Source organism: Myxococcus xanthus (assembly GCF_013116825.1).
GTDB lineage: Bacteria > Myxococcota > Myxococcia > Myxococcales > Myxococcaceae > Myxococcus > Myxococcus xanthus_B.
In genome coordinates this window covers 1-44,362 of the sequence record NZ_JABFNS010000075.1, presented here as the reverse complement: position 1 = coordinate 44,362, position 44,362 = coordinate 1, and the positions used below count along the sequence as shown (strand labels likewise).

The 44,362-nt window shown below is 68.8% G+C and carries 37 protein-coding genes and 1 other RNA gene; 21 read left to right on the top strand and 17 right to left on the bottom strand.

Annotation, left to right across the window (positions count from 1 at the left end; all coding sequences use genetic code 11):
* Window positions 1-309: 309 nt before the first annotated feature.
* Entirely contained in the window at window positions 310-531 is a 222-nt protein-coding gene (locus tag HNV26_RS21835; protein ID WP_140862253.1) for a hypothetical protein, read from the bottom strand.
* A 189-nt stretch (window positions 532-720) separates the two neighbouring features.
* Here HNV26_RS21835 and HNV26_RS21830 point away from each other — a divergent pair, with 189 nt between their 5' ends.
* From HNV26_RS21830 to HNV26_RS21800, 7 genes are all read left to right on the top strand, one after another.
* On the top strand, window positions 721-1,659 hold the full coding sequence (locus tag HNV26_RS21830; protein ID WP_011553045.1) for an AAA family ATPase: 939 nt from the start codon (window positions 721-723) through the stop codon (window positions 1,657-1,659).
* 16 nt (window positions 1,660-1,675) lie between these two features.
* Window positions 1,676-3,091 (top strand): patatin-like phospholipase family protein, encoded by a 1,416-nt coding sequence (locus tag HNV26_RS21825; protein ID WP_171442970.1) that lies wholly within the window; start codon window positions 1,676-1,678, stop codon window positions 3,089-3,091.
* A 97-nt stretch (window positions 3,092-3,188) separates the two neighbouring features.
* Complete coding sequence (locus tag HNV26_RS21820; RefSeq protein WP_171442971.1) at window positions 3,189-4,136, top strand: branched-chain amino acid transaminase; 948 nt, start codon at window positions 3,189-3,191, stop codon at window positions 4,134-4,136.
* 107 nt (window positions 4,137-4,243) lie between these two features.
* A complete protein-coding gene (locus tag HNV26_RS21815; RefSeq protein WP_141256826.1) occupies window positions 4,244-5,584 on the top strand; it encodes a DUF8689 domain-containing protein in 1,341 nt (446 codons plus the stop codon).
* Window positions 5,584-6,543 (top strand): Fic family protein, encoded by a 960-nt coding sequence (locus HNV26_RS21810; RefSeq protein WP_090492859.1) that lies wholly within the window; start codon window positions 5,584-5,586, stop codon window positions 6,541-6,543. Before HNV26_RS21815 ends, HNV26_RS21810 begins: the two co-directional genes overlap by 1 nt.
* 153 nt (window positions 6,544-6,696) lie before the next feature.
* Entirely contained in the window at window positions 6,697-7,818 is a 1,122-nt protein-coding gene (locus HNV26_RS21805; RefSeq protein ID WP_171442972.1) for a DHH family phosphoesterase, read from the top strand.
* Window positions 7,815-8,960, top strand: coding sequence for a cysteine desulfurase family protein (locus tag HNV26_RS21800; RefSeq protein WP_171442973.1), 1,146 nt, complete (start codon window positions 7,815-7,817; stop codon window positions 8,958-8,960). The genes HNV26_RS21805 and HNV26_RS21800 overlap by 4 nt, the downstream gene beginning before the upstream one ends.
* Here HNV26_RS21800 and HNV26_RS21795 read toward each other — a convergent pair.
* From HNV26_RS21795 to HNV26_RS21775, 5 genes are all read right to left on the bottom strand, one after another.
* Window positions 8,957-10,054, bottom strand: coding sequence for an ATP-binding response regulator (locus HNV26_RS21795; RefSeq protein ID WP_171442974.1), 1,098 nt, complete (start codon window positions 10,052-10,054; stop codon window positions 8,957-8,959). The genes HNV26_RS21800 and HNV26_RS21795 overlap by 4 nt on opposite strands.
* On the bottom strand, window positions 10,051-11,517 hold the full coding sequence (locus tag HNV26_RS21790; RefSeq protein ID WP_171442975.1) for an ATPase domain-containing protein: 1,467 nt from the start codon (window positions 11,515-11,517) through the stop codon (window positions 10,051-10,053). The genes HNV26_RS21795 and HNV26_RS21790 overlap by 4 nt, the downstream gene beginning before the upstream one ends.
* 194 nt (window positions 11,518-11,711) lie before the next feature.
* A complete protein-coding gene (locus tag HNV26_RS21785; protein ID WP_253816875.1) occupies window positions 11,712-11,933 on the bottom strand; it encodes a hypothetical protein in 222 nt (73 codons plus the stop codon).
* 53 nt (window positions 11,934-11,986) lie between these two features.
* Window positions 11,987-12,985 carry a serine/threonine-protein kinase gene (locus HNV26_RS21780; protein ID WP_171442976.1) on the bottom strand — a complete coding sequence of 333 codons (999 nt, stop codon included), beginning with the start codon at window positions 12,983-12,985 and terminating at the stop codon, window positions 11,987-11,989.
* A complete protein-coding gene (locus HNV26_RS21775) occupies window positions 12,982-13,872 on the bottom strand; it encodes a tetratricopeptide repeat protein (protein WP_366816917.1) in 891 nt (296 codons plus the stop codon). The genes HNV26_RS21780 and HNV26_RS21775 overlap by 4 nt, the downstream gene beginning before the upstream one ends.
* A 249-nt stretch (window positions 13,873-14,121) precedes the next feature.
* Here HNV26_RS21775 and ssrS point away from each other — a divergent pair.
* From ssrS to HNV26_RS21750, 5 genes are all read left to right on the top strand, one after another.
* Window positions 14,122-14,317: non-coding RNA, 6S RNA (gene ssrS / locus HNV26_RS21770), on the top strand.
* 19 nt (window positions 14,318-14,336) lie between these two features.
* Window positions 14,337-14,960 carry a 5-formyltetrahydrofolate cyclo-ligase gene (locus HNV26_RS21765; RefSeq protein WP_002639727.1) on the top strand — a complete coding sequence of 208 codons (624 nt, stop codon included), beginning with the start codon at window positions 14,337-14,339 and terminating at the stop codon, window positions 14,958-14,960.
* Entirely contained in the window at window positions 14,957-15,745 is a 789-nt protein-coding gene (locus HNV26_RS21760; protein ID WP_171442978.1) for a TIGR00282 family metallophosphoesterase, read from the top strand. Before HNV26_RS21765 ends, HNV26_RS21760 begins: the two co-directional genes overlap by 4 nt.
* Before the next feature lie 56 nt (window positions 15,746-15,801).
* Complete coding sequence (gene tyrS, locus HNV26_RS21755) at window positions 15,802-17,064, top strand: tyrosine--tRNA ligase (RefSeq protein WP_171442979.1); 1,263 nt, start codon at window positions 15,802-15,804, stop codon at window positions 17,062-17,064.
* Window positions 17,065-17,160: 96 nt separating this feature from the next.
* Window positions 17,161-18,261: a hypothetical protein gene (locus tag HNV26_RS21750; protein ID WP_253816874.1), complete on the top strand. Its 1,101-nt coding sequence runs from the start codon at window positions 17,161-17,163 to the stop codon at window positions 18,259-18,261.
* 38 nt (window positions 18,262-18,299) lie between these two features.
* Here HNV26_RS21750 and HNV26_RS21745 read toward each other — a convergent pair whose 3' ends face one another.
* Together HNV26_RS21745 and HNV26_RS21740 are read right to left on the bottom strand one after the other, a co-directional pair.
* Window positions 18,300-24,326 carry an alpha-2-macroglobulin family protein gene (locus HNV26_RS21745; RefSeq protein WP_171442981.1) on the bottom strand — a complete coding sequence of 2,009 codons (6,027 nt, stop codon included), beginning with the start codon at window positions 24,324-24,326 and terminating at the stop codon, window positions 18,300-18,302.
* 48 nt (window positions 24,327-24,374) lie between these two features.
* Window positions 24,375-25,016, bottom strand: a complete 642-nt coding sequence (locus HNV26_RS21740) for an RlmE family RNA methyltransferase (RefSeq protein WP_171442982.1) — start codon at window positions 25,014-25,016, stop codon at window positions 24,375-24,377.
* 75 nt (window positions 25,017-25,091) lie between these two features.
* Here HNV26_RS21740 and HNV26_RS21735 point away from each other — a divergent pair, with 75 nt between their 5' ends.
* The 3 genes from HNV26_RS21735 to dctA all read left to right on the top strand — a co-directional run bounded on the left by HNV26_RS21735 (window position 25,092) and on the right by dctA (window position 27,254).
* Window positions 25,092-25,514, top strand: a complete 423-nt coding sequence (locus HNV26_RS21735; RefSeq protein ID WP_171442983.1) for a hypothetical protein — start codon at window positions 25,092-25,094, stop codon at window positions 25,512-25,514.
* A gap of 60 nt (window positions 25,515-25,574) precedes the next feature.
* Entirely contained in the window at window positions 25,575-25,862 is a 288-nt protein-coding gene (locus HNV26_RS21730; RefSeq protein ID WP_171442984.1) for a hypothetical protein, read from the top strand.
* 102 nt (window positions 25,863-25,964) lie between these two features.
* Window positions 25,965-27,254, top strand: a complete 1,290-nt coding sequence (gene dctA, locus HNV26_RS21725; protein WP_171442985.1) for a C4-dicarboxylate transporter DctA — start codon at window positions 25,965-25,967, stop codon at window positions 27,252-27,254.
* A 10-nt stretch (window positions 27,255-27,264) separates the two neighbouring features.
* Here dctA and HNV26_RS21720 read toward each other — a convergent pair whose 3' ends face one another.
* A complete protein-coding gene (locus HNV26_RS21720; protein WP_011553025.1) occupies window positions 27,265-28,404 on the bottom strand; it encodes an acyl-CoA dehydrogenase family protein in 1,140 nt (379 codons plus the stop codon).
* Window positions 28,405-28,714: 310 nt separating this feature from the next.
* Between HNV26_RS21720 and HNV26_RS21715 the strand changes: the two genes are divergently transcribed.
* From HNV26_RS21715 to HNV26_RS21700, 4 genes are all read left to right on the top strand, one after another.
* Window positions 28,715-29,818: an efflux RND transporter periplasmic adaptor subunit gene (locus HNV26_RS21715; protein WP_171442986.1), complete on the top strand. Its 1,104-nt coding sequence runs from the start codon at window positions 28,715-28,717 to the stop codon at window positions 29,816-29,818.
* 35 nt (window positions 29,819-29,853) lie between these two features.
* Entirely contained in the window at window positions 29,854-32,994 is a 3,141-nt protein-coding gene (locus tag HNV26_RS21710) for an efflux RND transporter permease subunit (RefSeq protein WP_171442987.1), read from the top strand.
* Window positions 32,994-33,593, top strand: coding sequence for a MarR family winged helix-turn-helix transcriptional regulator (locus HNV26_RS21705; protein WP_171442988.1), 600 nt, complete (start codon window positions 32,994-32,996; stop codon window positions 33,591-33,593). Before HNV26_RS21710 ends, HNV26_RS21705 begins: the two co-directional genes overlap by 1 nt.
* A 107-nt stretch (window positions 33,594-33,700) precedes the next feature.
* Window positions 33,701-34,924, top strand: coding sequence for a hypothetical protein (locus HNV26_RS21700; RefSeq protein ID WP_171442989.1), 1,224 nt, complete (start codon window positions 33,701-33,703; stop codon window positions 34,922-34,924).
* Here the strand turns inward: HNV26_RS21700 and HNV26_RS21695 are convergent.
* From HNV26_RS21695 to HNV26_RS21685, 3 genes are all read right to left on the bottom strand, one after another.
* Complete coding sequence (locus HNV26_RS21695) at window positions 34,890-36,062, bottom strand: CaiB/BaiF CoA transferase family protein (RefSeq protein WP_171442990.1); 1,173 nt, start codon at window positions 36,060-36,062, stop codon at window positions 34,890-34,892. The two genes, HNV26_RS21700 and HNV26_RS21695, sit on opposite strands and share 35 nt — an antisense overlap.
* A gap of 128 nt (window positions 36,063-36,190) precedes the next feature.
* Entirely contained in the window at window positions 36,191-36,514 is a 324-nt protein-coding gene (locus HNV26_RS21690; RefSeq protein ID WP_011553019.1) for an SCP2 sterol-binding domain-containing protein, read from the bottom strand.
* 97 nt (window positions 36,515-36,611) lie between these two features.
* Window positions 36,612-36,989, bottom strand: coding sequence for a response regulator (locus HNV26_RS21685; protein WP_171442991.1), 378 nt, complete (start codon window positions 36,987-36,989; stop codon window positions 36,612-36,614).
* Window positions 36,990-37,172: 183 nt separating this feature from the next.
* Here HNV26_RS21685 and HNV26_RS21680 point away from each other — a divergent pair, with 183 nt between their 5' ends.
* Window positions 37,173-38,198 carry a sensor histidine kinase gene (locus HNV26_RS21680; RefSeq protein WP_171442992.1) on the top strand — a complete coding sequence of 342 codons (1,026 nt, stop codon included), beginning with the start codon at window positions 37,173-37,175 and terminating at the stop codon, window positions 38,196-38,198.
* Between the two features lie 76 nt (window positions 38,199-38,274).
* Complete coding sequence (tatA, locus tag HNV26_RS21675; RefSeq protein WP_026114203.1) at window positions 38,275-38,520, top strand: twin-arginine translocase TatA/TatE family subunit; 246 nt, start codon at window positions 38,275-38,277, stop codon at window positions 38,518-38,520.
* 129 nt (window positions 38,521-38,649) lie between these two features.
* Here tatA and HNV26_RS21670 read toward each other — a convergent pair whose 3' ends face one another.
* The 5 genes from HNV26_RS21670 to folE form a co-directional block, all read right to left on the bottom strand.
* Window positions 38,650-40,512, bottom strand: coding sequence for an AMP-dependent synthetase/ligase (locus HNV26_RS21670; RefSeq protein ID WP_171442993.1), 1,863 nt, complete (start codon window positions 40,510-40,512; stop codon window positions 38,650-38,652).
* Window positions 40,509-41,306, bottom strand: coding sequence for a tetratricopeptide repeat protein (locus tag HNV26_RS21665; protein ID WP_171442994.1), 798 nt, complete (start codon window positions 41,304-41,306; stop codon window positions 40,509-40,511). Before HNV26_RS21665 ends, HNV26_RS21670 begins: the two co-directional genes overlap by 4 nt.
* 97 nt (window positions 41,307-41,403) lie before the next feature.
* On the bottom strand, window positions 41,404-42,150 hold the full coding sequence (locus HNV26_RS21660) for a sigma-70 family RNA polymerase sigma factor (protein WP_140862228.1): 747 nt from the start codon (window positions 42,148-42,150) through the stop codon (window positions 41,404-41,406).
* A gap of 201 nt (window positions 42,151-42,351) precedes the next feature.
* Window positions 42,352-43,770, bottom strand: coding sequence for an FAD-binding oxidoreductase (locus HNV26_RS21655; RefSeq protein WP_171442995.1), 1,419 nt, complete (start codon window positions 43,768-43,770; stop codon window positions 42,352-42,354).
* Window positions 43,767-44,324 carry a GTP cyclohydrolase I gene (gene folE / locus HNV26_RS21650; protein ID WP_171442996.1) on the bottom strand — a complete coding sequence of 186 codons (558 nt, stop codon included), beginning with the start codon at window positions 44,322-44,324 and terminating at the stop codon, window positions 43,767-43,769. The genes HNV26_RS21655 and folE overlap by 4 nt, the downstream gene beginning before the upstream one ends.
* Window positions 44,325-44,362 lie beyond the last annotated feature (38 nt).

Below are 44,362 nucleotides of genomic sequence, written 5' to 3'. Positions count from 1 at the left end.
CCAGACGCTACCAATATCCGGGGGCGTCGGATCTGTATAAGAGACAGAGTGACGAGTCCGAGCCCACCGACCGGACCGTGGTCATCCAGTTGCCCACGGCCAAGGAAGACGACGACTGGACGGCCCTGGTGGACGAGTTGGACAAGTAACGGCGCCGGGATTCCGGCACCCCGCCGGAATCCCGACGACCTCGGCCTCGGAACCCCGAGGCCACAATGAAGCGGCCCTGACATCCGTGCCCTAGCCGGGCAGGTGTGTCAGGGCCGTCTCAGCTCCAAGCCAGGAAGCGTCGAGCGGTTCCATCCGCGCTCAGAGCGCGGCGCGTGCCTCGCGGACCAGCTCCTTGAAATGGAGCGTGGAGACGACGTCCCGGAGTGACACGACGCGGCCCCCCGTCTGGGCCTCCTCCTGGGCACGGCGCCAACTGCTGCGGAGTGTACGCAAGGCGACATAGGCCAGCAGGAGTGGGAATCCGCCCGGAAGCAGGACCACTGCCACCATCATCACCATCCGCAACCACGCCCACACCATGACCGCTCACCTCCCTGAATACCGATTGGAAACTCTTAGATGCACGACGTGTGCCCACGTTGCGCAGAAAATTTCCCTCCGGAGTTACGCGGGTTTGCCAGGCAGCGAGGCGAACGGGCCTCGGTGACGACGCCGGAACCCTGGCATTTTTGCCGCAGTGCCCAGGGGGGCGTCGGTTAAGTTCACCGGGTGAGCACCCCTTCGACGGTTGAGAGCCACGCCTTCACCAGCGTGGAGGACGCGGAAAAGCGCCTGGAGCAGGTGGGCTATCTATCCTCGCCGGAGATCGCCACGGCGGCCTTCCTGGCGGACCGGATGGACAAGCCCATCCTGGTGGAAGGCCCCGCCGGCGTCGGCAAGACGGAGTTGGCCAAGGCCCTGGCCCAGGCGCTGGGCCGCGAGTTCATCCGGCTCCAGTGCTACGAAGGCCTGGACGAGGCGAAGGCCCTCTACGAGTGGGAGTACGCCAAGCAGCTGCTCTACACCCAGCTCCTCAAGGACAAGATTGGGGACATGGTGCAGGGTACCACCACGCTGGCGCAGGCGGCGGACCGGCTGGCCTCCAGCGACGCGGTGTTCTTCTCCGAACGCTTCCTGCTGCCCCGCCCGGTGCTGAAGGCACAACTCTCCGAGCGCCCCGCCCTGCTGCTGGTGGACGAAATCGACAAGGCGGACCCGGAGTTCGAGGCCTTCCTGCTGGAGGTGCTCTCCGACAACGCCGTCACCATCCCCGAGCTGGGCACCTTCCGGGCGAAGCACATCCCCCGCGTGCTGCTCACCTCCAACGCCGCGCGCGAGCTGTCCGACGCGCTCAAGCGCCGCTGCCTCCACCTGCACATCGACTTCCCGGACCGCGAGCGCGAGCTGCGCATCGTCCGCTCGCGACTGCCCCAGGTGCCCCAGGTGCTGGCGGAACAGGTGGTGGAAGCAGTGGCCGCCATCCGCTCGCTCGACCTGAAGAAGGCGCCCTCCATCAGCGAGACGCTCGACTGGGCCCAGAGCCTGGCGCTGCTGAACGCGGAGCAGCTCACCGCCGACGTGGTGGCCTCCACGCTGAACCTCGTCCTCAAGTACGAAGGCGACATCGAGAAGGCGAAGGCCAACCTCTCGCAGATTGCCCAGGCCTGATGGGCCCTCGAAGCACGTGCTGCTGAAGGAACGCTTCCAGATCACCCGGCCGCTCGAGGAGATGGAGCTCCGCCTCGTGCGCGCATCGCTGGCCAACGCGGCCCTGGTCGACCCGCGCGAGGAAGCCATCCTCCGCACCGCCCTGTCGCTGGCGCGCCTCTACAAGGTGCGGCACGGCGAACGCGACGTGGGCGTGGGCGCGCTGCTCACCTCGTTTCGCGAGGAGGTGGAGCGCCGCCTGGGCCCCGTCCTCCAAGCCCCCTTCCCGCCCACGCGGGACCGGCTGATGCCGCACGTGAAGGACCTGCGCCAGCACGCCGCCAAGGCGCGCGACATGGTGGCGCAGCGGCTGCGCGGGCGCGTCCCCCCCGAGGCACTGGACCGGGAAATCCGGCACAAGGAACTGGTGCTGGTCACCGGCGGCGGCGGCGGAACGGCCTACGTCTACCTGGGAGCGATGAGCCTCCTGGACGAATACGGACTGGAGCCGCGCCTGCTCGCCGGGACGTCCATGGGCGCCATCCTGGCCATCATGCGCTCGCGCCTGACGCGCTTCGACGCCACGGACATGATCAACATCGTCCGCGGGCTGTCCTTCCGGAAGCTCTTCCGCTTCATCTCCACGGAGAGCCGCTACGGCCTGCCCGCCGCGCTGCGGCTGTTTCTACGCGCGGGGCTGGGTCGCTTCTTCAGCGCGGGACCGGAGAACAGTGGCATGCGGCTCAAGGATTTGCCGGTGCCGACGCTCATCGCCGTGGGCGGCATCCGCCGCGGCATGCTTCCCCGGCCGCTGGAGTATTACGAGCGCCTGCTGGGCACCAGTCCGCTGGGCCTGCTCAACCCCGCGGGCGTGGCACGCCGCATCCAGGCCGCCATGGGCGCCATGGCCGAGCTCTTCACGCGCCCCGAAATCACCGCCCGCCTCTACCTGGGCGCGGACGACACCACCGGCGACTTCGACGCGCTCGACGCCGCGGGCTTCTCCTCCGCGCTGCCCGGCGTCATTCACTACGACGTGCTGCGCAAGGACCCCGGCATGCACACGTTGGTGGAAGGACTCATGGGCCAGCACGGCGTCGCGAGGCTCATCGACGGAGGACTGGTGGACAACCTGCCAGCGAAGGCGGCGTGGAAGGCAGTGGCCCGAGGCCGCATCGGCACGCGCAACGCGTTCATCCTCGCGCTCGACGGCTTCGCCCCGAAGCTGACCACGCCCTTCTGGCTGCCCCTCCAGCGGCTCGCCGCGATGACGGTGGCGCCGAACCTTCCCTATACGCACCACGTCAAACGCTTCCCGCGAACACTGTCACCGCTGGACGTCGTACCGTCGGTGGAACTGGCCTCGAAGGCGTTACAGTTCGGCAGGGCGGCACTCGCGGAGGACCTCCCGTTCCTCCGTCGGATGCTCGCCCCCCTGCCACCGCTGCTGTGACGGGTTCGGGACGAGAAACACGCTTTGACCTCATAGGTTTCACTGACTAGAAGGCCCTGGCTGTCCCCCCCTCAACATCCAGGCGAAGGAACATCGAATGAGCTCGACCTCGAGTAGTGGAGTGCGCGCCGAGCAAATCTGGCTCGACGGCCGACTGATGAAATGGGACGAGGGCCACGTGCATCTGATGACGCACGCGCTTCACTATGGCCTGGGTGTCTTCGAGGGCATCCGCGCATACAAGACGCACGACGGGCGGCTGGCCGTCTTCCGGCTGCGTGAGCACGTCCGCCGGCTGCTCGACTCGGCGCACATCATCATGCTGAAGATCCCGTACACCGAGGACGAGCTCTTCGACGCGTGCGTGAATCTGCTCCGGGCGCAGAAGGACCTGTTCGCCAACGGCGCGTACCTGCGGCCGGTGGCCTTCATGGGCGACGGCGCCATGGGCCTGGGCGCGGTGAACCCCACCCGCACGGCCGTGACGGCCTGGGACTGGGGCGCGTACCTGGGCGACAAGGGCATCAAGGAAGGCATCCGCGCCAAGGTCAGCTCGTACACGCGCATGCACGTCAACGTGAACATGGTGCGCGGGAAGATCACCGGCCAGTACGTCAACTCCATCCTCGCCAAGCGCGAGGCGGTGCTGGCGGGCTACGACGAGGCCATCCTCCTGGACATCAGCGGCTTCGTGGCCGAGGCCTCCGGAGAGAACATCTTCCAGGTGAACAAGAAGGGCATCATCAAGACGCCCCCGCTGTCCGGCCCCATCCTGGACGGCATCACCCGCGACACGGTGCTGCACATCCTGCGCGACAGCGGCCGCACGGTGGAGGAGGTCACCTTCACCCGCGACGCGCTCTACATCACCAACGAGATCTTCCTCTGCGGCACGGCGGCGGAGATCACCCCCGTGCGCGAGGTGGACAACCGCCAGGTGGCCGACGGCAAGCCCGGCCCCGTCACCCGGTACGTGCAGGACATGTACTTCCGCATCGTGCGTGGCCAGGAGCCGCGCTACGCGGACTGGCTCACGTACATCTGAGCCACCCCGCTTCGCCCCCCTCTTCGGCACGGGAGGGGGGCGGGCAGCCAGGGAAGAGGCCACGTCCCGCGCCCGGCCGCCCATCGAATGGGCTAGAACGGGGCTTGATGGCTCCTCCCGCTGGCTACGACTACGACGACAATCCGTTCAAGCTCGAGAACCCATCCATCCTCGACATCGCTCCACCGGAGCCGAAGTCGGTGGAGGACACGGGGCTCAAGATGGGCATCCTGTCCGACATCGCCCTGAAGTACCTCTATTACGCGGGCACGGGCACGGGCATGGGCATCGCGGACGAGATGCGGCTGCCGTGGCCAGGCGTCATCGAGCACGTGGTGGACTTCCTCGCCACGGAGAAGCTGGTGGACCTGCGCGGCGGCAAGGGCTTTGGCCGCGCGTCCGTGGAGTTCATCCTGTCGGAGAAGGGCCGCGAATACGCGCGAGACGCCCTCACCCGCACCACCTACGTGGGCCCCGCGCCGGTGCCGATCGAGCAGTACAACGCGCTCATCACCAGCCAGACGGAGGAGACGCCCGTCGTCAGCCAGGAGGAACTGGTGATGGCGCTCAGCCACCTCACCGTCCCCGCGGAGCTGATGGACAAGCTGGGCCCGGCGGTGAACTCCGGCCGCTCGCTGTTCCTCTACGGTTCCCCCGGCAACGGCAAGACGAGCCTGGCCGAGGCCGTCTCCAACATGTTCGGCGGCGAGGTGTTCGTCCCCCACTGCCTGGAGATTGGGAATCAAATCATCCAGGTCCACGACCGGCTCATCCACACGCCGGTGTCGCTGGAGGTCGGCCGGGATGCCTCCGGCCGCCGGCAGACCTTCGAAATGGACAACCGGTGGCTCGTGTGCCGCCGGCCCTCCGTCGTCGTGGGCGGCGAACTGACGCTGGCGATGCTGGACCTCATCTATTCGGAGAGCACCCGCTTCTACGAGGCCCCGTTCCAGGTGAAGGCCAACGGCGGCATGCTCCTCATCGACGACTTCGGCCGCCAGAAGGTCCACCCCACGGACCTGCTCAACCGGTGGATTGTCCCCCTGGAGAAACGGGTGGACTTCCTCACCCTTCACACCGGCAAGAAGTTCGAAATCCCCTTCGACCAGCTCCTCGTCTTCTCCACCAACCTGGACCCCAAGGAGCTGGTGGACGAGGCCTTCCTGCGCCGCATCAAGTACAAGATTGAGGTCGGAAATCCCGACGAAGAGGCTTACCGGGAAATCTTCAGTCGCGTCTGCGAGGCAGCGGGAATCCCGTACGTGGACCAGGCCGTCACGTACCTCATCGAGCACTACTACAAGCCCCGGAGCATGGAGCTTCGCTCGTGCCACCCTCGGGACCTGGTGAGCCTCATCCGGGACGCGGCGCGCTACCGGCAGATACCTCCAGCGCTCTCCAAGGACCTGCTCGACCAGGCGTGCGAGGTGTTCCTCGTCAATCTGTGATGATTTCGTTGTTACAACCGCGCGGAATTTCTAGAATCCACGCGCCGTTGTACCGCTCGGCCGCATGCTTCGAGTACCGCCCGCGGCGGACCCGCAGCGAGAAGGAGCCGCAGTCCGTGAAGGAACGCTACCAGGACATCGACGAGAAGAACGAAACGCTGCGTGGGTACCTCGACATCTACAAGGACAAGCCGGACGCGCGCGAGTTCTTGGACAAGATGGAGATGTCGTGGATCTACCACGACGCCGCGCTAGAGGGAGTCGTCTACACGCATCAGGAACTGATGGCCGCGCTGTTCCCTCATCGCACCAGCGCGGAAGCCTCCATGATTCCGGTGGTCCTCGAAATCCGGAACCACAAGGCCGTCTGTGACTTCATCCGTGAGGAGGCAGCGGGCGCCAAGAAGCAGGCGCAAATCACACTGACCACCATCAAGCGGATGCACGACCTCTTCCTGGGCAACACGCCGGAGGCCCAGACGGAGCGCGCGCGCATGGAGCGCCGCGAGCGCACGGAGAAGGAGCTGGCCAAGGAACGCGACAGGTCCGGGCTGCGCAAGGACATGCCGCTGCACCGCACGTACTTCCACGACATCTCCCAGCCGGCGAAGATCCAGCCGGAGCTGGAGAAGCTCGTGGACTACACGGCCAGCGCCGAGTTCCGCGAGTTCCACCCCATCAAGCAGGCGGCCACGGTCCAGCACAAGTTCGTGCAGATCTTCCCCTTCACCGAGCACAGCGGGAAGGTGGGGCGCATGTGCAGCAACCTCATCCTGCTGCGCAACGGCTACATGCCCGCCGTCATCCACTCCATCGACCGGCAGCGCTACTACGAGTCCTTCCGGGGCCCCGTGGCGGGCTTCCGGACGGTGCTGATGGACGCGATGGAGAACTCGCTCGACAACGGCATGAAGTACTTCCGGGACCTGGGGCGCAAGTACAAGGCCCTGAACAGCTAGCCCACGTCCCGCGGCGGCCCGGCGAGGGAGCGAGCAGGCTCACGCTCCCCTCGCGCGCCGTGAAGGATGCGGGGTCCGTCGACACCATTGGGGTGTTGGCAACAGCCCCCGGATCCTCGAATCCCTGGACGGGAGGAAGTAAGAAGCATACCCATGCCCGTGACACAGTCCCTCAACAGCCGCCGCGGAACCGGAAGCTCGGGAGGCGAGCTGACGGAGCCCCCGCCACCGCGGCTGGCCCATATGCCAGCCCGTGACAAGCTGGAACGGCTCCTGCGAGTGGCCCAGGGCCACCACAAGGCGCTCATCCTCACCCACGACAATCCGGACCCGGACTCGCTGGCGGCGGCGGTGGCCCTGGCGCACCTGCTCGAGCGCAAGGCGGGCCTGAAGGCCCACATCGGCTACGGCGGCATCATCGGCCGGGCGGAGAACATCGCCTTCGTGAAGGTGCTGCGCCTGCCCGTCTCACACGTGTCGACCATCGACTTCGACGAGTACGACCTCTTCGGGCTGGTGGACACGCAGCCCAAGGTAGGCAACCACTCCCTGCCCGCGCGCCTGGGAGCGCACCTGGTGGTGGACCACCATCCGCTGCGCCAGGAGAGCCTGGAGGCCCCTTTCGCGGACGTGGGCGGTGACTTCGGAGCCACGTCCACCATGCTGGTGGAGTACCTGCGCGCGGCCCGGTTGGAGCCCTCCACGGAGGTGGCCACCGCCCTGTTCTACGGCATCAAGGCGGACACGCGCGACCTGGGCCGGGAGACGACGCCCACGGACGTGGACAGCTACCTGTGGCTGTTCCCGCGCATGGACAAGACGCTGCTGGCGCAGATTGAGCACCCCGAGCTGCCCGCGCGCTACTTCCAGCTGTACCACACGGCCTACGAGCGGGCGAAGGTGTACGGGACGGCCATCATCACCGACCTGGAGGAGGTCTACTCCCCGGACATGGTGGCGGAGGTGGCCGAGCGGCTGATGTTCCTCGAAGGCATGAAGTGGTCGCTGGCCTTCGGGACGTACCGCAACCAGCTCTTCCTCAGCTTGCGCGTCAAGGACCGGCGGATGAACGCGGGGCGCCTCATCCGCGAAATCTGCGAGGACTACGGCGGCTCGTCCGGCGGCCACGGCAGCATGGCCGGCGCGCGGCTGCCGCTGTCCGGGAAGCTGGCGCAGCGCAAGGCGCTCAAGCGCGAGTTGGTGGCCAAGTTCCTGGAGGCGTTCGGCGTCGCCGACGAGCGGCCGGTGTCGCTGCTGTACGCGCAGGACTCGTGACGTACTGGGACTACAACGCGGCCGCGCCGGTGCGACCGGAGGTGGCGACGCTGCTGTCGCGCGCCTTCGCGTCGAGCGGCTATGGCAATGCGTCCAGCGTGCACCAGGAGGGCCGCGCGGCCCGGGCCCGGTTGGACGCGGCACGGGCGAAGGTGGCCCGCGTGCTCGGCTGCGAGCCGAAGGAAGTCAGCTTCACCGGCTCCGGCAGCGAGGCGGACGCGCTGGCGCTCGTGGGCGCCTGGCACCTGCGGCCCCATCCCGAGCGGCGGCGGGTGGTGACCTCCGCGGTGGAGCACCCCGCCCTGCTGGGCGCGGCGGCGCAGTTGGAGCGGGAAGGCGCCCACGTCGTGCGGGTGGCGCCCGGTCCGGACGGGCGCGTGCGCGAAGCCGACATGCTGGCGGCCCTGACGCCGGACGTGGCCTTGTGCTCGTTGATGTGGGCCAACAACGAGACGGGCGTGCTCCAGCCCGCGAGGGAGGTCGCGCGCGCGTGCCGGCAGCGCGGCGTGCTGTTCCACACGGACGCGGTTCAGGCCGCGGGCAAGGTGCCCCTGTCCCTGCGCGAGGTGGACGCGGACCTGCTGTCCCTGTCCGCGCACAAGTTCGGCGGCCCTCCGGGCGTGGGCGTGCTGATGGTTCGCAAGAGCGTGGACGTCCGCGCGCTCACGCCGGGCCACCAGGAAGGCGGCCGCCGCGGAGGGACGCAGAACGTGCCCTACGCGGAGGCGCTGGCGCTGGCGCTCGCGTTGGCCGATGCGGAGCTGCCTGAGACAACGGCGCGGCTGACCACGCTCCGCGATGCATTCGAGCGGGAGGTGACGGCGCGACTGCCCGGCGTGCACATCAACGGCGGCGCGGCCCCGCGCGTGCCCAACACCAGCAACCTGCGCTTCGACGGCGTGGAGGGTGAGTCGCTGCTCATCGCCCTGGACCTGGAGGGCATCTGCGTGTCCTCCGGCGCCGCCTGCGCGTCCGGCACGCTGACGCCGTCGCATGTCCTGCGGGCCATGGGCCTGTCGCCCGCGCAGGCTCGAGGCAGCCTCCGCTTCAGCATGGGCCCCGGCACGACGGAAGCGGACGTGGCGCGCGTGGTGGACGCGCTCGTGCGGCACGTGCCGCAGGTCCGCGCGCTGGCCGGCTAGGACACGGAGCGCCGGCTCAGGGGCAGCCGAAGGTGGAAGGTCGCCCCCTCCCCCAGCACGGACTTTACCGACAACGAGCCGCCGTGCAGCTTCGCCAGCGACGAGGCGATGTAGAGCCCCAGGCCATGCCCCTGGGCAGGCTCACCGTCCGCCCGCTGGAAGCGCTCGAAGACGGAGGGAAGCGCCCCCGCGGAGATGCCGATCCCCCAATCCCGGACGTGGATGTCCACCAGCCCGGGGTGCAGAGAGAGACCCAGTTCGACCCGCCGTGTCTCACCCCCGTACTTCACCGCGTTGGAGAGCAGGTTGTTGAGCACCTGCCGCACCCGCTCCCCGTCGAAGGGAAGGAACACGGGCTCCTCGGCGCCCCGCAGCACGAAGTCCACCTGCGGTTCCAGGTCGCGCCACTCCTGGATGAGTTCCCGGAGGAAGACGGCGAGGTCGCACTGCCTGGGCCTCAGCTCCACCTTGCCTTCGGACAGGCGCGAGGCGTCCAGGATGGAGGAGATGAGGTGGTTCATCCGATCCAGTTGCCGCAGTACGGCGTCCACCGAACGGACCTCATCGTCCTCGCCCCGCTTCTCCACCTTGCGCAGCAGGACCTGGGCGTTGAGGCGGGCCGAGGAGAGCGGCGTCTTCAGCTCATGGGCCACCCAGTTGAGCACCTCCTCACGGGCCAGGAAGCCCCCCCTGCGCGTGTCCGTGGAGGCTTTCGGCTCGGGGAAGGTGGGCACGGCCACGGGGGGCCTCGAGCGAAGCGCACCGGTGATGGCCTCTTCGAAAGCGCTCAGGTCCACGGGCTTGGCGAGAAAGACGTCCGCCTTCTCCCTCCCCGCGGGCCGCGCGGCGCTCAGCAGCACGAAGGGAACCGATGCGAGGCTCGGCTCCGCCCGCATGGCGCGCAGCAGCTCCATCCCCGTGCGGCGGGGCATCATGTGGTCGCTGACCACCAGGTCTGGCGGCTCCGTGCGCGCAAGCATGAGCGCGTCTTCGCCATTGTGGGCCCGGATGGCGCGGTAGCCGAGCGCCTCCACGACCTCGGCGAAGACCTCGAGCAGCGCTTCCTCGTCTTCCGCGATGAGGACGCCACTCATTCCGAGGCCCCGATGCTCGTCCCAATGGGCCGGGCCTGCCCCGTCAGCAGCCCTTCCGCGGAGCGCATCGTCGCCAGCACCTTCATCCCCGAGTCGGCGATTCGGAACTCGCGCAACTCATTGTCGTACTTGCTGTCGCGCATCTTGAGCACCGACAGGATGCGGTGGATGCGCCCGCGCAGCTCCACGTAGCGCAGGAGGAGCAAGTTCTCCCCGAGGATGGAGACGGGCGCGTCGCTGAAGTCGAGCTCCGTGCCGGCCACCTTGGAGACCTCCCGGGTGTACAGCGTCGTCACCCCCTTCCGGCGCAGCTTCTCCGCGAGCGCCCCCAGGAGGAGCGGCCTGCGCTCCCGCTCGGTGATGGACTGCTCGAGCGTCGTGAGGCCATCGATGACGAGCCGCTTCACGTTCCGCCGCTCAACCTCCTGGAAGATGCGGTCCAGCACCAGGTCCGCCTCCTGCTCCGTCGGCGGGATGTACAGGTAGATGAGGAGCCCGCTCCTCACAAAGCGCGACACGTCCAGTTGGATGCGCCGCGCCCGAGCGGCGAGCGACTCCGTGGAGTCATGGAACGAGACGAAGAGGGAGTGCTCGTCCCGGCGCGCCCCCTCCACCGCGAAGTGCGCGGCCAGCAGCGTCTTGCCAATGCCCATGCTGCCCGCGAGCAGCGTGGCGCTCGTGCGGGGCAGGCCGCCCTCCATCAAGACGTCCAGCTCCGGCAACCCGAAGCTGACGCGCTCCTCGGGCGGCTCCACGTCCCTCCCAACGGACACCAGCGACTCCAGGCGCGGGATGAAGGACACCCCGTCCCCGTCGATTCGCATCAGGTGCTCCCCCGACAGGTGTGGCCGGCCGCGCAGCTTCACGACCTCCACGCGGCGCATGCGGCGGGCGCCGTGCTTCACCACCGCCAGGGAGACGATGCCGTCCACCGTGGTGGCTTCGGGCAGCGTCAGCAGCTTCTCCAGTGGGTACTCGGTGGTGAAGAGGCCGACGCAATCCGCCGCGGCCAGGCCAATGCCCAGCTCATAGAGGAACTCGCGCAGGCGCGCCTCGTCCTGCCAGAGGTCCCGGATGGAGCGAAGGCCATCGATGAAGAGCAGCTTCGCGCCCCGCTTGCGCACCGTCTGGATGATGAGGTCCCGCGTCTCCTTCGCGCCCTGCTTGAGCGATGAGTAGGCGCTCATCACGAAGAGCTTTTCGTCCAGCAGCTCCTCCTTGAAGAAGCTGAAGCTGCTCAGCTCGCCCACGAGCTTGTCATGGGGTTCGGACGTGACGGTGACCAGCACGACGGGCAGGCCTCGCGCCGCGGCGAGGAAGGCCATCTGGCTGCACAGCACCGTCTTCCCGCTGCCCGGATCTCCAGCCACGATGATGGATTGTCGCCTGGGGATGCCTCCGCCCAGCAGCGTGTCGAAACTCGGGATGCCCGTCTCGAAGAGCGACCACGTCCGGCGATCCATTCAGGAGCCATCACTTGTATTGGCGGTTGGAAGAAGCGCGCCCAGGAACACTTTCAGCGCGCTCCCTTTTTCGAGAACTAACAACCCGGATGCGCAGGGCCAAGCCTCTGCATCGGACTACAGGGCCCCGTCACACGCCAGATGCACGCTGTTGGACACGCGCGAGCGAAACCCGCGCTTCACGCCCTGCATCGCTACCAGGACTGCTCCGGAAGCGACTGCTCGCGCACGTCCTCATCGGGCTGTCCATAACCGGGCATCCCATCTTCCCGGGCTTCGTCCGCCTTGGAGGGCCGCGGACGCGCGCTCTCCTCGGGCTCGGGTGCGGACGGCTCCGGCTTCGGCTGCTTGGGCTCGTTGACCATCTGGACTCCTCCCTCCACGCGACACCGCGCGGCGGAAGGAAAGGTCGTCATCGTCCTGGAAGGTAGGGAGGAACGGTGGAGCGGACACCAGGATGCCTGCTCCCCTACCCCGCGCGCGAGCCCGGCGTCGGCGGCGTTCCGCTGGGCGACGGCGCGGCGGGTGCCTCGTCACTGGCGCCGAAGAGACCGCGCACCACGGCGGCGATGGCCAGCGGCGTGCCCACGCGTTCGTCGTAGTGGGGCGTCAGCGCCTGGGCGAACTCCTCCGCTGTCGGGAAGCGGTCCTCGGGGCGCTCCGCGAAGGCCCGAGCCACCACGGCCTCCAGCGCCTCCGGGATGTCGGGCCGCAGCTCGCGCAGGGGTCGGTACTGCCGGGCGCGGATGGCGTTGAACACGGCATCCGGCGTCGTGCCGGTGAAGGGGCGCTCCAGCGTCAGCAGCTCGTAGAGCACCACCGTGGCAGCCCACAGGTCGGCCTCTGGGCTCACCTCGCCGAGCAGCGATTCAGGGGACAGGTAGTAGGGCTTCCCCAGCACTTCGCCGCCCTGGAGGTTGCCGTCCACCAGCACGCGCGACACGCCGAAGTCGCCCAGCTTGATTTCGCCCACGCGGGAGATGAAGAGGTTGGACGGCGACACGTCGCAGTGGACGATGCCCAGCCGCTCACCCTGGGGCCCCGTGGCGGAGTGCGCGTACGCGAGCGCCTCCAGCAGCACCTTGCCCAGGTACACCGCGAAGTCGAGCGGCAGTGGAATCCCGCGCACCTTGCAGCGCCGGAGGATCTGCCCCAGGTCGCGGCCGTCCACCAGCTCCATCACGATGAAGTAGATGCCCTCCAGCGCGCCGGCATCCAGCACCGTGACGATGTTCGGGTGGTGGAGCTGCTTGGACAGCTGCGCCTCGCGGGCGAACAACGACACGGACTCTGGATCCCTCGTCAGCGCGGGCAACAGGCGCTTGAGCGCCACCGTCCAGCCCTCGCGCGGGCCGGACAACACCCGGGCCCGGTACACCTCCGCCATCCCGCCCTTGCCCAGCACGGAGAGGACTTCGTAGTTGCCGAAGACCCGCGTGGTCTTCTGCGGGGAAGTCGGCTGGCTCACGGCGTGGTGTTTCCAACCCCCGCCGACGGGCGGACGGGAACCCGCTTCCGGGTCCGCTGCTGCTGCATGAGGGTTTCGATGTCCTTGATGTCCTCGCGCAGCGCCTGCTCCGCCACCGCCTCCGCCGCGCGCCCCGCGGGCATCCAGCCCTGCTCGAAGGCCTTGCGCAGCGACTCGCGCGAGCGGCTGCGGTTGCCTTCGCGCTGATACGCATAGGCCAGCCACAGATGGACGTCCGCGCGCCCCAACCCCCTGCCCGCCTCCAGCGTCTTCACCGCGCGGCTCACGTCATTGAGCATCAGCTGGCTGGCCCCCAGGCCCACCACCGCGGCGGCGCTGCGGGGGTCCTTCGACAGGGCCAGCTCGAAGTGGCGCTGCGCCACGGCCGCGTTGCCCGCGGCCAGTTGGCGCTGCCCCTCCTCCAAGGGTGACACCTCGCCCTGCCGGCCCAGTCCCGCGGCCACCTGCGCCGCGGACGAGCTCGCGCCATCCGGCGTGGTCGAGGCGGCCGAGGCCGTGGCCGCCGAAGCCGCGCGCGCCGGCACCACCGCTTCCGCGTCCCGGGACAACGGCCGCAGGAGCAGGAGGGAGTCGTTCTTCAACACCGGCGAGCGGCAACCGTCCTTCAACCGGAACAGGGCCGTCATCACCCCGTCGTCCGGGTTGAACACGACCAGCGCGGGCTGATTCACCCGCGGCTCGCAGTGGGGCCCCAATTGACAGAGCAACACCTGGCCCACCAGGACGTTGTCCTGGAACTCGCCAGAGAGCACCTCCGTGTCGGGTTCGAATCCGCAGGGTCCGCCAGTCGCGACCCCCACCAGCTGGTCTCCCTGCATGCGCAGGGACACCACGCCATAGGAGTCCCCTTGATAGGAGCTCGACACCGTGGGCGGTCCCGCCCACGCGAGGCCGGAGGCAACGGAAAGAACCGTCGCAAGACCCTTGTTCAATAGCGAGGGCGGCATATGTGGGTGGATTCGGGCTCTTTCCATCATAGAGGTCCCGCGCCTGCCTTGTAAACGCGCGAGGATGCCTTGACCCCGTCGCCCCCCGTCCTTATCATTTCCAAAGACTCTGGCGGGAATTCCCAATAGATTCGAGGATTTGGAAGCACTGTAGCTTTGTTCAAGGGCTGTCCCCTGCGGGGCGCGTGATGCTCGGCAGAAATTCGAACCGATACGTCCATTCCGGGGTCCGTTTCGGTCTCCATGTGCAAGCCCTCCCTCCTCACGGGGGATGAGGGAAGCCTGCGGAGGCATGACTTCGGTCCCCACCTGGCTTTTGAGGGTTCAATGGACGCCGGGCACACGGCCATGCTGCGGGGGACTTTTTCTTTGGAGCGGCGTCGGTGAGCGAGACGGTGGTGGAAGAGGCGGCGGCGAGGAAGCAGACCCTGCGAGAGGAGCTCACGGCGCGCCGGAAGGCGATGACGCCGGACCTCATCGATACGCGGGGGCTCAAGGTTCAGTCTCGGTTTCTGGCGGCGCCGTACTATCAGAAGGCGCGCACGGTGGCGTTGTACGCCCCCATTCGGGGGGAAGTGCCAACCCGGGATATCCTGATTGCGGCGTTGCAAGACGGCAAGATTGTCTGCTACCCGCTCTCACATGTTCACGGGCGGATTCTTTCGTTCCGTGCCATCAAGTCGGAAAGCGAGCTGGAACCGGGACGTCTGGGGGTGCGAGAGCCCACCAACTCCGCGGACCTCATCGCGGTGGACCAGATTGACCTCTTCGTGGTGCCGGGCCTGGGCTTCACCCGGGAAGGCAAGCGGCTGGGGCGCGGGGGCGGTTACTACGACGCCACCCTCCGCGCGGCCAGTCAGCGCAGTCGTCGGGTGGGCCTGGCCTTCAATGACCAGGTCGTCCCCGTGCTGCCCACGACCGGGGATGACGTCGACATGGACCTGGTCGTAACGGAGTCTGAGTCCCTGCGCGGCCTGTACCGCGACTGGGACTTCCTCGATACGTGAAAGTCCTCTTCATGGGGGACGTGGTGGGCCGCCCGGGTCTCCAGGCGGTCCGCACGCTCCTTCCGAGGGTCCGCGCGCAGCACGGCGTGGACGTGGTGGTCGCCAACGCGGAGAACAGCGACCAGGGCTCGGGCATTACTTCAGAGACGGCCCACTACCTGCTCGACAGCGGCGTCCAGCTGCTGACGAGCGGTAATCATTTCTACTCCAAGAAGGCCATCCTCCCCTGGGTGAAGGAGCATCCGGACCTGCTCTTGCGTCCGGCCAACTACCCCAAGGGCACGCCGGGCAAGGGCCACAGCGTGGTGAAGCTCCCGGATGGGCGCGCGCTGGGTGTCATCAACCTGGAGGGGCGCGTCTTCATGCGCACCGAGGCCAGCCCCTTCGAGGTGGTGGAGGGGCTGGTGGAGGAGCTGCGCCAGCAGACGCCCTGCATCCTGGTGGACATGCACTGCGAGGCGTCCAGTGAGAAGAACGCCATGGGCGTCCACCTGGACGGGCGGGTGTCCGTGGTGGTGGGGACGCACACACACGTGCAGACGGCGGATGAGCGCATCCTCCCCGGTGGCACGGCCTTCATCACGGATGTCGGCATGTGCGGGCCATTGGACTCCGTCATCGGCATGAAGAAGGAGTCCTCGCTGGCGCGCTTCCTGGGCAAGCCGGCGCCCTATGAGGTGGCGGAGCGGCTCGTCTACCTGCAAGGCGTGGTGGTGGACATCGACGACGCCACCGGACGGGGCCGGAGCATCCACCGCGTGCGTGAGCACCTGCCAGGCACCTGAAACCCCTTGGAGGAAGTGCGTCCACGGCCGACGCACTTCGGGTAGCTTGCGGCGCCATGAATCCGGACGCGCTGCGCAAGGCGACCCCCGAGGAGCAGTTCGAAGAAGTGACCCGTGGCACGGTGGACCTCCACGTGCCCGAGGACCTGAAGAAGAAGCTTCAGTACTCGTATGACACCGGCAAGCCGCTGGTCATCAAGGCGGGCTTCGACCCGAGCCGGCCGGACCTGCACCTGGGCCACTCGCTGCTGCTCACGCGCATGCGGCGCTTCCAGGATTTCGGCCACACGGTGGTGTTCCTCATCGGTGACTTCACGGGGTTGATTGGCGACCCGACGGGCCGCAACGCCACGCGCCCGGCGCTCACGCGTGACGAGGTGAAGGCCAACGCGGAGACCTACAAGAAGCAGGTCTTCAAGGTGCTGGACGAGTCCAAGACGCAGGTGCGCTTCAACTCCAGCTGGCTGGACTCGCTGGGGACGGAAGGGATGATCCGCCTGGCCTCGCGCTACTCCGTGCAGCGCATGCTGGAGCGCGACGACTTCAAGAAGCGCTTCCGCAGCGAGGTCTCCATCTCCATCCACGAGTTCCTCTACCCGCTCCTGCAGGGCTACGACTCGGTGGTGCTCAAGGCGGACGTGGAGCTGGGCGCGACGGACCAGCTCTTCAACCTGCTGGTGGGCCGCCAGTTGATGAAGGAAGAGGGCATGGCGCCCCAGGTCATCATGACGGGCCCCATCCTGGAGGGCCTCAACGCGAAGACGGTCGACGGGAAGATTGTCGGCGACAAGATGTCCAAGAGCCTGGACAACTACGTGGGCATCGACGAGCCGGCGGACACCATCTTCGGCAAGTTGATGAGCATCACCGACGACCTGATGTGGCGGTACTACGAGCTGCTCTCCGCGAAGACGCGGGCGGAGCTGGCGGAGATGCGCGCCCAGGTGGAGTCCGGCGCGCTGCACCCCAAGGCGGTGAAGGTCGGCTTCGCGCAGGAGATGACGGCGCGTTTCCAGGGCGAGGAGGCCGGGAAGAAGGCCGCCGAGGACTTCGAGAAGCGCTTCGCGAAGAAGGAGCTGTCCACGGACGAGCTGCCCCTGGTGGAGGTGTCCCTGGGCGGCGCGGAGAAGCTGCCGGTGACGAAGCTCCTGCCGGAGTCGAAGCTGGTCGCGTCCGCCACCGAGGCGCGCAAGCTGATGGCGCAGGGCGGCGTGCGCGTCAACGGAGAGAAGGTGCAGGACGTCAAGGCGGAGCTGGGCGCCGGCGAGTACACGGTGCAGGTGGGCAAGCTGAAGGCAGCCCGCGTGAAGCTCGGTTGAATCTCCGGCCGGTGACGGCCGTCGCAGGCGCAGGACATGCCCCCCTGCCCCTCCTCTGAGGGGCAGGGCGGGGACTGCTGTACACTCCCGAGCGCCATGCGTCTTTCCCTCCCCTGCCTCGCCTTGTTGCTGGGTGCCTCGCTGCCGGCCCTCGCGGGCCGCGGCGTCTTCGTGTCCGACGTCACGGTGGACGCCCTCGAGCAGCCCGAGTCCCGCAAGGTCGTCTTCACGGTGGAGGCCGGGAGGCCCTACCCCCTGCTGAAGAAGGGCGGCCCCAACCGCGCCTGGTGCAAGCTGAGCGGCGCGTCCGCCGAAGGCTGGGTGCTCTGTGAAGGCGCGCCGGAGTCCACCGCGCCCGCCGCTCCAACCGCGGCGGCCCTGGTGGCCGCGGACCGGGCCCACTCGGCGCGGCAGGTGGTGATGCGGGGCCCCGCGGGCAACGTGGCAGCGCGTGACGCGGACAACGACGGCGACGAGGAGTTGGCCGGCTCCGCGAGCTGGAAGCCGGCCACCGGCTGCGCGACGACGTGTGACAGCGCGCCCCTGTTCGCGAAGCCGCCGCCCTTGTCCGCCATGGACCGCGAGGTGTTGGACTTGTGCCCCGCGCGCCCCGACGTCAGCGTGAGTGAAGGCGACGTGCGGCGATTCCTCTCGCGCCACTACGACGACCCGCGCCTCCAGCGGGCCTTGTCCGTGGCGGGCCGGCCCGGCGCGCGGCAGGCCAACATCGACTGGCTCACGGGCCTCTGGGTCAGCACCGGGCCTCGCAACGCCTTCACCCACGTCTTCTGCGGCGACGACTGGCAGCGAGGCCCCATTGGCGGCCTGCACTTCCTGCCGCGTTATGCCCAGCTCGAGGCGGAGGGCCGCCTCTGCTACCAGGGCCCGGTGCGCGGCGCCGGGGCCTTGAAGGGTGACGCCTACCTCATCCGCTTCAAGGGAGTGGCGCCCTGGTCCTGCGGTGAGAAGCGCGTCGGCGGCTTCTCACGCGCGCCGGACGCGGTGGGCCTGATGTCCATTGGCACGCGCGCCTTCGCCCGGTGCTGCGCGCGTGGCGGGGCCAAGAAGGAAGGCGGCGTGTACTCGGCGCCGGACCTGGGCGGGACGAACTGGCGCATCTGGTGCGGCACGCGCAATGGCACCTACGGCATCGCCACCCTGCATCCCACGGACGACAAGGCCACCTGCGGGGAATGAGCCCGGGCTGAAGGGCCCACTCCCCGGGGTGGACCGCGCTACTTCGCCGCGCCCACCGTGAGCACCGCCCCGGCCGAGTACGCGGTGAACTCCGGCGCGTACATGGACTGCACCGTGGCGGGGCCCACCTTGAACTGGCCGGCCATGTTGGCGCGCAGCCGGTACTTGAAGGTGTACTCACCCGCGGGCAGCTGCTCGAAGAAGAAGTTCGTGCCGGAGTCCCGCGTCTCCTCGTACCAGACGATGCCCAAGTCCCAGCGGTGGCGGGACTGCACGTTCTCCGGCTCCAGGCCCGCGGCGCGCGGATCTCTCAGGTGCACGTACTCCGCCGCGTGCTTCGCGCGCAGGGAGAGCTGCACCTCCACTTCGTCTCCGGGGAGCACCACGGCGCCCTCGGCCAGCGGCACGAGCCTGGCGTCCTTCCCCTGCCGCTCGCGCAGGAAGTAGCGCCGCGACACCTGGAAGAAGTCCCCGCGGTCGCTGTCCGGCAGCTTCTCCGTGGAGAAGTGCCACGTCGCGGATGCGAAGGCGAAGCCCGGGGTCGTCTTCTCCACCACCACCGAGCTCATCGTCGCCGGGTTCAACTCCGGCCCGGGCACGACGACCTGGTTCTTCTTGCCCGTGTATTCGTCTGGGGCGAAGGACATGCGCACCACGCGCGGGCCCACCGTCACCTGGGCGTCCTCGCGCACGCCCAGCGCGCCTTCCGCCTGGAGGTACTTCACCAGCGCGTACACGGACTCCGCCGTGGCGCGAGTGGACTTCCAGTGGTTGAGCTTCTTGTTCAGCAGCAGCCACTGGACCAGGCCCTCGCGGCGCGCGTCCTTCGGATTGAGCTCCGTCAGCGTGCGCAGCGCGAAGGCGTGCGTCTCCGTGGTGTCGTTGTACCAGAGCCAGCTGCGGTCCTCCTGCGCCCAGTAGGTGCCCAGCTCGGGACTCGTCTTCGCCGAGTCCATGACGCTCTCCCACACGCGGTTGGCGTCCGCGCCGCGCCCCGCGCGCTTCAGCGTCAGCGCCAGGTAGCCCTTGAGGTAGGGCGAGTGCTTCTTCCAGTGCTTGTAGCTGAACGCGAGCATCCGCTCCCGCTCCGCCGCGGTGAGGGCCTCACCGGTGTAGCTCGCGTTCGGATACGCGGAGGCCGTGTAGTTGAGGAACGTGAGGAACTCCCAGCCGCGCTCCTCCTTCATCAGCTTCGTCGCGTACTCCTCCCGGAAGTGCCGCGCCAGGTAGCCCCAGGCGCCCCGGGTGATTTCCGGCGGGACTTCCACGCCGAACTCCATCGCGCGAGAGAGGCCATGCACGATGTAGAGCGTCATGTACGGCGACGGAGGCCCCCCCGCCCACCAGGGGAAGCCGCCGCTAGACGTCTGCGCCTTGCGGAGCTTCGCCAGCGCGGACGTGCGCTCGGCGGCGGCGACCTTCGGGTCCAACACCTTCACCAGACCGGCCTCCGGCCCGGCGCCGCCCTTCGCCATCTCCAGCCAGGGCGTCTCCTCCAGCGCCATCTTCCGGTTGGGGTCCACCGCGTCCCACGTCTCCAGTTGGGTGGGGCGCTCGCTCAGCTGTCTGGCCATCCGCGCCACCGACGGGTACTGCCCGTACAGGCTGGACAGGATACCCGTCGACACGAAGCGGTTGAGCGTCTGCTCCGTGCACTCGTAGGGGTAGTCCACCAGGTACGGCAGCGCCTGGAGCGCCGAATAGAACAGCTGCGTGTCCACCGTGACGACCAGCTGCTCGTTCACCCGCGTCGGGTCGCCGCCCGCGCGCAGGTCCTCGAACTGCATCGTCTTGGAGTCCTTGCCCTTCAGCGTCACGAAGCGTGACTGCGCCAGGTGCATTCGGCCCGGCAACACCGGCAGCGGGCGCAGCTCGCCATCACTGTGATTCTCCGAGCGCGCCACCACCCGGAAGGCAACGGGCCCCACCCGCGTGGGCGTGGTGAGCGGGAAGCGCAGGCGCGTCCCCTTCCCCGCCTCCACGCGGAAGGACTGCGACGCCTGCTGGACGCCGAAGTCCGACAGCACGCTCTTCTGCAGCTCCAGGTCCTGGATGTCCAACGTGAGCGTGCCCTGCATCGGGCGCGACGCCGCGTTGTTCACCATCACCTCCAACACCGCGCGGTCGCCCTCGCGCAGGAAGCGCGGCACATAGGGGCGCACCATCAGCTCCTTCACGCTCCGGGAGGCGCGCTGCAACGAGCCGCCCTTCAAGTCACGCGTGACGGCGTGCACCCAGACGCTCCACGCCGTCACCGAGTCCGGCACGGTGAACTCCAGCGTCGCCGAGCCATCCGCCCCGGTGAGCACCTGGGGCGCCCAGAACGCGGTCTCCGCGAAGTTGGAGCGCAGCGGCTGCGGCGCGTCCGGAGTCGCGCCCCGGCTGCCAAAGCCCTCTTCCTTGTCCGCCTGCATCTTCGCTTCGGCCCGGACAGGCGCCTCGGCGAGCGGCGGGGGCGGCGGGGCGCCCGGCGCTGGCGCCATGGTGGCCCTTGGCACGGCGCTCTCCCGCATGCCGCCCATCCCACCGCGAACCATCTGCCGCATCCGCCGACGACCTGGACCGCCGACCTCGAAGCCCTCCCCGAAGAGCAAGGCGTCAGGCGCGGGCGGTGTCCAGCTCGGCACCTCGCCATATCGCGCGTTCACCACCCACCGGGTGTCCCCCTGGCTCGCCGACGACTGCATGTCCACGGAGGTGTGCCGCTGGGGATACAGCGACGCCACGCTGGGCGGCGTCTGCTTCGCGAACAAGTCCAGCGACTGGTCATACATGTACGCGAGCAGCTCGGCCGTGCCCGCCTCCACCTTCGCGCCCTTCGGCCCCTTCACCGTCACGCGCCAGGTCTCCTTCGCGCCCGGGCGCAGCGTGTCGCGGAAGGTGGCGAACTCCAGCTGCAGCTCCTTGTCGTCCCAGGGCACGAAGATGGACTTCGAGAAGAGCAGGAACTGGAAGTCACGCACCGTGGACAGCGCCACGGTGAAGCCGCCGCGCAGCTCCGCCGTCACCGGCACCTCCACGACTCCGGACGACTGGCCCGCGGTGAGCTTGCGCCGGGAGATGCGCCGCTCTCCCTGATAGATGTCGAGCAGCAGCGGCTGTCCCTTGAGCCCCGAGACGGCCATCAACCGCACCACCTCCCCCACCCGCGCCGTCTCCCGCTCGGCCACCAGCATCGCGGGCACGGCGAGCGGCGTCGTCTTCCCGGCCACCACCAGCTCGCGCCCCACGGTGTACGTCTGACCGAAGGCGTCCGTCGTCTCGTAGTGGAGCCGGTACGCGCCCGCCTTGAGCGACGGCAGCTTCAGCACGGCCAGTCCCTCTTTGTCGTGCTGCACCGAGCCGGCCGCCTGCTGGGCCCCATCCGTCCAGCCGCGAATGGTGGACTCCGGCGAATACGCGCCGAACCACCGAGGACGCAGGTTGTCTCCAGGCGTGGGCGTGAACACCGCCTCGGGGTCCTTGTACTCCGGCAGGCCCTGCGGCTCGTCCGCGGGCAGCAGGGGCTGCGCGGGCTGATTCAGCGCCACCAGCCGCCACTTGCCCGGCCCCGGCTGCGGCGCGCCATCCAGCGTGGAGCGCGTCAGCCGAACCTCGGCCGCGGTGCCCTCGCGGAGGAACCCCGTGTCCAGGTCCACGCGCGCCTCCACGGCGACGAAGCCCAGCCGGAAGGCCCGGCTGGCCGAGCGCGTCTCACCGCCTTCGTCCGTCGCGTCCGCCTCGATGCGGTAGTTCCACGTCAGCCCTGGGGTGGCCGCGGACCGCTCATCCGCCTCAGGGGTGAAGCCGATGGTGAAGCCTCCGTCCGCGCCCAGCGGCGACGTGCCCGTCGCCACCACCTGCCGCTGCGAGGAGCCGGACGGCGGGCCCCACCACCACCAGGGCAGCACCGGCTCGCGGTACGCACGCCACCGCACGGAGCCGGACGTCACCGGCATGCCGAAGTAGTAGCGGGCCTCTCCCTGGAACGTCGCGGGCCGGTTGAGGCGCAGCTGCGCCTTCGCGTCCTTCAGCGTCACCTCGAAGGTGGGCCGCTTGTACTCCTCCACGCGAATCGCCGCGCGGCCCCCCGCGCTCACGATCACGGACCACGCCCCCAGCATCCGGCCGGTGGGAATCGTGAACTCGCCCGCGGCGGAGCCGAAGTCGTTGGTGCGGACCTCCCGGGACTCCACCACCTGGTGGTTCGGGTCGAACAGCGTCACCTGGAGCGGGCGGTCCGCCAGCGTCTGATAGCGCGCCTGCTCGCCCCGGCCGCTGAAGGCCACCGCCTTCCACAGCACCTTCTGCTGGGGCCGGTACACCGCGCGATCGGTGAAGACGAGCGCCGAATGGACCTCCCCGGGCTGGTGGCGCTCGTAGAACGGCACCTGGCCCGGGTGCAGCAGCGCGTTCCGTCCGACGCCGGCCACCAGGACGTAGCTGCGGTAGCCATCGCCCGGGACCGAGTCGAAGGTGGCCGCGCCGTCCGCGTCCGAGAGGATGCGCGCCGCCTCCTTGAAGCCCTGCCTGTAGTCGACGCGGATGAGGCGCAGGGGCACCTTCGGCACGGGCTCGCCGGTGTCGCCGTCCACCAGCCGCACCTCCAGCAGGTCCCCGTTCGAGGGCCGCGCGACGATGACCCAGGGCGTCACCGTCAGGTACGCCGCGACGATGCGGTTGTTCGTCGCGCGGAAGTCCTCGTGGGCGGAGGCCATGATGACGTACGTCCCCCGGGCCGTGAGCGGCGGCGTGACGAAGGTGCGGTGCTCCCGGAAGTCCTCCGTCTTCGGCAGCGGCACGCTCCAGGTGGCCACCGGCCGCTGGCCCTTCACCAGGGCCTTCAACGGCGCGCCGTCCGGCATGAGGTTGTAGTCATCCACCTGGGCCAGCCGCTTCTCCAGGTCCACGGAGTACGCACGGAAGTGCAGCATGGACACGTTGCGGTGGGTGACCTCGACGGAGCGGCGGCGCGGCCCGTCCGACGCCATCGAGCCCATGCTGAACTCGGGCGCTTCGATGGCGGCCATGAGCACGCGGCAGCGCTCCGCCCCCGTGGACTGGGGGTAGGTGGCCGCGCACGCCTTCGCCAGCGAGTGGGCGCGCACCGCGTGGTCCGCCGCGCGCTCCATCTCCACGAGCTGGGCCTGCCCCATGGTCGACCAGGGCACGTCGCGGAACGCGGGCAGCAAGGCGGCCAGGTGTTGCCGGATGCGGGTCCGGTCGGCCGTGTCCGTGAAGTGCTGGTGCAGCACCGTGTAGCGCTGCAGCCGGGCCTCCAGCGCCGACTCGCGCCGCCCCGCGGACTGGTGCCACGCCTCCAGGTCCCCGAGCACCGCCGCCACCTTCACCAGCGGATGGACGCCGGGGTCCGTCAGCGCCACCTTGGGCGTCCCCTCCAGGAGCGCGCCCAGGTCCAGGCGGTACACCGCATTGGCCTGCTCGGGCCCCCAGTGCGAGCTGTCCGTCAGCAGCGACACGCGCAGGTACGACACGGCATCCCGCAACGTGGAGCGCAGCCCCTCCGGATAGGTGTTGGGCTTCACGTACTCGGACAGCGCCTTCAGGGGCTCACCGCCGAGCTGCTGCCGCTGCTTCCACACCTCCTCGTAGGCCCGCTGGGCCTCGGTCAGAATCTCCTCGTAGGTCCACGCCTTGAGGTCCACCGGCCCGGAGGACGCCACGGACTCGCGCTGGCGCACCTCCCAGCCGTAGGCCTGCGCATAGGCGACGAGCGCGTTCGCGTAGAAGAGGTTCAGCGTCGCGCGAGGCAACGTGCCCTTGGGCCAGGGCTGCTCGCGCAGGAAGCGCACCGCCGTCTCGTAGCCATGCAAGTCGGCGCGCAGTTGCACCGTGCGCACCAGCGCGCGCGTCCACTCGGCCTCGTCGCCCCTGGACTTCGCCTGCGCCAGTCGGGCCTCGGCGCCCTGGGCGGCGGCCTCCAGCTTCTGCGCTTCGACCATCCCCTCGATGGCCTTCCACGAAGGCGGCGCCTTGCCCTGCCCCAGCACGGGCGAGGTCAACAGCAGCAGGGCGAACAGCCAGAAGCGAACAATGGGTGCGCGGGTCCAGGGGGTCCGATGCATGTCGGCACTCTAGACACAGCTGGACACCCGAACGTTCCACAATGAACGTCAGTTCGCCTCCGGGGCCTCTGGCGCACGGCGGCGAAGCCCCACCAGGTAGACCTCCATGCTCGCGCCGCGGGTGGCCTCCGGCCGGACCACCTTCACCTCTTCGAAGAGGGCGCGGACCTGGTTGCGGAAGTCCTCGAAGTCCCGGCCCATGAAGACCTTGGCCACGAAGGACGACCCGGGCCGGCCCCGCGCCGCGGCCAACTCCAGCGCCTTGCCCGCCAGCCGCAGGCTGCGCGCCTCGTCGGTGGCCTTGATGCCGCTCGTCTTGGGCGCCATGTCGGAGATGACGGCGTCGAAGGGGCCGGCATGGAGCTCGGTCAGCTTCGCGTCGAAGTCGTCCGCGAGCACGTCCAGCACCGCCGTCTGCACGAAGGGCTGGCTGAAGGGCCGGATGTCGACGATGTCCACGCCGATGACGCGGCCCTTCGGTCCCACGGCGTCCGCCAATATCTGGAGGAAACCTCCCGGCGCCGCCCCCAGGTCGAGCACGACGTGCCCCTTCTTCACCATGGGGAAGCGCTTGATGAGTTCATCGACCTTGAAGGCCGAACGTGCCCGCAGGCCCTCTTGCTTGGCCTTCTGGAAATAGTGGTCTTTAGGACGGTAGGGCTTGCCCATGTCAGGGGGGCTCCCTAGCATCCGCTACTGTCTTCGGGAAGCCGGAGCAGTCGCGGGTGTCACTCCCCGTGCAACGGCCAGTCCGGAGGACGTAGGATGGGCACGACCCGGAGCGTGATGACGGCGCTGTGCATCTCCCTGCTGTCGGCTGGGGGCGCTGCCTACTGCTACACCCGCGCGGACGCCCTCCAGGTGCAGGGCCAGTGGCTGATGGAGCGCGGCACCGCCCAGGCGGAGGACTACGCGACCCGGTTCGACGGCGCCGCGGCGGATGCGCAACTGAAGACGTTCGCGGAGCGCCGGGCCATCCTGGAGAAGGCTCACGGATGGCAACGCGGGATGCTGCTGGGCGTGCTGATCGCCGCGCTGGCCGCCGTCTCCGCGTACCTCCTGTTCCTCCTCAAGCGGCTGAACGACCAGCTGCTCGATGCCACGGGCGGCAGGGCACACGAAGGCGCCGCCCGGGAGTCCACCTCCCCGGAGCCCGTCCAGGCGTTGATGCCCAGTCCGCAGCGCTGAGCGCTCGCCGCCGGGCGCGGCCCGCTGGCACAATGGCGTCCCCGCTTCATGGAGGAGGCCATGCCCGGCTGCGCGCACTGTGGACACCGACTGGACATCATCGCGAACCAGGTAGGCCGGCGTGACCATTGCCCCCACTGCGGCGAGGACATCCGTTCGTGCCGCAACTGCCGTCACTTCGACCTGGGCGTGGCGAAGGAGTGCAAGGAGCCCTTCGCCGAGGTCCCCAAGGACAAGGACGGCGCGAACTTCTGCGAGCTGTTCCAGATTGGCGAAGGCGGCATCCATGAGAAGGAGAGCCGGGATGCCCTGCTGAACGCCGCGGAGGCGCTGTTCCGCAAGAAGTGACGCAGCCCGCCACCCGAAGTCCCGCGGTCCGCCGGCGCCTGGCGCCAACGAAGCGCCGAACCGGGGCGCTATAGTCCGCGCCCTCCCGAGAGAGGGGTGCGGATGCGGTGGTTGAAGAATCTGTACGTCCAGGTGCTGCTGGCCATCGCGGTGGGCATCATCCTCGGTTGGCTGCGGCCCGACCTGGGCGAGTCCATGAAACCGTTGGGCGACGGCTTCATCAAACTGGTGAAGATGATCATCGCACCGGTCATCTTCCTCACCATCGTCGCGGGCATCGCGAAGATGGGCGACCTCAAGCACGTGGGCCGCATCGGCCTCAAGGCGCTCATCTACTTCGAAGTCCTGACGACGCTGGCGCTCGTCGTGGGCATGGTGGTGGTGAACACCCTGAAGCCCGGCGCGGGGATGAACATCGACCCGGCGCAGATCGACACCTCCGGCATCACCCAGTACCGCGCGTCCGCGTCGCAGCAGGGCACCATCCCCTTCCTCCTGGACATCATCCCGCATGACTTCCTGTCGGCCTTCACCGAGGGGAAGCTGCTCCAGGTGCTGCTCGTCGCCGTGCTGACGGGCGTGGCGCTCACCCGCCTGGGGCACCTGGGGCAGCGCGTGCTCGACCTGTCGGATGACCTGGCGCAGGTCTTCTTCGGCATCGTCGGGATGATCATGAAGCTGGCGCCGCTGGGCGCCTTCGGCGCCATGGCCTTCACCGTGGGCAAGTTCGGCGTCGAATCGCTCAGCTCCCTGGGCCGGCTGCTCATCGCCGTCTACGTCACCTGCGCCCTCTTCGTGTTCCTGGCGCTGGGGCTGGTGGCGCGGCTGTCCGGCTTCTCGCTGTGGAAGCTGCTGCGCTACATGCGCAGCGAGCTGTTGCTCGTGCTGGGGACGTCGTCATCGGAGTCCGCGCTGCCCCGGCTGCTCAAGCGGCTGGAGACGCTGGGCTGCGACCGGGGCGCCGTCGGGCTGGTGCTGCCCACCGGGTACTCGTTCAACCTGGACGGGACGTGCATCTACCTGACGATGGCGGCCATCTTCATCGCCCAGGCGGTGAACGTGGACCTCTCGCTGGGCGAGGAGCTCACCTTGCTGGGCGTGCTGCTGCTGACGTCGAAGGGCGCGGCGGGCGTGACGGGCTCGGGCTTCATCACGCTGATGGCCACGCTGGCGGCGCTCAACGGCAAGGTGCCCGTGGAAGGCGTGGCCCTGCTGCTGGGCGTGGACCGCTTCATGTCCGAGGCCCGGGCCATCACCAACGTCATCGGCAACACCGTGGCGACGCTGGTGGTGTCCAAGTGGGAGGGCGTGCGTGACGACACCGTCATGCACGCCGAGCTCGACAGCGGGCCCAAGCCCCTGGAAGGGATGAGCCTGGGCCACGGCACCTGAGCGCGCGGCGCTAGAAGCCGTAGATTTTCGAGATGATCTCCTTCATCACCTCGGAGGTGCCGCCACCGATGGTGATGAGGCGCACGTCGCGCCACATGCGGGCGATGGAGGTCTCCTCCACGTAGCCCATGCCGCCGTAGAACTGCTGGCAGTCGTAGGCCACGCGCTGGGCCAGGTCGCCCGCGAACAGCTTCGCCATGGAGACCTCCTTCACCGGGTTCTCCTTCCGGTCGAAGAGGTCCACCGCGTGGTACGTCAGGCGCTTGGCCGCTTCGATGGCCGTCAGGTGCTCCACGAACTTGTGGCGCCACACCTGGAACTTCATCAGCGGCCGGCCGAAGGCCTCGCGCTCGTTGCCGTAGCGGATGGAGTCCTCCACCATCCGCTCCATGCCCGCCACCGTGGTGATGGCGCCCACCAGGCGCTCACCCTGGAAGTTGGTCATGATGTGGTAGAAGCCTTCGTTCTCCTCGCCCAACACGTAGCGGGCCGGAATCCGGCAGTCCTCGAAGTAGAGGACGGCGGTGTCCGAGGACAGGTTGCCCACCTTGTCCAGCTTCTTGGAGACGCCGAAGCCCTTCACGTCCGTGGGGAACGTCACCAGGGAGATGCCGCCGTAGCCGGCCTCGCCCGTGCGCACCGCCAGGGTGATGAAGTCCGCCCGCGTGCCGTTGGTGATCCACATCTTCGAGCCGTTGATGACGTAGTCATCCCCGTCCCGGCGCGCCGTCGTCTTGATGCTGGCCACGTCCGAACCGCAGCCCGGCTCGCTCACGCCCAGCGCGGCGATCTTCTCACCCTTCAGCGCCGGCTCCAGGAACTCGCGCTTCTGCTCGTCCGTTCCAATCTCGTTGATGATGGGCGTGGCCATCTGGCTCTGCACCAGCAGCGCCATGTTCACGCCCGCGTTGAGGCTGCGGCTCAACTCCTCCGCGAACACCGTCACGTACCAGTAGTCCAGCCCACTGCCGCCGTACTTCGGGTCGTGGTTGATGCCCAGGAAGCCCAGGTCCCCCGCCTTGCGGAACAGCTCCTTGGGGAAGATGCCCGCCCGGTCCCACTCGAGGCCGTGCGGCGTCATCTCCTTCTCCACGAAGCTGCGCACCGTGTTGCGGAAGGCCTCGTGTTCCTCGGTGAACGGGTGGGGCATGGGGTGTCCTCGGCGCGAAAGGATTGATTCTTGAATCAATAACAGGGGCCTCTAGGTGCCACAAGCACCGCGGCCCAGGCACACCGCGCCCCTCCTTGAGGACAGAGGACGGACGCACCGCGTCGTGTCATTTTCACCTGCCCGCTCGGCGGACGGCCGTTAGACGTGCCGGGGAGAAGATAGTCCGCACTCCGGAGTATCCCCTTGACAGACAGTTCAGAGACTGTAGTTTCCGGGGCGCAGACTTTCCATGTAGAAGCCGGCCCGGCTGTGTCTCCCAGGGGACAAGAGCCCCGTGACCGGCAGGAGCATGACGACCGTGATTCGACGCATGTGGATGGCCGCGGCAGTGGCAGCGGTGGTGACGACGGGCTGTGGCAAGGCCAGCAACAAGCCGGCCCTCCCGGAGCAGACGGGTCCCGCGGCATTGGGCGTGCGCGCCATCACTCCAGCCACGGAGCTGAGCGCCGACGTCACCCGCGTGACGGGGCAGATCCGCTCGAAGAACGAGGCGGTCCTGGGGCCCCAGGCGACCGGCACCATCTCGAAGATGAACGTGCGGGTGGGTGACAAGGTGAAGAAGGGCCAGGTGCTGGCGGTGCTGGACGCCTCCAACGTCGCCATCAGCGTGGAGCAGGCGCGCGCCGTGAAGCAGGCGGCGGACGCGGCGCTGGAGCTGGCCACGTCCTCCCTGGAGCGCACCCGGAAGGTGGCGGAGTCCGGCGGCGTGGCCGCCGCGGGGCTGGATCAGGCCGTGATTGGCCAGAAGCAGGCCGCCGCGCAGGCCGCCCAGGCCGCCGCCGGGCTGCGGCTGGCGGAGGAGATGCTGCGCGACCACTCCATCGTCGCCCCCTTCGACGGCGTCATCACGGCCCGCACGAAGAACATCGGTGACTCGGTGGCGATGACGCCCTCCACGCCGGTGTTCAGCATCGTCGACACGACGGGGCTGGAAGTGCGCGCGCAGGTCCCCGAGTCCGTGGTGGACAAGGTCCGCGTGGGCAGCAAGACGCAGGGCACGTTGAGCCCCAGCGGCGCGCGCTTCGACGTGCAGGTGGCCGTCGTGGGCGCGGTGGTGGACGCCACCAACCGCACGGTGGAGGTGCTGGCCGACGTGGTGGGTGAGCCTTCCACGGCGCTGCGTCCCGGCGCCCTGGTGGAGCTGGACTTCTCGAGCGCGGGCGAGGCCGACGACAAGGGCCTCTTCCTCCCCACCCAGGCCGTCAGCGCCCGGGGCCAGGAGGGCTTCGTGTGGGTGGTGCAGGACGGCACGGTGCGCAAGCGGGATGTGCGCGTCGAGCGAGTGCTGCCTGGTTACGTCCGCATCCTCCAGGGGCTGGGCGCCGACGAGCGCGTGCTCGCCGACTCCTCCCTGGACGTGAAGGAGGGCACGGCCGTCCGCGTAGTGCAGTGACGCCTGCCCTCCCCCTTCAAGTTCGGAGCTCCTGAATGCTCAAGACATTCATCACCCGCCCTGTGTTCACCGCGATGCTGATGCTCGCGGTGGTCGTTTTTGGCATCAATGCCTACCCACGCATCGGCGTGGATCAGTTCCCCGACGTCGAGTTCCCCGTCGTCACCGTCACCACGGTGCTGCCCGGCGCGGACCCGGAGTCGATGGAGAAGAACGTCAGTGACCCGCTGGAGGAGGCGCTCAACACCCTCAACGGCGTGGAGCAGCTGCGCTCCATCAACCTGGAGAGCGTGTCCCAGATCGTCGTCCGCTTCACCCTGGACACCAAGGTGGACGTGGCGTCGCAGGACGTGCGCGACCGCGTCCAGGCCACGCTGAGCAAGCTGCCGACGGAAATCGAGACGCCGGTGGTGGAGAAGTTCGACATCGGCGCGGCGCCCATCATGACGCTGTCGCTGTCCGGCGCGCTCCCCATTGAAGAGATGACGCGCGTCGCCGAGGACGTCGTGAAGCCCGCCCTCCAGCGTCAGCCGGGCGTGGGCAGCATCGACGTGGTCGGTGGCCGCGAGCGCGAAATCCAGATCGTCGTGGATCCGGAGCGGCTGCGTGGCTTCGGGCTGGCCGTCAGCGACGTGAGCCAGGCCGTGCAGGCGCAGAACCTGGACGTCCCGGGTGGCCGCACCATGGACAGCGGCCGTGAGCGCGTGGTGCGCCTGACGTCCGAGGCCAAGAGCGTGGACGAGCTGCGCAACATCATCATCGCCAGCCCCAACGGCGCGCCGGTGCGCGTGCGTGACGTGGCCGACGTGGTGGATGGTCCGGAAGAGGCGCGCTCCAGCGCCAAGAGCGGTGACCGCAGCGCCGTGGCGCTGGTGGTGCGCAAGCAGTCCGGCTCCAACACGGTGCAGGTGGCCGAGTCCATCAAGGAGTCCCTGGGAGAGGTCAACAGCCTGCTGCCCGAGGGCGTGCGCACGGAGATGGTGACGGACAACTCGCGGTTCATCCGCTCGTCCATCGCCGCGGTGCAGTTCGACCTGGTGCTCGGTGGCTTCCTCGCGGTGCTCATCGTGCTGGTGTTCCTGCGCAACCTGAACTCCACGCTGGTGGCCGCCATCGCGCTGCCGGTGTCCGTCGTCGGTACCTTCGCCGTCATGGCGGCCCTGGGCTTCACGTTCAACGTCATCACGATGCTGGCGCTGACGCTGTCCATCGGTCTGCTCATCGACGACGCCATCGTGGTCATCGAGAACATCGTCCGTCACCTGGAAGAGGGAAAGACGCCCATGCAGGCGGCGCTCGAGGGCGCCAGCCAGATCGCGCTCGCGGTGTTCGCCGTGACGCTCGCCATCGTCGCCGTGTTCATCCCCGTGGCCTTCATGGACGGGACGATGGGCATGTTCTTCTACCAGTTCGGCGTCACGGTGGCCGTGGCGGTGCTCATCTCCTACGCCGTGTCCATGACGCTCACGCCCATGCTGTCGGCGCGCATGCTGAGCCACCATGGCAACCCCACGGGCATCTCCGCGGCGGTGGAGAAGGTGCTGGTCGCCACGGAGACGGGCTACCGGAACATCCTGGCCAGCATCCTGCGGCACCGGGCCATCACCCTGGTCATCGCCGTGGTGGTGCTCTTCGTCACCCTCTTCATGGCCAGCTTCCTGAAGTTCACGTTCATCCCGGAGCAGGACAACGGCAACATCAAGCTGGCGGTGGAGCTGCCCATCGGCTCCACGCTGCAGGAGACGCAGGCGGAGCTGGACGCGCTGGACGCGCAGGTCCGCGCCCTGCCCGGCATCGACTCCACCTTCGCCACCGCCGGTGGCGGCGTGCAGGAGGAAGTGCACAAGGGCGAGCTGCTCATCAACCTGGTGCCGCTGAAGGACCGCTCCTTCAACCAGGGCGAACTGAAGACGTACCTGCGCGGCGCCATCACCCCCCGCAGTGGCGTCACCGTCACGGTGCAGGACGTCGCGGCAGTGGGCGGCGGCGGCGCCCGCACGCAGCAGATCCAGTTCAACCTCCGCGGTGACAACTGGGAAGAGGTGGTGAAGGCCGCCGAGCAGGTGCAGGGCGCCATGCGCCAGAATCCGGGCCTGGTGGACGTGGACATGACGTTCCGCTCCGGCAAGCCGCAGTACGACGTCAAGGTGGACCGCGAGCGCGCGGCCAGCCTGGGCGTCCCGGCGGCCTCGCTGGGCGCCACGCTGCGTGCCTTCCTGGGCCGCGACAAGTTCGGCGACTACCGCGAGGGTGGCGAGACGTACGAAATCAAGGTGGCCCTGCCGCCGCAGACGCTGGCCTCCGCCGACGCGCTGGGCAAGCTGACCGTGCGCAGCATGACGGGCCAGTTGGTGGAGCTGCGCAACTTCGCGACCATCACCCCCGCCGACGGCCCGGTGCAGATCGACCGCGAGTCGCAGAAGCGGCAGATCACCCTGCTGGCGAACCTGGCCTCGGGCTACGCGCTGAGCGACGGCATCAACTTCCTCAACGCGTACGCGGAGAAGGAGCTGCCCAAGACGGTCATCTACGACTTCGAGGGTAACGCGAAGGAGATGGGCAAGGCCGTGGCGGCCTTCGGCTCCGCCCTGCTGCTGGGCATCATCCTCATCTACATGATTCTCGCGGCGCAGTTCGAGAGCTTCGTCCACCCCTTCACCATCATGATGTCGCTGCCCTTCGCCCTCATCGGCGCCATTGGCGGTCTGCTCGTCACCGGTCAGGCCATGTCGATGTTCGCCCTCATCGGCATCATCATGCTCATGGGTCTGGTGGTGAAGAACGGCATCCTCCTCGTCGACTTCACGCTGCAGTTGCGTGAGGAAGGCAAGACGGCGACGGAAGCCCTGCTCCAGGCCGCTCCCGTGCGTCTGCGTCCCATCCTGATGACGACCATCGCGATGATCGCCGGCATGATTCCGGTGGCGGTCGCCAAGGGTGACGGCGCGGAGACGCGCGCGCCCATGGCCATCACCATCATCGGCGGTCTGGTGACGTCCACGTTCCTCACCCTGGGCGTGGTGCCGGTGGTGTACTCGCTGATGGACCAGCTCACCGAGAAGTTCAAGCGGCGCAAGGGTCCGGACGCGACCTCCGGTACGCCGCACGCGGTGGGTCCGAAGCACGGCGCTGAGTCGCCTTCCGTGGCCGCCGCGGCCCGGGTGGAGACCGCCTGATGCGGCGGCCGGATGACAAGCCGGCCGCGCTCGCGAATCGGCGCGGCGACCCGGGCGCGGAGGGCCAGGACCCTCCCGAGGACGGTGGCTCCGAGGAGAGCCACGGTCTGCTGGAGGAGGACGTCGAAGCCTCCACGCCCGAGTCGCGGCGCCTCCACGAGTTGCTGATTGAGTTCAGCCGCTACCGCTCCCTGAAGAACCCGCTGGCGGGCATCTGCGAGGACCTCCAGCTCACGCCCACGCAGATGCATGCGCTGTCGTGGCTGGGGAACGACGGTCCGGTGCAGGTGGGCGTCCTGGCCCTGCGGGTGGGCATCACCCGGAAGACCATCACCGGTGTGGTGGACCGCCTGGAGAGCATGGGTCTGGTGGAGCGGACCCGGGACGTGGAGGACCGGCGCGCCGTCGTCGTGCGCCTCACCGAGCAGGGCAGCAGCGTCTTCGCCCGCATCGACCGGGGCCTGGACGCGAGCCTGCGGCGCGTGCTGAGCCTGATGAGCCCCGAGGACCGCGACGCCGTGTTCGGCATCCTGGAGCGGATGCTGGCGCGCCTGACGGCCGAGGCGGAATCGGCCAGGGGCGACTCCCAGGCGAGCTGAGCTGTGCCCTCACGCGCGCCGGCCCATGCCACGGGTCGGCGCGCGAAGGACGCCGAGGGTGTCGCTGGCGCGACCGAGCGCATAAGCTCCCCCCGGCAGCCCACCGCATGACGATGACCGCCATCCTCCTCGTGAGCCTCACCCTGGGACTGGGCGCCGCCGCCCCGGCTGGCGCGCGGGCGGAGGTGACGTGGCCCGCGGTGGCGCCGTCCACCGTCCAGTTGCGGGCCCCTGGGAGTGCGGCGCCTCCGCCCGACGTGTCCTCGCTGCTGGCCTCCCGGTGCAGGCAGTGGGCCGCCTCGCCCGACAACCCCTGGGCGCTGGCCCATGGCCTGGCGCTGGACGGCCGGGACTTCCGCACCCGCGACGGTCAGCCTGCGGCGGATGCCATCATCGCGCGCTACCTGCGCCGGACACCGCCCCCGTCCCACTCCCCCGCCGCTGCCCAGCGGCTCTTCTTCGACAGCCGAACCGCCAACGGCACGCCGGTGGAGCCCCACCCTGCCCTTCAGCTCAAGAGCCTGCTGCACGCGGGCTACCCGGTGCGCCACCGCTTCAACGCGTCCTGGGGCCCCGTCATGGTGCAGGCGCTGGTGGAGCAGTTGCAGCTCGACTTCCGACCCTCGCTCGTGGCCCATCCCGAGGGTGCCTGGGCGCTGGACGCCCTGTCCCTGGCGATGGAGCCCGGCGCCACGTTCCGCACCAGCGAGGGCAAGACGGTCCACATCGACACGGTGATGCGGAACGCGCTCGCCACGCTCGAAGCCGCCCAGGCCGAGCTGTCCGCGGCGATGCGCGCGGGGCGGACGCAGGTCCCCAAGCGAAAGCAGGGCATCTACGCCCACCCGTGCGGCGGGCTTCACTACTTCCAGGCCGTGGCGGGCTGGGCCCGGCATGCCTCCGTGCGCAAGGCGTGGCGCAAGCGGCTGGACGCGCAAGTGGACGTGCTGCTGTACCGGCTGGACTCGGAAGGCCGGCAGTACGAGGCCGCGCTGGCCGACGCGCCGTTCGCGCACCGGCTGCCCCTGCTGGTGCAGATGCTGAAGTTCCAGGGTCACCTGCTGGAGACGCTCGGCCGCTACCGCGACGACACCCGGTGGCGGCCCACGAAGGCCCAGCAGCAGACGGTGGAGCGGGCGCGCACGGCCCTGGAGCACACCGTGCGCCGGCTGGAAGCCGGTGGCGCCTTCGATGCGTGGCCAGCGCTGGCCGAACGGCAGCCGCAGCTCGCGTTGGACTTGTTGGGCGACACCTGCCACGCCGCGCGCGGCGAGGCCCTGTGGCGGACGCCCGCCGTCAGTGCCCCAGCCGCGCAAGCTCCTGCGCGGTAAAGCCCGCCGCTTCCAGAATCTCCCGCGAGTGCTGCCCCAGCGCGGGCGGCGCGCGCAGCGGCGTGTCGCCCATGCGCAGTGGCGTCAGCAGGTGCGTCACCTTGCGGCCCAGCACCGCGTCCTCCGTCTCCACGAAGAGGCCCCGGGCCTGGAGCTGCGGGTCCTTCAGCACGTCGTCCCCTTCCGCCACGGGCTCGATGCAGAGGTCGGAGCCCGCGAAGCGCTCCTGCCAGTACGCCAGTGGGTGCTCGGCGAACAGGCGCGTCAGCTCCGCCTTCACGCGCGCGCCGGGCTCGCCCGGGGCGTAGGCGTCCTCCAGCAGCTCCGGACGCCCCAGCCGCTCACACACGCCCGCGAAGAACTTGGGCTCCAGCGCGCCCACCGCGAGCCACCGGTCATCCGCCGTGCGGTACAGGCCGTAGCACGCGTAGCCGCCGTTGAGCGCCTCCTTGCCCCGATGAAGGGCGGCGCCTTCCGCCCCCATGAAGAGGCGCGACGCCAGGTGCATGTGCAGGAAGGCCAGCGCGCCGTCCGTCATGGACACGTCCACGAAGCGCCCCTGCCCCGTGCGCTCACGCTCGTGCAGCGCCGCCAGGATGCCCACCAGCGCGAAGAGGCTGCCGCCGCCAATGTCCCCCATCTGCACGCCAGGAAACGCGGGCGCGCCGCCGGCCTCACCGCCGTAGCCCAGCAGGCCGGCGCGGGCCGCGTAGTTCAAGTCATGCCCCGCCTTCAGCCGGTCCGGCCCCGTCTGCCCGTAGCCGGAGATGGCGCAGTAGATGAGCCGGGGGTTCTCCGCGCGCAGCACGGACTCGCCCACGCCCAGCTTGTCCATGACGCCGGGCCGGAAGCTCTCCACCAGCACGTCGTAGTGGCGCACCAGCCGCTTCAGCGCCTCGCGGCCCTCGGGCTGCTTCAGGTTCAACGTCAGGGAGCGCTTGTTCCGATTGAGGCCGTAGAACAGGCCGCTGACGTCATCCCGCAGGGGCGGCATCTGGCGGATGTAGTCCCCGCCCTCCGGCTCCTCCACCTTGTCCACGGTGGCGCCCAGGTCCGCCAGCACCAGGGTGGCGTAGGGGCCGGGCAGCAGGCGCGACAAGTCCAGCACGCGCAGGCCTGTGAGCGGGAGCGACGACATGGGCATTCCTCAGGAGCGAGCGACGGGGAGGTGGAAACGACTGCGGCGCGCCCCTGTGAAGGAGACGCGCCGCGTGCGGCAGAAGCCAGCGGGCGGAGTCCACCCGCAGCGCTCCGGTCCGCCGGAAATTAGAGCAGCTTCGCGAGCTTCATCGCGAGGCCCATGTCCATGGGCTTGAACTTCAGCTTGCCCTGCATGGCCGCCATCTGCGCGTTGAGCTTCTTCTCGCGAATCTTCACGAAGTCGTCGTTGCTCACGGAGATGGTCATCTTCGCGTTGTCGACCGCACCTTCCGTCACCCAGCCCTCCGACTTGGTGGCGTCCAGCGTCCACTTCCCGCCGCCCTCACCCGACACGTCGAAGACGATGACGGCGTTGATTTCCTTCGCCAGCTCCGGCTTCGCCTTGAGGGTCTCCGGAATCTGGTTCTCGATGATGTCCTTCGCGCTCACGACACACTCCTTGGCCTGATCGTTGATTTTAAAATCAAAGACAGGGGGGACCGTAATGGCGCCCCCCTGACAGGTCAAGACACGGATGCGGCATCTGTCACGCGATGGTGGACGCGGCGGCGGGGTTCAGCGAGCGGCGAACCATGTCCAACAAATCGTTGAGTTCGAACGGCTTGGCCAGATGCCCCACCGCGCCAATGTCGGAGGCCTTGCTGCCCACGTTGCGGTCCGCGCTCAGGACGATGAGGGGGATGCGCGCCACCTCGGGCGGCTTCTGCCGCATCCGCTGGGCGAACTCCCAGCCGTCCATCACCGGCATCATCAAGTCCAACAGGATGAGGTTGGGCGGTTCCGGCTCGAGCCGGTCCAACGCCTCCTTCCCGTTCCGCGCCCGGCGGATTTCGAAGCCTTCGGCTTCCAGAATCTCTGAAAGGGCCTCCAGGATGTCCGGGTCGTCATCGACGACCAGGACCACCGGGGCCCTCGCATGCTGTGCATTGTGCAAGGTCAGAGCAGTCTCCCGAGGTGCGACGCTGGGATTCTTCCACCATCCTCCCACACGGCCGCGCAAGAAAATGCGCCCACGCCGCCAGACATGGGCCTACGTTGCAAAACCGACAGTCACTGCCCACCCTTTCCGTGACCTGATGGACTGGGGGTGCGGAACGTGGCGAGCGAGGGGGAGCTGAAAGCAGGCGACATGGCGGCACCCGGGCTCCTGCTCCTGCCTCGCGGAGGCAGCCCGCGCCTGCTCGGGCGCTCGCTGCTGGGGCAGCTCGGCTTGGAGGCGCTCCCCAGCCGCGTGGACTCCCTGCCGGAGCTCATGGCGGTGGCGGGCTTCCAGCGGCGCCCTGGGAGCGGCAGCCTCTGGGAGCGGGACGGCCAGGTGCTGATGGCGGGCGAGGAGACGCTGGAGGACCACGCGCTGCTGCTGTGGACGTCGCCCCTGGCGTGGGACGAGGCCGGGGTGCGGCGGCGCGTGCGCTACCTGTCCATGGCGTCGCATGACCTGCGGGGCTCACTGGCCAACGTGCGCTCGTACGCGGCCCTGCTGCTCAACGGCCGCGTGCCCCTGGAGGCCAAGGTGCAGCGCGGCCTGGAGACCATCCTCCGCAACGCGGACCGCTCGCTCGCCTTCGCCCAGGACTTCTTCGACGCCAGCCGGGCGGACCTGGGCTCCCTGCCCTGCGAGCAGGAGCGCCAATCCCTGCTGCCCCTGCTGGACGCGGCGGTGGAGCGGCAGCGCGCCGCGGCCTCCGCGGCCCAGGTGGCGCTCGTGTTGGGCCTGAATCCGGCGCAGGCGGTGCCCGTGGTCGTCGTGGACGGGGCCCGCATCCAACACGCCGTGGAGTCATTCATCCAGTACCAGTTGGCCCGCGCCCAACCGGGTGAGGTCATCCGATTGGGCCTCCAAGACTTCGCGCCCCGGGTGCGCGTGGAGGTCCGCCGGGACGGGGCGCCCCTGACGGACGAGGACGTCGCCGCCGTCTTCCAGCGCGAGGAGCGCGCCTTCCGGGAGAAGCGGCTGGAGGACCCCTTGCGCGTCTACCTGGCCCGGCAGGAGGTGGAGGCCCATGGGGGTAGCGTGGGCGTCGAGTCGGACCGAGGTGGCAGCACCCTCTTCCTCACCCTGCCCCAGGCCCCCGTCGCGGCGCTCGGTTCTCCAGCAACCATGCAGGCTTGAATCGCCCGCTGGTCTTGCTGGCGGTCGGCGGCGCCCGTCGGTATGCTCCTTGGCGTCTTCGCGAAGGAGCCGAGTGATGGGTTTGAAGGGAATGGAAATCCTGCTGATCATGGGGGTGCTGCTGCTCCTGTTCGGAGCGTCGCGCCTGCCACAGCTGGGCTCTTCGCTGGGGAGCGCGATCCGCAACTTCAAGCGCGGTTTTGGCGGTGAGGGCGAGGACGCGGCGGCCCCTGGGGACAAGAAGGGCTCCGGGACGCTCTCCAGCAGCACCGGCGTGCAGAACGACGTCACCAAGAGCCAGACGCCCAGCGGCCACGTCTGATCCGCCGCCGGGTGGCCATGCCCCCCCCGGCAGGACGTGAGCAGTGCCCTGAAACGCGCAACGCCCGAGCCACCCCCTAGAACGAGGGGTGGGCCGGGCGTTCGCTTTTGCCCTGCGCGTGGCGTGGGCTCAGTCGACCACGGTCGTGCCTTCGTACATCCGGTCGAGCTGCGCCTTGTACTTCTGGGTGCAGACCTTCCGCTTCACGCTGAGCTTGGGCGTCAGCTCCTCCGTCTCCTGGCTGAAGTCGTTCTCCAGCACGGTGAAGCGCTTGAGCGTGGCGTAGGGCGGCTGCTGCGTGTTGACCTGATCCACCGCGGCCTTCACCGCCGCCTGGACCTCCGGACGCCGGGCATTGTCCGCGTAGCTGCCCACGGGGGCGCCCTGGTCCTGGAGGAGCTTGCGCGCGCCCTCCTCCGACACGGTGATGAGCACCACCAGGTACGGCCGCTTGTCGCCGTACACCATGGCCTGACTGATGATGGCGTGCGTCTTGAGGGCGTTCTCGAGGTTCTGCGGCGCCACGTTCTTCCCGCCCGCGGTGACGATGAGGTCCTTCTTGCGGTCGGTGATGCGCAGGTAGTTGTCCGCGTCCAGCTCGCCGATGTCACCGGTGTGGAACCAGTTCTCCGCGTCGATGGCCTCCGCCGTGGCCTCGGGGTTCTTGTAGTACCCCTTCATGACGGCCGGGCCGCGGATGAGGATTTCGCCGTCGGAGGCAATCATCACCTCCATGCCCGGCACGGGCGCGCCCACGCTGCCAATCTTGATCTTGTGCTCGCGATTGACGGTGGTGCCGGCGCACGTCTCCGTCAGGCCGTAGCCCTCCAGCACCTTGAGGCCCAGCAGGTCGAAGAAGTAGCCAATCTTCGGAGACAGGGGCGCGCCGCCGGAGATGAACACGCGCATGTTGCCGCCCAGCTTCTCGCTGATGGCCGCGTGCACCTTGGAGAACACCAGCCTCTTCGCCAACGCGAAGCCCAGGGTGGCGTACTCGCGCCCCTGGCTGCGGGCCTCGACGTACTCGTCGAACAGCTGGAAGGCCCAGCGGAAGAGCCGGCCCTTGAGCCCCGGGGCCGCCGAGCCGTTGGCCACCACGTTGTTGTAGACCTTCTCGAAGACGCGCGGCACCGACGGCAGCACCGAGGGACGCGTCTCCACCAGGTTGGCCAGCAGCTTGTCCACCGACTCCGCGACGACGAGCCGGTAACCCATGCTCAGCCAGGCGGCCTTCACCACCTGCGCGAAGACGTGCGCCAGCGGCAGGAACAGCATCACCGAGTCAGAGGGCACCATCATCCCCACCGACTGGGCGGCCTTCGCCTCGAAGGCCCAGTTGCGGTGCGTGAGGATGACGCCCTTGGGGTCGCCCGTCGTACCGGACGTGTAGATGATGGAGGCGGTGTCCTCCATGGACACGCCCGCCACCCGCGCGTCGAAGTCGTCCGGACGGGCGGCGTGCTCGGTGCGGCCCTGGGCGACGACGTCGGCGATTGACAGCTCGGTGCCACCGGCGACGGGGCCCTCGAAGGCGATGATGCGGCGGAGCGCCGGACACTCCGCCAGCGTCTGACGCAGGCGCGTGAGCCGGCCCGCCTGCCGGGCGTCCTTCTCGTCGTTGTCCACGAAGACGAGCGTCGTCTCGGAGTGGTTGAGGATGTACCGGCACTCCTCCGGCGTGTTGGACGCATAGATGGGGACGGTGATGGCCTGCGCGGCGCTGATGGCCACGTCGCAGATGAGCCACTGCAGACTGGTGTTCGCGAAAATCGCCACCCGGTCCCCGGGCTTCACCCCCTGGGCAACCAGGCCCGCGGAGAGCGCTTTCACCTCGTCCAAGAACTGGGCGAAGGTGACGTCCTGCCAGCGGCCGTCCTTCTTGTGGCTTGCGCCCACCGTCGACGCGTTCTTCGCGCGCTGAATGAGCAGTTGGACCAGCGTCGCATCACCCCCCGCGGTAGCGGAAGCCGCTACCTGATTCTCTGCCCTCATCTGAGCTCCTTCTCGATATCGGCTTCGACTTTCTTGGACCACTCCTGCACGCGCCGCCCCTCCGCGGGGTCGTACGCGATGCTGCCTTGCTTCACCTTTTGAATGGCCTCGCGCGCCTTCGCGGCCTTGCCGTCCTTGAGGAGCGTCTCCGCCAGGAAGTAGTAGGCGCGCAGCATCTGCGGGTGCTTCGCGATGGACTTTTCGTAGAGGCTGGCGGACTTCGCCAGGTCGCGCTTGGGCCAGGGCAGCTCGTAGTAGTAGCGGCCCTTGGCCAGCAGCGGCGCGCCCCGGTCGTAGCCCGGGTCAATCTGGATGGCCTTGTCGAGCCGCTCGTTGAACTTGCCCTCGAGCCCCTCGCCCAACGCCTTCATGATGCCCACGGCCTGCGAGTAGGCGCCAATGCCGGTGGCCGCGTAGTAGTGGCCCTCCACCCGGGCGGGGTTGAGCTTCACCGCCTTCTCCCCCCAGTCCCACGTCTGGCGGCCCAGCACCTTCTTGAGCTTCTCGTTGGCCGCCCCGTCCGCCTGCCACTGGAGGATGCGCGCCTTGCGCCAGACCAGCTCGTAGTCCTCCGGCGCGGCGTCCAGCGCCGTCTTCAAGGCGCCCTCGTAGGCCTTCTCCCCACCGGACTCGCCGCGCTTCGCGTACAGCGCGTCAAGCTCGGACAACAGAGAGGCCTCAGCCCCCCAGGCAGGCAGGCTCAGGAGGAGGCTCAAAGCAAATGAAATCAGGCGCATAAGCGCCGGGCTTAGCACGCACTTTTGCCCGGTAGCAAACCATCGGCGGCCAAACATCCGCCAAACGACAAGAGGCGGGAGCGGCCCGGAATGACCCGGTCCGTCCCGCCCCGATGACGCGCCTTCCCAGGTGGGAAGGGCCCTGGATGGCCGCTCACGCCGCGTCGGCGGCCCGCTCGCCCAGGTGCTCCTCGTTCTCGTTGAACGCCTGCAGGTAGCGCTCCAGGAAGTTCTTCGTCTTCAGCTCCACCTGACGCACGCGCTCGCGCGACACGCCCCACCGCTGGCCCAGCTCCTCCAGCGTCAGCGGCTTGTCCTGCGTCAGCCGCTCCGTGAGGATGTCCCAGCCCAGGTCACCAATGCGCTTGCGCACCTTGGCGAGCGCCTCCTGAATCTCCGTGTCCTGCTCGTGCGCCAGGAACACCTGCTGAGGCGAAGGGCTGTTGTCCTCCAGCCGGTCGAGGAAGGTCGTCTCGCCGTCCTCGTCGATGGTGGCGTCCAGCGAGAAGTCCACCATGCTGCCGCGCTCGGCCTCACCACCACGCACCTGGCTGCGGTTGTCCTTCAGGTACCGGGTGATGTAGGCGCGAATCCACCACACCGCATAGGTGGCGAAGCGCACGTTCTTCTTCGGATCGAAGTGCTCGATCGCCTTCATGAGACCGACGTTGCCCTCCTGGATGAGGTCATCCAGTCGCGCGCCGCGATTGGCGAACTTCTTCGCCACGGCGACCACGAAGGCCAGATTGGAGCTGGCAAGCGTCTGCCGCGCGGACTCGTCACCCTTGCGGGCGCGGCGCGCAAGCTCGTACTCCTGCTCACGCGTCAGCTGCTGGTGCCCGCCCAGGTTCCGAAGGTAGTGCGACAGGCCTTCGGCTGCGTACTTCGTCGAATTGGCCATGATTTCCCGTCCTCCGTTCGATGCCGGACGCGCTCTCCCCCCGCCGCCTCGCGTCCACCTGGAACTAAGACGCGCAACGAGCGAAAGGGTTTCTCATTCCAGGTCCGATTAGGCATTTCGCGCGACATTCCCAGCCCTTCCCACGCTTTGGACGGTAAGCCGCTCGACGCCGGGACAAAAACGAGCCGCGTCGGCCACGAATCAAGAACGCATGAGCGCGGGGAAGATTTTCGACGGGTTGAGCAGCCCTGATGGATCGAAGAAGGCCTTGAGCCTGCGCTGCAGGTCGATGAGCGCGGGGGACTGCTCCAGCGAAAGATATTCCCGCTTCGCGTGCCCCACACCGTGCTCGCCTGTGATGGTTCCGCCCAGTTCCACGGTCATCACCAACATGCGCCGCAGGGCCTCATCCACCAGCGGCCGTTGGTGGGCGCCCTCGTAGAGGATGTTGGCGTGCAGGTTCCCGTCGCCCGCATGGCCATACGTGGCCACGGTGAGCCCCAGCTCCGCGCCCATGGCCTTCAAGCGCTCGATGACTTCTGGAATCTTCGAGCGGGGCACGACGATGTCCTCGGAAATCTTGTGAGGCTTGAGGGCCCGGAGGGCCGGGGAAATCACCCTGCGCGCGGCCCAGAGCTTCTCACGCTGGGAAGCATCCTGGGCCACCAGCGTCTCCGTGGCGCCGTGGCTGGCACAGATGTCACCCAACTGCGACAGCTCGGCGAGCAAGCCCTCGCGGCCGTTGCCGTCCACCTCCACGATGACAGCGGAGCCCGCGCCCGGAGGGAACTGGAAGCCGCGGCCGTTCACCGCCTGCAGGGCCACGTCATCGATGAGTTCCAGGCAACGCGGGAGGATGCCCGCGGCCAGCACGGCGGACACCGCGCGCGCGGCGTGCAACACGGACGGGAACACCACCAGGGCCGTCAGCACCTCGCGCGGCAGCGGGATGAGCTGGACGGTGATTTCGGTGGCGACGCCCAGCGTGCCCTCCGAGCCGACGAAGAGGCCCACCAGGTCATAACCCGCCACGCCCTTGATGGTGCGCCGGCCCACCCGTACCACCTCGCCGTCCGGGAGCACCCACTCCAGTCCGATGACGTAGTCGCGCGTGACACCGTATTTGAGCGCCCGAGGCCCGCCGGCGTTCTCCGCCACGTTGCCGCCCAGCGTGCACACCTCCCAGGAGTTCGGGTCCGGTGGATAGAAGAGCCCTACCGCCTCCACGGACTTCATCAGGTCGCCGGTGATGACGCCGGGCTGCACCACCGCGGTGAGGTCCTCGGGGGAGATGGAGAGGATGCGGTTCATCCGCTCCAGGCTCACCGCCACGCCACCATGCAAGGGCAGCGAGCCGCCGCTCTTGCCGCTGCGCGCGCCACAGGGGGTGAAGGGCACGCCGTGCACCGCGCACGCCTTGAAGACCTGCGACACCTGCCGCGTGTCCGCGGGGAAGACGACGAGGTCCGGCGCATGGACGCCACTGTCGGACTCGTCACGGGCGTAGGCGGCCAGCGCGGCGTCATCCACGCGCAGCTGCTCCGGAGCCAGGACGGTGGCCAACGCCTCGCGCACGCGGGCCACGCGGCCGGGCTCCACGCGCGGCGGGGGCGCGCTCATCGCCGGGCCCCCAACCGGGCCCACAGCTCACGGCGCAGGGGACCGTCGCGCCGCAGGGTGCCTTCATAGGCCTCCGCGTGGGTGACGGCGTCGCGCTGCTTGTCTCCGCGCAGGCGCAGGCACGCCTGCTCCGCTTCGATGATGCATGCGGTGGCGGGGCTGCCCAGCACCTGCGCCAGGGAGCGCGCCACTTCCCGCGCCATGTCCTCCTGGAGGATGAGCCGGTGCGCGAAGCAGTCCACCAGCGATGACAGCCGGCCAAAGCCCACCACCCGCTTGCCCGGCACGTAGGCCACGTGGGCCCGCCCGGTGAGCGGCAGCAGGTGGTGCGGGCACATGGAGTGGAAGCGCAGGTCCGTCACCACCACCAGCTCGCCGGAGGAGCCCGGCGGCGCGGGGAACGTCTCCCCCAGCGCCTGCTCCGGGGTGCGGCTGTAGCCGTCGAGGAACTCGGCCGTCCAGGCCTCGGCCACGCGCGTGGGGGTGTCCGCCAGGTGGACATCCTGGAGGTTCAGGCCGGCGGCGCGCAGGAAGTCCGCCACGGCACGCGCCATGGCCGAGGCATCGGGGACACCGGCGGGGGGGGCAACGG

Excerpts from the sequence above, each read along its gene's own strand:
- HNV26_RS21835 (WP_140862253.1), bottom strand. The coding sequence starts at position 531 with ATGGTGTGGGCGTGGTTGCGGATGGTGATGATGGTGGCAGTGGTCCTG.
- HNV26_RS21820 (WP_171442971.1), top strand. The coding sequence starts at position 3,189 with ATGAGCTCGACCTCGAGTAGTGGAGTGCGCGCCGAGCAAATCTGGCTC.
- HNV26_RS21815 (WP_141256826.1), top strand. The coding sequence starts at position 4,244 with ATGGCTCCTCCCGCTGGCTACGACTACGACGACAATCCGTTCAAGCTC.
- HNV26_RS21810 (WP_090492859.1), top strand. The coding sequence starts at position 5,584 with ATGATTTCGTTGTTACAACCGCGCGGAATTTCTAGAATCCACGCGCCG.
- HNV26_RS21805 (WP_171442972.1), top strand. The coding sequence starts at position 6,697 with ATGCCCGTGACACAGTCCCTCAACAGCCGCCGCGGAACCGGAAGCTCG.
- HNV26_RS21795 (WP_171442974.1), bottom strand. The coding sequence starts at position 10,054 with ATGAGTGGCGTCCTCATCGCGGAAGACGAGGAAGCGCTGCTCGAGGTC.
- HNV26_RS21790 (WP_171442975.1), bottom strand. The coding sequence starts at position 11,517 with ATGGATCGCCGGACGTGGTCGCTCTTCGAGACGGGCATCCCGAGTTTC.
- HNV26_RS21785 (WP_253816875.1), bottom strand. The coding sequence starts at position 11,933 with ATGACGACCTTTCCTTCCGCCGCGCGGTGTCGCGTGGAGGGAGGAGTC.
- tyrS (WP_171442979.1), top strand. The coding sequence starts at position 15,802 with ATGAATCCGGACGCGCTGCGCAAGGCGACCCCCGAGGAGCAGTTCGAA.
- HNV26_RS21750 (WP_253816874.1), top strand. The coding sequence starts at position 17,161 with ATGCGTCTTTCCCTCCCCTGCCTCGCCTTGTTGCTGGGTGCCTCGCTG.
- HNV26_RS21745 (WP_171442981.1), bottom strand. The coding sequence starts at position 24,326 with ATGCATCGGACCCCCTGGACCCGCGCACCCATTGTTCGCTTCTGGCTG.
- HNV26_RS21740 (WP_171442982.1), bottom strand. The coding sequence starts at position 25,016 with ATGCTAGGGAGCCCCCCTGACATGGGCAAGCCCTACCGTCCTAAAGAC.
- HNV26_RS21735 (WP_171442983.1), top strand. The coding sequence starts at position 25,092 with ATGGGCACGACCCGGAGCGTGATGACGGCGCTGTGCATCTCCCTGCTG.
- HNV26_RS21730 (WP_171442984.1), top strand. The coding sequence starts at position 25,575 with ATGCCCGGCTGCGCGCACTGTGGACACCGACTGGACATCATCGCGAAC.
- dctA (WP_171442985.1), top strand. The coding sequence starts at position 25,965 with ATGCGGTGGTTGAAGAATCTGTACGTCCAGGTGCTGCTGGCCATCGCG.
- HNV26_RS21720 (WP_011553025.1), bottom strand. The coding sequence starts at position 28,404 with ATGCCCCACCCGTTCACCGAGGAACACGAGGCCTTCCGCAACACGGTG.
- HNV26_RS21715 (WP_171442986.1), top strand. The coding sequence starts at position 28,715 with ATGACGACCGTGATTCGACGCATGTGGATGGCCGCGGCAGTGGCAGCG.
- HNV26_RS21710 (WP_171442987.1), top strand. The coding sequence starts at position 29,854 with ATGCTCAAGACATTCATCACCCGCCCTGTGTTCACCGCGATGCTGATG.
- HNV26_RS21705 (WP_171442988.1), top strand. The coding sequence starts at position 32,994 with ATGCGGCGGCCGGATGACAAGCCGGCCGCGCTCGCGAATCGGCGCGGC.
- HNV26_RS21700 (WP_171442989.1), top strand. The coding sequence starts at position 33,701 with ATGACGATGACCGCCATCCTCCTCGTGAGCCTCACCCTGGGACTGGGC.
- HNV26_RS21695 (WP_171442990.1), bottom strand. The coding sequence starts at position 36,062 with ATGTCGTCGCTCCCGCTCACAGGCCTGCGCGTGCTGGACTTGTCGCGC.
- tatA (WP_026114203.1), top strand. The coding sequence starts at position 38,275 with ATGGGTTTGAAGGGAATGGAAATCCTGCTGATCATGGGGGTGCTGCTG.
- HNV26_RS21670 (WP_171442993.1), bottom strand. The coding sequence starts at position 40,512 with ATGAGGGCAGAGAATCAGGTAGCGGCTTCCGCTACCGCGGGGGGTGAT.
- HNV26_RS21665 (WP_171442994.1), bottom strand. The coding sequence starts at position 41,306 with ATGTTTGGCCGCCGATGGTTTGCTACCGGGCAAAAGTGCGTGCTAAGC.
- HNV26_RS21660 (WP_140862228.1), bottom strand. The coding sequence starts at position 42,150 with ATGGCCAATTCGACGAAGTACGCAGCCGAAGGCCTGTCGCACTACCTT.
- HNV26_RS21655 (WP_171442995.1), bottom strand. The coding sequence starts at position 43,770 with ATGAGCGCGCCCCCGCCGCGCGTGGAGCCCGGCCGCGTGGCCCGCGTG.
- folE (WP_171442996.1), bottom strand. The coding sequence starts at position 44,324 with ATGGCGCGTGCCGTGGCGGACTTCCTGCGCGCCGCCGGCCTGAACCTC.